At 43.8% G+C, this 57671-nt stretch carries 53 protein-coding genes, 2 pseudogenes and 1 CRISPR repeat array (1 of these 56 running past the window's edge); of the genes and pseudogenes, 9 read left to right on the top strand and 46 right to left on the bottom strand.

Going from position 1 to position 57671, the window contains the following annotated elements; translation table 11 throughout:
* The 4 genes from ACESON_RS06365 to ACESON_RS06350 form a co-directional block, all read right to left on the bottom strand.
* Window positions 1-1836: the 5' portion of an FAD binding domain-containing protein gene (locus ACESON_RS06365; RefSeq protein WP_373108918.1), read on the bottom strand. Its footprint begins 531 nt before the window's first position; 1836 of the gene's 2367 nt are visible here — the first part of the coding sequence; the start codon lies at window positions 1834-1836; the stop codon falls past the left edge of the window.
* Window positions 1836-4127 (bottom strand): molybdopterin cofactor-binding domain-containing protein, encoded by a 2292-nt coding sequence (locus ACESON_RS06360; RefSeq protein WP_177959097.1) that lies wholly within the window; start codon window positions 4125-4127, stop codon window positions 1836-1838. The genes ACESON_RS06365 and ACESON_RS06360 overlap by 1 nt, the downstream gene beginning before the upstream one ends.
* Complete coding sequence (locus ACESON_RS06355) at window positions 4124-4651, bottom strand: 2Fe-2S iron-sulfur cluster-binding protein (protein WP_177276207.1); 528 nt, start codon at window positions 4649-4651, stop codon at window positions 4124-4126. The genes ACESON_RS06360 and ACESON_RS06355 overlap by 4 nt, the downstream gene beginning before the upstream one ends.
* Before the next feature lie 76 nt (window positions 4652-4727).
* Window positions 4728-5975 (bottom strand): MFS transporter, encoded by a 1248-nt coding sequence (locus tag ACESON_RS06350; protein WP_177959096.1) that lies wholly within the window; start codon window positions 5973-5975, stop codon window positions 4728-4730.
* Between the two features lie 423 nt (window positions 5976-6398).
* Between ACESON_RS06350 and ACESON_RS06345 the strand changes: the two genes are divergently transcribed.
* Both ACESON_RS06345 and ACESON_RS06340 read left to right on the top strand, forming a co-directional pair.
* Complete coding sequence (locus ACESON_RS06345; protein ID WP_177959095.1) at window positions 6399-7055, top strand: TetR family transcriptional regulator; 657 nt, start codon at window positions 6399-6401, stop codon at window positions 7053-7055.
* A 132-nt stretch (window positions 7056-7187) separates the two neighbouring features.
* Complete coding sequence (locus ACESON_RS06340; protein WP_177276204.1) at window positions 7188-7838, top strand: FCD domain-containing protein; 651 nt, start codon at window positions 7188-7190, stop codon at window positions 7836-7838.
* Here ACESON_RS06340 and ACESON_RS06335 read toward each other — a convergent pair.
* The 16 genes and pseudogenes from ACESON_RS06335 to ACESON_RS06260 all read right to left on the bottom strand — a co-directional run.
* Window positions 7816-8073: pseudogene (locus tag ACESON_RS06335) on the bottom strand (IS3 family transposase); the annotation flags it as partial. The gene ACESON_RS06340 and the pseudogene ACESON_RS06335 overlap by 23 nt on opposite strands.
* A gap of 159 nt (window positions 8074-8232) precedes the next feature.
* Entirely contained in the window at window positions 8233-8613 is a 381-nt protein-coding gene (locus ACESON_RS06330; protein WP_373109086.1) for a PDDEXK nuclease domain-containing protein, read from the bottom strand.
* A gap of 526 nt (window positions 8614-9139) precedes the next feature.
* Entirely contained in the window at window positions 9140-11092 is a 1953-nt protein-coding gene (lysS, locus tag ACESON_RS06325; protein ID WP_373108917.1) for a lysine--tRNA ligase, read from the bottom strand.
* A gap of 30 nt (window positions 11093-11122) precedes the next feature.
* Complete coding sequence (gene greA, locus ACESON_RS06320) at window positions 11123-11605, bottom strand: transcription elongation factor GreA (protein WP_177959093.1); 483 nt, start codon at window positions 11603-11605, stop codon at window positions 11123-11125.
* A 226-nt stretch (window positions 11606-11831) separates the two neighbouring features.
* The gene (dusB, locus tag ACESON_RS06315; protein ID WP_177959151.1) at window positions 11832-12875 is read right to left on the bottom strand and encodes a tRNA dihydrouridine synthase DusB; all 1044 of its coding nucleotides are present in this window, start codon (window positions 12873-12875) and stop codon (window positions 11832-11834) included.
* Window positions 12875-13225: a DUF6145 family protein gene (locus ACESON_RS06310; protein ID WP_177959092.1), complete on the bottom strand. Its 351-nt coding sequence runs from the start codon at window positions 13223-13225 to the stop codon at window positions 12875-12877. The genes dusB and ACESON_RS06310 overlap by 1 nt, the downstream gene beginning before the upstream one ends.
* Before the next feature lie 174 nt (window positions 13226-13399).
* Entirely contained in the window at window positions 13400-14374 is a 975-nt protein-coding gene (pfkA, locus tag ACESON_RS06305; RefSeq protein WP_177959091.1) for a 6-phosphofructokinase, read from the bottom strand.
* Between the two features lie 213 nt (window positions 14375-14587).
* A complete protein-coding gene (locus tag ACESON_RS06300; RefSeq protein ID WP_373108916.1) occupies window positions 14588-18055 on the bottom strand; it encodes a DNA polymerase III subunit alpha in 3468 nt (1155 codons plus the stop codon).
* Window positions 18056-18383: 328 nt separating this feature from the next.
* Window positions 18384-18638 carry an HPr family phosphocarrier protein gene (locus ACESON_RS06295; protein WP_177959089.1) on the bottom strand — a complete coding sequence of 85 codons (255 nt, stop codon included), beginning with the start codon at window positions 18636-18638 and terminating at the stop codon, window positions 18384-18386.
* A 30-nt stretch (window positions 18639-18668) separates the two neighbouring features.
* The gene (gene whiA, locus ACESON_RS06290; protein ID WP_373108915.1) at window positions 18669-19634 is read right to left on the bottom strand and encodes a DNA-binding protein WhiA; all 966 of its coding nucleotides are present in this window, start codon (window positions 19632-19634) and stop codon (window positions 18669-18671) included.
* A 16-nt stretch (window positions 19635-19650) separates the two neighbouring features.
* The gene (rapZ, locus tag ACESON_RS06285) at window positions 19651-20526 is read right to left on the bottom strand and encodes an RNase adapter RapZ (RefSeq protein WP_373108913.1); all 876 of its coding nucleotides are present in this window, start codon (window positions 20524-20526) and stop codon (window positions 19651-19653) included.
* A gap of 16 nt (window positions 20527-20542) precedes the next feature.
* Window positions 20543-21451 carry a UDP-N-acetylmuramate dehydrogenase gene (murB, locus tag ACESON_RS06280; protein WP_373108911.1) on the bottom strand — a complete coding sequence of 303 codons (909 nt, stop codon included), beginning with the start codon at window positions 21449-21451 and terminating at the stop codon, window positions 20543-20545.
* 51 nt (window positions 21452-21502) lie between these two features.
* Entirely contained in the window at window positions 21503-22432 is a 930-nt protein-coding gene (gene hprK / locus ACESON_RS06275) for an HPr(Ser) kinase/phosphatase (RefSeq protein ID WP_177958918.1), read from the bottom strand.
* 45 nt (window positions 22433-22477) lie between these two features.
* The gene (uvrC, locus tag ACESON_RS06270) at window positions 22478-24385 is read right to left on the bottom strand and encodes an excinuclease ABC subunit UvrC (protein WP_373108910.1); all 1908 of its coding nucleotides are present in this window, start codon (window positions 24383-24385) and stop codon (window positions 22478-22480) included.
* A gap of 17 nt (window positions 24386-24402) precedes the next feature.
* Window positions 24403-25050, bottom strand: coding sequence for a DUF1653 domain-containing protein (locus ACESON_RS06265; protein WP_373108909.1), 648 nt, complete (start codon window positions 25048-25050; stop codon window positions 24403-24405).
* A 130-nt stretch (window positions 25051-25180) separates the two neighbouring features.
* Complete coding sequence (locus tag ACESON_RS06260; RefSeq protein WP_373108908.1) at window positions 25181-26581, bottom strand: putative glycoside hydrolase; 1401 nt, start codon at window positions 26579-26581, stop codon at window positions 25181-25183.
* A gap of 148 nt (window positions 26582-26729) precedes the next feature.
* Between ACESON_RS06260 and ACESON_RS06255 the strand changes: the two genes are divergently transcribed.
* Together ACESON_RS06255 and ACESON_RS06250 are read left to right on the top strand one after the other, a co-directional pair.
* Window positions 26730-28208, top strand: coding sequence for a DUF1846 domain-containing protein (locus ACESON_RS06255; RefSeq protein ID WP_177958921.1), 1479 nt, complete (start codon window positions 26730-26732; stop codon window positions 28206-28208).
* A gap of 197 nt (window positions 28209-28405) precedes the next feature.
* Window positions 28406-28600 (top strand): annotated as a pseudogene (locus tag ACESON_RS06250) (transposase); the annotation flags it as partial.
* Between the two features lie 249 nt (window positions 28601-28849).
* Window positions 28850-29419: a CRISPR direct-repeat array (repeat unit 33 nt; unit sequence ATTTCTACTCACACGCCCCTCGCGGGGCGCGAC).
* Window positions 29420-29605: 186 nt separating this feature from the next.
* Here ACESON_RS06250 and cas2 read toward each other — a convergent pair.
* The 19 genes from cas2 to ACESON_RS06155 all read right to left on the bottom strand — a co-directional run bounded on the left by cas2 (window position 29606) and on the right by ACESON_RS06155 (window position 47558).
* Window positions 29606-29896: a CRISPR-associated endonuclease Cas2 gene (cas2, locus tag ACESON_RS06245; RefSeq protein ID WP_373108906.1), complete on the bottom strand. Its 291-nt coding sequence runs from the start codon at window positions 29894-29896 to the stop codon at window positions 29606-29608.
* A 9-nt stretch (window positions 29897-29905) separates the two neighbouring features.
* Window positions 29906-30928, bottom strand: coding sequence for a type I-C CRISPR-associated endonuclease Cas1c (gene cas1c / locus ACESON_RS06240; RefSeq protein WP_373108905.1), 1023 nt, complete (start codon window positions 30926-30928; stop codon window positions 29906-29908).
* The gene (cas4, locus tag ACESON_RS06235) at window positions 30925-31593 is read right to left on the bottom strand and encodes a CRISPR-associated protein Cas4 (RefSeq protein ID WP_373108903.1); all 669 of its coding nucleotides are present in this window, start codon (window positions 31591-31593) and stop codon (window positions 30925-30927) included. Before cas4 ends, cas1c begins: the two co-directional genes overlap by 4 nt.
* Window positions 31590-32447, bottom strand: a complete 858-nt coding sequence (gene cas7c, locus ACESON_RS06230) for a type I-C CRISPR-associated protein Cas7/Csd2 (protein WP_373108902.1) — start codon at window positions 32445-32447, stop codon at window positions 31590-31592. The genes cas4 and cas7c overlap by 4 nt, the downstream gene beginning before the upstream one ends.
* On the bottom strand, window positions 32431-34254 hold the full coding sequence (gene cas8c / locus ACESON_RS06225) for a type I-C CRISPR-associated protein Cas8c/Csd1 (RefSeq protein ID WP_373108900.1): 1824 nt from the start codon (window positions 34252-34254) through the stop codon (window positions 32431-32433). Before cas8c ends, cas7c begins: the two co-directional genes overlap by 17 nt.
* The gene (gene cas5c / locus ACESON_RS06220) at window positions 34248-34976 is read right to left on the bottom strand and encodes a type I-C CRISPR-associated protein Cas5c (RefSeq protein WP_373108899.1); all 729 of its coding nucleotides are present in this window, start codon (window positions 34974-34976) and stop codon (window positions 34248-34250) included. Before cas5c ends, cas8c begins: the two co-directional genes overlap by 7 nt.
* A gap of 218 nt (window positions 34977-35194) precedes the next feature.
* A complete protein-coding gene (gene cas3, locus ACESON_RS06215) occupies window positions 35195-37396 on the bottom strand; it encodes a CRISPR-associated helicase Cas3' (RefSeq protein WP_373108898.1) in 2202 nt (733 codons plus the stop codon).
* A gap of 348 nt (window positions 37397-37744) precedes the next feature.
* A complete protein-coding gene (locus ACESON_RS06210; RefSeq protein WP_373108896.1) occupies window positions 37745-38176 on the bottom strand; it encodes an SWIM zinc finger domain-containing protein in 432 nt (143 codons plus the stop codon).
* Between the two features lie 445 nt (window positions 38177-38621).
* Entirely contained in the window at window positions 38622-40040 is a 1419-nt protein-coding gene (locus tag ACESON_RS06205) for an ATP-dependent endonuclease (RefSeq protein WP_373108895.1), read from the bottom strand.
* Window positions 40041-41213: a DUF262 domain-containing protein gene (locus ACESON_RS06200; protein WP_373108893.1), complete on the bottom strand. Its 1173-nt coding sequence runs from the start codon at window positions 41211-41213 to the stop codon at window positions 40041-40043.
* Window positions 41214-41395: 182 nt separating this feature from the next.
* Complete coding sequence (locus ACESON_RS06195; RefSeq protein WP_373108891.1) at window positions 41396-41731, bottom strand: hypothetical protein; 336 nt, start codon at window positions 41729-41731, stop codon at window positions 41396-41398.
* A 41-nt stretch (window positions 41732-41772) separates the two neighbouring features.
* Complete coding sequence (locus ACESON_RS06190) at window positions 41773-42108, bottom strand: helix-turn-helix domain-containing protein (RefSeq protein ID WP_270666476.1); 336 nt, start codon at window positions 42106-42108, stop codon at window positions 41773-41775.
* Between the two features lie 67 nt (window positions 42109-42175).
* Window positions 42176-42526, bottom strand: a complete 351-nt coding sequence (locus tag ACESON_RS06185; protein WP_373108890.1) for a DUF6061 family protein — start codon at window positions 42524-42526, stop codon at window positions 42176-42178.
* A gap of 21 nt (window positions 42527-42547) precedes the next feature.
* Window positions 42548-44167, bottom strand: coding sequence for a plasmid recombination protein (locus ACESON_RS06180; protein ID WP_373108889.1), 1620 nt, complete (start codon window positions 44165-44167; stop codon window positions 42548-42550).
* A 288-nt stretch (window positions 44168-44455) separates the two neighbouring features.
* Window positions 44456-44689 (bottom strand): complexin-2, encoded by a 234-nt coding sequence (locus ACESON_RS06175; RefSeq protein WP_373108888.1) that lies wholly within the window; start codon window positions 44687-44689, stop codon window positions 44456-44458.
* 123 nt (window positions 44690-44812) lie between these two features.
* Window positions 44813-45733, bottom strand: a complete 921-nt coding sequence (locus ACESON_RS06170; protein WP_373108886.1) for an AAA family ATPase — start codon at window positions 45731-45733, stop codon at window positions 44813-44815.
* A gap of 167 nt (window positions 45734-45900) precedes the next feature.
* Window positions 45901-46290 (bottom strand): hypothetical protein, encoded by a 390-nt coding sequence (locus ACESON_RS06165; protein ID WP_373108885.1) that lies wholly within the window; start codon window positions 46288-46290, stop codon window positions 45901-45903.
* On the bottom strand, window positions 46287-47348 hold the full coding sequence (locus ACESON_RS06160) for a tyrosine-type recombinase/integrase (protein ID WP_373108884.1): 1062 nt from the start codon (window positions 47346-47348) through the stop codon (window positions 46287-46289). The genes ACESON_RS06165 and ACESON_RS06160 overlap by 4 nt, the downstream gene beginning before the upstream one ends.
* An 18-nt stretch (window positions 47349-47366) precedes the next feature.
* Window positions 47367-47558, bottom strand: coding sequence for an ICEBs1 excisionase (locus tag ACESON_RS06155; RefSeq protein ID WP_373108882.1), 192 nt, complete (start codon window positions 47556-47558; stop codon window positions 47367-47369).
* 166 nt (window positions 47559-47724) lie between these two features.
* Between ACESON_RS06155 and ACESON_RS06150 the strand changes: the two genes are divergently transcribed.
* From ACESON_RS06150 to ACESON_RS06140, 3 genes are read left to right on the top strand one after another with little or no spacing between them, the layout of a single operon-like run.
* Complete coding sequence (locus ACESON_RS06150) at window positions 47725-48258, top strand: helix-turn-helix domain-containing protein (RefSeq protein ID WP_373108881.1); 534 nt, start codon at window positions 47725-47727, stop codon at window positions 48256-48258.
* Between the two features lie 31 nt (window positions 48259-48289).
* Window positions 48290-48988 (top strand): DUF3800 domain-containing protein, encoded by a 699-nt coding sequence (locus ACESON_RS06145; protein ID WP_373108879.1) that lies wholly within the window; start codon window positions 48290-48292, stop codon window positions 48986-48988.
* 4 nt (window positions 48989-48992) lie between these two features.
* Window positions 48993-49487 carry a hypothetical protein gene (locus ACESON_RS06140; protein ID WP_373108878.1) on the top strand — a complete coding sequence of 165 codons (495 nt, stop codon included), beginning with the start codon at window positions 48993-48995 and terminating at the stop codon, window positions 49485-49487.
* 262 nt (window positions 49488-49749) lie between these two features.
* On the opposite strand, the gene ACESON_RS06135 is transcribed toward ACESON_RS06140, so the two are convergent.
* The 5 genes from ACESON_RS06135 to ACESON_RS06115 all read right to left on the bottom strand — a co-directional run bounded on the left by ACESON_RS06135 (window position 49750) and on the right by ACESON_RS06115 (window position 53590).
* A complete protein-coding gene (locus ACESON_RS06135) occupies window positions 49750-51261 on the bottom strand; it encodes a recombinase family protein (RefSeq protein ID WP_002575864.1) in 1512 nt (503 codons plus the stop codon).
* 94 nt (window positions 51262-51355) lie between these two features.
* Window positions 51356-51568 (bottom strand): hypothetical protein, encoded by a 213-nt coding sequence (locus tag ACESON_RS06130; RefSeq protein ID WP_002584948.1) that lies wholly within the window; start codon window positions 51566-51568, stop codon window positions 51356-51358.
* A complete protein-coding gene (mobV, locus tag ACESON_RS06125) occupies window positions 51552-52496 on the bottom strand; it encodes a MobV family relaxase (RefSeq protein WP_002575862.1) in 945 nt (314 codons plus the stop codon). The genes ACESON_RS06130 and mobV overlap by 17 nt, the downstream gene beginning before the upstream one ends.
* A gap of 173 nt (window positions 52497-52669) precedes the next feature.
* Window positions 52670-53065, bottom strand: a complete 396-nt coding sequence (locus ACESON_RS06120; protein ID WP_002575861.1) for a replication initiator protein A — start codon at window positions 53063-53065, stop codon at window positions 52670-52672.
* A gap of 111 nt (window positions 53066-53176) precedes the next feature.
* A complete protein-coding gene (locus ACESON_RS06115) occupies window positions 53177-53590 on the bottom strand; it encodes a cysteine-rich VLP domain-containing protein (protein WP_002575860.1) in 414 nt (137 codons plus the stop codon).
* A 228-nt stretch (window positions 53591-53818) separates the two neighbouring features.
* On the opposite strand from ACESON_RS06115, the gene ACESON_RS06110 reads away from it, so the two are divergent.
* Window positions 53819-54082, top strand: coding sequence for a hypothetical protein (locus ACESON_RS06110; protein WP_002575859.1), 264 nt, complete (start codon window positions 53819-53821; stop codon window positions 54080-54082).
* A gap of 78 nt (window positions 54083-54160) precedes the next feature.
* Window positions 54161-54961, top strand: coding sequence for a helix-turn-helix domain-containing protein (locus ACESON_RS06105; RefSeq protein ID WP_002575858.1), 801 nt, complete (start codon window positions 54161-54163; stop codon window positions 54959-54961).
* A gap of 80 nt (window positions 54962-55041) precedes the next feature.
* Here ACESON_RS06105 and ACESON_RS06100 read toward each other — a convergent pair whose 3' ends face one another.
* Window positions 55042-56262: an MFS transporter gene (locus tag ACESON_RS06100; RefSeq protein WP_002584949.1), complete on the bottom strand. Its 1221-nt coding sequence runs from the start codon at window positions 56260-56262 to the stop codon at window positions 55042-55044.
* Window positions 56263-57366: 1104 nt separating this feature from the next.
* Window positions 57367-57671 (bottom strand): hypothetical protein (locus ACESON_RS06095; RefSeq protein ID WP_373108877.1); only part of this gene is annotated, 305 nt, incomplete at its 5' end.

Raw genomic sequence — 57671 nt, 5'->3', positions numbered from 1 at the left:
CAGTCCGCCAAGATCTTCCTTGTCCATTGCTCTGTCTTCTACAGCAAGGAGAGGAGCCTTTGCAGACTCATGGCTGCTGCGGCATTCTGTACTGAAGGAAACCAGTTTCTCTTTCAGACGTTTTGCTGCTGTTTTCTCTACTTCCAGCTCGCCCATGCCACAGTATTTTCTGATTGCAACTGCAGTTTCTTTACCTGCTGCAATAGCCTTAATAACAGTTGCCGGTCCTGTGGTTACATCACCGCCGGCGAAAATGCCTGCTACACTGGTCTGATTTCCATCAAGAGCCTTAATTCTGCCTCTCTCAGTCTCAACAGCGTATGCGCCGTCCAGGAAATCAAGATCTGCTTTCTGACCGATTGCCATCATGATGATATCTGCATCCAGAGTCATCAGGTTGTTCTCATCGTATACCGGATTGAATCTTCCTGTTTCATCCAGAACCTTCGGGCAGTTTTTAAATACGATTCCACTGACCTTGCCGTCCTTGTGAAGAACTTCCTTTGGACCCCAGCCGTTGATAATCTCTACGCCCTCTTCCAGAGCTCTTGTTACTTCTTCCTCGTTAGCCGGCATTCCGTCTCTCTGCTCAAGGCAAACCATTCTTACATTGGGAGCGCCCAGTCTCTTAGCAGTAATTGCAACGTCCATTGCAACGTTTCCGCCGCCGACAACGACTACGTCAGAGCCCGGTCTCTCTAAAATGTAGTTATTTACATCAACCAGGAATTCCAGACCAAATCTGGTCAGCTCCTCGCCGGACAGACCGATCAGAGGACGTTTCCATGTTCCTGTATCCAGCATTACACTGTCGCTGTTTTTGTAGATCTCATCCAGAGAAATGTCAGTTCCTACCTGGCAGCCGCAATGGAATACCACGCCAATTCCTTCCAGAACAGAAACAAATTTTCTAACAATTTCCTTCGGCAGACGATATGCCGGAATTGCGTAGGATAAGCATCCGCCGGCTTCCTTCTGCTTCTCATAAACCGTTACTGCAAAGCCGCTCTGGCGCAGATAATAAGCTGCAGTCAGACCTGCAGGGCCGGAACCAACGATGGAAATCCGCTTTCCGTTTTCAGACTCCGGTCCCTTCATGAATTCCTCATGACGCTCCAGAACCATGTCGCCCAGGAAACGCTCGATGCCTCCTACGTTCAGGCTCTCATCATAAGTATTTCTGTTACAGCCTTCCATACAGAAGTGAGCGCAGACACGACTGGTAATTGCCGGCATGGGGTTCACTTCCAGAATTACCTTTGCAGCATCATCGTACTGGCCTGCACGAACCATTTCCATATAAGCAGAAATATCTGTATGGGCCGGGCAGTTTCCGGTACAAGGTGTCTCACATACCTTTGCCGCACCAAAGATAGAATGGTAACGGTTTTCTCCCATCATTGCAGAGCAAAGATGACCTGTTTTTCTTGCACAGTTGATCTTTCCGCCTAAGATATCCGGATAACGGTAATACCAGCAGCGGATATCCTGACACAGGTTGCCTGCGATAGTTGCAGTATTGCGGATATTCGGTGTTGCAACACTTCTTGCAGCATCAGCCAGGGCATTCCAGCCACCCTGTACTGCTGCAGAATCTGCGATCTGACGCAGAGTTGCCTCTGCCCCAATATGCAGACCGTCTTCTTCTTCTCTGATCTGATCCATTCCCGGAAGCTTCTTTAAGCTTACAACCTTTTCCGGATACTCCGGAAGCAGGCCGTCCTTTAATACACCCAGAAGATCCGTTCCTCCGCCCATAACTACAGTGCCGGGCTGTTTCAGAAGTTCAGATGCTTCCTCAACAGAAGATGGATTGACATATGTAAAATTTTTCATTAGTTTGCCTCCTTTTCCTTCAAAGCTTTCAAAATCTTCGCTGGTGAGTACGGATAGGAATTCAGTTTAATTCCGCAGGCATTGTAAATTGCCATACGGATGGCAGGACCGCCTGGAGCCAGCAGAGGCTCACCTACACCAACTGCGCCGAATGGGTAATCATTCTCAACATTCTTCATAGACTCCAGAACAAGGTGATCATGAGGCACTGCATCATTGAAGGTTCTTGTCTTGTAATCAATGTTGCTCGGATTCAGAACTCTGTAATCGTTCGGATCCCATACGGTTTCTTCCATGCAGGCAATATCAATTCCAGCAAAGAAGGACTGCATCTGGTTACGAACCGGCAATGGGTTTACAATAACACCCGCATCAGAACCGCCAAAGTGGTCAACAATTTCAAAGGTTCCCATTTCCAGATCCACTTCCACTTCCACGAACTGCAGATGGAAAATGGTACTGTTGTGAACGCCGTCAAAGTGACCGCATCCTGTAACGCTGTCAACCTTACCCATCAGATGCGGGAACAGCATATATTTCTCTTCCGGATTGGAAATACGGACAACACAGCCGCCCTTAAATTCCAGATCATCTTCCGGAACACCATATTTTTCATGTGCAAGCTGATACAGCTTCTTCTTCACATCCTCACATGCTCTCTTTGCTACAATACCGCCGCAGTAAGTAGAACGGGAACCGGTAGAACCAAAGTCCGGAGGTGTCATTCCTGTATCAGAATCAGAAACGCGAATAGCCTCTAACGGCATATCCAGCTCCTCTGCTACAACCTTTAACATAACGTCTCTGGTACCTGCACCAAACTCTGCCATACAGGTAGACAGATAAACAGCGCCCAGACCAGTCAGAGTTACGTTTGCATTGGAAGGCTTGCCGCCTGTATCAGAATGTCCGGCAGCGCCTACGCCCAGTCCGCGTACACGTTTTCCATCCTCAGATACCCAGGTCGGTACACCCCAGCCTTTGAAACGATCTTTCCAGTGGAAGGCTTCTGCTGTCTTAACAACCAGATCGCTCCAGTCTGCTGTTTTGTTTTCCTGCCACGGATGAGGCATCGCATTGGCATTGTGATAGCGATCGCCCTTCTTCATGGCATTCTTTACCAGATAGTCAACCGGATCAATATTCAGTTTTTCGCAGGCCTCCATAATTGCCTGACTGACTAAAGCAGTAGACTCCATGTATCCATATCCACGGAAGGATCCGGACGGCATGTGGTTGGTTACTACTACCTCTCCATCGTATTTCTTGTTGTCTGTCTTACACAGAATCGGCAGAGTGTTGGTTCCTACTGCCAGCATGAACTCCTGGGTAGAAGCGCATACGCCGGCATCGGCAATCTGGCTCATCTCAATGGCACTTGCCAGACCGTCTTTCTTCATACCAAACTTAATGTGAGCCTTTGTTACCATACGGTTCTGGTGAATTGCAAAATGCTCTTCCTTGGTATAGTTAAACATAACCGGACATCTTGCTGCCTTGGCCATGATTGCTGTAAATACCAGAGGCTGTACATTACCGCTGTACAATTTAGAACCAAAGCTTCCGCCTACTGCCGGTGCAGTCAGACGAACCTGCTCGTAAGGAACGTTCAGGGAAGAAGCTACATTCTGGTGGCAGTATGCCGGAGCTGCTGCAGAAGCGATAAAATTGTAGGTATCATTTTCATACCAGCAAATGGTAACCGGCGGCTCTACAGGAAGTGCATTCTGACCACTGTCAATAGAGGAATCTACTTCTACAATAACATCAGACTCTTCAAAGCCTTTTTCCAAATCACCAACCTCAAAGTTCAGGTTGTTTTTATGGGGAGCAATGTTTCCCGGGAATTCCGGATACAGCTGAGGAGCATCCGGAGCCATAGCCTCTTCAATGGTAAATACCGGCTTCAGAACCTCATATTTTACATCAATCAGCTTCATTGCCTCCAGAGCAATATCTTCCGTCTCTGCTACAATCAGAGCAACCGCATCTCCAATAAAGCGCACATACTCGTCCATAATATGATGATGCTTCGGCGGTGTAAATCCATTGGTAATATAGATGTTTCTGTCAACATCCTTCCATGTTACAACTGCAGATACTCCCGGATATGCTTTTGCCTTTTCCACATCAATGGAAAGAATTTTTGCATATGGATGTGGACTTCTCAAAATTTTTCCGTACTGCATACCCGGCAGCTTGAAGTCACCAGTATATTTTGCTTTTCCTGTTACGATCTGCGGACCTAACAGACGAACTGTTTCCTTGCCTACGTATTTTAACTCTTTCATCCCTGCTCCTCCTTCTTATTCTTATTGCTTTCCACATAAGCCATAATGGACTCAACAGCAGTATAATGAGTGCCGCAGCGACAGTAGTTTCCAGACAGAGCTTCTCTTACTTCTTCCTCTGTAGGCTCCGGATTCTCATTTAAAAGTGCTTTTGCAGTCATGATAACGCCGGGGATACAGAAGCCGCACTGATAACCGCAGTTATCCAGGAAAGCCTGCTGAAGTCCGTCCAGCTCTCCGGTTGCCCGATCAGCCAGTCCTTCAATCGTAGTAATCTCTGCGCCGTCACAATCCATGGTCAGGGTCAGGCAGGAGGTAACTGCTTTTCCGTCCATAATAACGGTACAGCATCCACACGCACCCTGATCGCATCCGATTTTTAATCCGGTCAGTCCCAGGCGATCTCTTAATGTATGAGCCAGGGTCTCGCTCTCCGGCATATCATCTCTTCCGGTGCCGACTTTAATGTCGTACTCAGTTCCATTCACCTTCAAAGTAATGATTTTTTGAATAATTTCTTTCATCTTGTCTCTCATTCCTTTCCTAAGCTTAGACAAATTTACCCTTCACTGGTTTGGTTTTCTTCACGAGATGTTATGTCTATGGCCGCTCATCGTTCTTCACAAAGAAGCTGAAAAGTACCGCAATAGCTGTACATCCCAGGAAAATATACCAAATCAGAGAATAGTTTCCGGTAGCATCAATCACACGTCCCACTACAATCGGCATAATCAGACTTGCCATCTGGAACAGCAAATTCTGAGTAGAAGCAGCCGTTGCTGTAAAACGCTCTCCTGCCAGCATCATTGCAGAGGTGGTGTAATGGGTTGACGGCAGGTAGGAAACTGCGCCGTAGATAATTCCCACAAGAAGTAATCCCATATAGGATCTCTGCATGGAGAAGAAAATTGTCATTACACCCATACCGGTTAAGGTCAGCATCAGGAAATTCCGATGACTCATATGCATCTTCTTTGCAAGACCTCCGGACAGACAGGATGCAATAATTCCGGCAATGCTGTAGCAGGTAATAATCATGCCGCCCTGTACCGGAGTACAGCCCAGACTCTGAGCGTACTTGTTTGTCCAGGTGGCAAAACCTACACTAACAAACATAAACATAAAACCGCTGATACCTAACAGCAGCTGCTGTTTGTTCGTAAAGAATCCAACCAGACCCTCCAGCATTCCTGCCTGAGCCTGAGGCTTTGCTGCTGCAGTCTGAGCCACAGCTCTTCCTGCTGCTCCTGCTGTTTTTTCTGCAGGAACACTCTTTTCAACAGGCTTTACAAATAATGCCAGTAAAGCAACAACGCCAACTGCCACAGCACCTACAATTACAAAGGTGGTTCTCCATCCGAAAGCCTGATTTAAAGGAGCTCCCAGAGACTGTGCCAGTGTAATGCCGAAAGGCGGAGATGCCAGTACAACTCCCATTGCTGATGCACGCTCCTGCGGAGCAAAGGTAAGTGCAACTACTTTAGAGCACTGTGCCATAACGCAGCCACTGCTGATACCGGTAATTACACGGATCACCAGTCCCATTTCGTAACTGGTAATTCTTGACATCAGTGCAGTCATAGCACCGCCCAGTATCGTGCATGCAATCAGAATATATTTTGGCTGATACCGATCTGCCATAATTCCGCCCGGAATCTGAGTGACCAGATAACCAGCAAAAAATGCAGACATATAAAGCCCTGCCTGTGTAGCATTAATTCCAAACTCTCCTGAAACATCTGCCATAAGAGGACTCCAGATATACCTGCTCAAAAATGTAAATGAAAATGCTAACGTAATCGCAGCCAGAGACATGTATTTATTTGATGTTTTCATATCTGTACTCATACCATCTCCTTCTCCTTGTCTTTATCTTTTTTTCGTTCATTTTTTAACATAGTTTTTTAAAAAAAATAAATCAGCTGAGCTCATACTATACAAACGCGTTTTGTACAGTATAAATTTTAACCTATATTTTATAGATAGTCAACATATTTTCCCAATTATCCTCTTATTTTTTCGTTATTAATTTTATTTTATATCGTTTTTCTTCATGAATCGCCCGATTTTTTCTTTAAATTTTATTGTACAAACATATATTTATATAGTATGAATTTTTTTCAGGTAAAAACCTGAATTCTCCAGTTATAAGAAACCTGTAAAATTTCTTTTTTCATGTTCCGCCAAACACCAGAACATGATATACTTTAGGAGACTGTTTGAGTCCTGACTTTTAAATATAAATGCACTTGCCATAAGTAAAGGGAGATTATGAAAGAACAAGATACAGAAAATAAAAACCTGAAAGACTCTATTTTAGAAGTGACTGGACGTATGTTTCTCCAGTATGGATACAGTGGTACCACATTCCAGAAAGTCGCAGATGAACTGCATATTGCCAAGGGATCGATCACCTATCATTTTAAAAACAAATTTATGATTATGGAGACTTTTATTGACGACCTTTTTTCTCAAATCAAAGAATACATCGATTCTTTTCCTGAGGAATACAAAAACCACTACTGGCGTCACTGTGTTATCTATACTTACGCATACGAAAAAATCATGAGCACACCGAGAAATATAGAATTATTTTACCACAAGGATCAGCAGCAGCAATGGCAGGAACATAAACTGCTGATTGTATCCGGCATCTATGAAGATATCGAAAAGGACTTCCATAAATCCTATGATTTAGCAGATCTCCAGATGAAAGCCCGCATTGATATGGCCGCCCGCTCCAGACTGTTTCAGACCTATCAGGAAAATCCCGGTATCATGACTCTGCGCCAGTTTTGCTATTACCACATTTATCTTATTGGAATTTTATGCAAGCTGGATGAACTGACCATTCAGGAAAATATCCAGGACACCTTTGATTTTGTTGACCGGCATCCGCTGAAGATTTCCAGCTCTATTTTTGAATAAAAATAGCTCTTCAGAACGGCGAAAAATGATATCCCATCAAGTTTCATTTAACGAACATGTCTTTTTCTTGACAGGATCCTGATTTTAACTTAAGATGGATTTATTAAGAACGATTTAAGGAAATGATATATTATGAAAGAAAAAAGCTTCCTGCAGCTACAGGCATATGATACCATTAAAAACAGCATTTTATCCGGAACTCTGGAACCAAACCGTCTTTACTCTGAGACAAAGCTCTCTGCACAGATCGGTATTTCCCGCACCCCCATGAGGGAAGCGCTTCAGTGCCTGAGCCAGGATGGCTATATTACGATTATTCCAAGCAAGGGATTTATGATCCGACAGCTGAATGAAAAGGATATGAAGGACAGCATCGAAATCCGCTGTGCGATTGAGGGCTTCTGCACCAATCAAATCGCTTTGCAGATTGCTACAGAAAAAGGACGTCAGCTTCTCCACAACCTGAGACAAACTCTTTCCTGTATGGAACGGACACTCAATCAGGAAGATCAACTGGAATCCTTCATCCACTACGATCACCAGTTCCATCTTCTTCTGGTCAATTACATGGAAAATGACGAATTTAATCAAATTTTTCAGCGTCTGCTTTATCTGATCCAGCTCACCTCCAAGGATGCTCTGGCTGTTGAAGGACGGATTCAGGGTACTATGGATGAGCACAGAAAATATCTGGACGCTCTGCAGTCCGGAGATGGATTCAAAGCATATCAGATTATGATCCACCATCTGATGATGCCCCTCAAGATTCATGAAAAACATTGACGGAGCAGATTCTTCGGTTATTCCAATAACTGATGAAATATCTCCAGATGATCGTCTTGAGTTCATCCGTGGTTCTTTTTTCTGTATCATAACGGCCATACAGCAGTTCTGATTTCATCCTTACCCACAGACTTTCAAAGCGGGCATTATCGTGGCATCTGCCACCTGCGCTGTTCATACTTTGCTGTATGCCGTACTGATGAATCGCATCCCGGTAAAGCTGGCTTCCAGCTTGTCTGTAATCTCTTTGACTTTTTGCTTTTCACTCATATAAACAGTATTGTTATCTGTCATGATCATTCATCCTTTCTTTTTTCCACACAAAAAAGACAACCATTTCTGATTGTCTTTTTCAATATACCTATTCATTTTTCGGATTTCTTAAATTACTTTTTTATTCCGCTTCTTTCTCTTCCTTTTTAGTATCCTGCTCCAAAATATTATTCACTAATTTTTGAAGTTCACTACGGTTTGGTAGATACAATTCATATTTTGAAACAAACAGATTACTGTCCATACCATAAGTAGCATATTCCACAAGTAATTCATCTTTGTTATGGCTTAGAATAATGCCGATTGGTGGGTTATCATCCGCCATATTTTCTTCCTTTGCAAAATATCCCATATACATATTCATCTGACCGATGTCTATATGCTGTACAGAATTTTTCTTTAAATCAATCAGCACAAAACATTTCAAAATTCTATGATAAAACACCAAATCCACATGATAATGCACATTATTGACAGTTAAAGGGTATTGCCTTCTACTAATGGCTGAAGCATATTTGTCTGCTCTAAGTCATACATAATATATCCTTTCCGAATTTGTCAGACAGTGTCTGACAAATTCCATTTACCACTATATTTCCCTATGACTTATATTATATTTCATATTTAAATAAAAAGAAATTGATTTTGTCAAGATTAGTTGACACATTTTCCTCAAGAATTTGGTGGTTTTCTTTTTCTAGTTTCTTTACCTGCTGGCGAAGCTTTAGGAGTTCCTCGTTAAGCGTCATAGCGCTTTGTGGGGGCTACGATCCAGCTCCAAGATCAAGATTGCCAAGACAGTTATGTTATTTTTTGATTTTGTTTTTAACCATAACAACAGAAAAAGGACACTCTCCGTTTTATTGGAAAATGTCCTTTTAATAGCATTAACTATTAAGTTTTGTAAGGTTCTAATTTCTGATGCATCCCTTGTCAGTCCATGTTAGTCCACCAAGTGACATAAATTTGATGTCAATTTGATGTCAAACACTCTGCAAAATCATAAAAGTCTATGAATTTTCTTGTCTTTAGTACAGCTTCGCTCCTGCCGGAATCACATCATCCAGCATCAGAAGATTTAAGCCTTCCCGTCCGTTATACTCATACACTGCAGAAATCAGCATACCTTCAGACGGAATGCCCATCATCATTCTGGTCGGCAGGTTTGTGATAGCCACACAGGTCTTACCAACCAGCTCTTCCGGCTCGTAATACTCGTGAATACCGCTTAAAATAGTGCGCTTCCGATCTGTTCCGTCATTCAGCGTGAATTTCAGGAGCTTCTTGGACTTCGGCACTACCTCGCAGGCTTCGATCTTAACCACTCTGAAATCAGATTTTGCAAAGGTATCAAAGTCTACAAACTCCTCAAACAGAGGCTCAATCTTTACCTTGGAAAGGTCAAGCTGTGCGCTTGCTGCGGACACACTTGCAGCCGGTGCTGCAACGGAAGGTGCAGCCTTCTCTGCCTTGCTGTCGTTCTTCTTTGCGTCTAAGGACTTCATTGTCGGGAACAGTAACACATCACGGATAGCCGGGCTGTTGGTTAAAAGCATAACCAGACGGTCAATACCGTATCCAATACCGCCTGTAGGAGGCATACCAATCTCCAGAGCGTTCATAAAGTCCTCGTCCGTTGTGTTGGCTTCTTCATCACCTGCAGCTAAAGCTGCCTCCTGTGCCTTAAAGCGCTCTCTCTGATCGATAGGATCGTTTAACTCTGAATAAGCGTTACACATTTCACGGCCGTAGATAAACAGCTCAAAACGTTCTACCTGCTCCGGCTTATCCGGCTTTCTCTTTGTCAGCGGGGAAACCTCTACCGGATGATCCATAATAAAGGTCGGCTGAATCAGATGCTCCTCTACAAATTCTTCAAAGAACAGGTTGATGATGTCACCGCGCACATGACGCTTTTCATAGTGAATCTCTTTCTCATCAGCCAGCTTCTTTGCCTCTTCCGTAGTAGCAATTTCATTAAAGTCAATGCCGGTATATTTCTTAATTGCATCAATCATGGTCAGACGCTCAAAGGGCTTGCCCAGATCGATCTCTACATCTGCATAGGGAATTAAGGTGGTGCCACATACCTCCTGAGCCACATGACGGAACATATTCTCTGTCAGATCCATCATTCCATTATAATCGGTATATGCCTGATACAGCTCCATCAGGGTAAATTCCGGATTGTGGCGGGTATCCAGTCCCTCATTACGGAATACACGTCCAATCTCATATACGCGCTCCATACCGCCTACGATCAGACGCTTTAAGTAAAGCTCCAGAGAAATACGCAGCTTTACATCTTCATCTAATGCATTGTAATGGGTCTCAAACGGTCTTGCAGCGGCTCCTCCTGCATTGGATACCAGCATAGGAGTCTCAACCTCCAAAAAGCCCTGTCCGTCCAGATAACGGCGGATGCAGCTGATGATTTTGGAACGCATTACAAAGGTTTTGCGTACATCCTCATTCATAATCAGATCCGTATATCTCTGGCGATACCGCATATCTGTATTGGTCAATCCGTGATACTTCTCCGGCAGAACCTGCAGACTCTTGGAAAGCAGGGTTATGCTGTGGGCATGAATAGAAATCTCTCCCATCTTCGTAGTGAAAACAATACCTTTCACGCCGATGATATCACCAATATCCATGCGTTTGAATTCCTTATAAGCTTCTTCCCCCAGATCGTCTCTAGCTACGTAGCACTGGATATCGCCCTTCAGATCCTGAACGTTGCAGAAAGAGGCCTTTCCCATAACACGCTTGGACATCATACGTCCTGCAATGGAAACCGCTTTGCCTTCCCACTGACTGTAATCTTCCTTTACATCAGTGCTGTGTACAGTTACATCATATTTGGTAATCTGGAACGGATCCTTTCCGGCTGCCTGAAGCTCTGCTAACTTCTCCCGGCGAACCTTTAACAGCTGATTCAGATCCGGCTCCTGCTGCTTCTTCTGATTCTGCTCTGCCATGTTTTTCTTTACTCCTTCGTTCTAATTGGATTATGATACTCTCTGAATTTCCAGGACTTTATACTGGATCACTCCGGCCTGAGTCTCCACATCAACCACATCTCCCGCCTTTTTACCCATAAGAGCCTGACCTACAGGAGACTCGTTAGAAATCTTATTCTGCAGGCTGTTTGCCTCAGTAGAGCCTACAATACGGAACTCCATTTCCTCATCAAAGTCCACATCATATACACGAACTTTACAGCCAATGCTGATCTTATCCAGATCAATTTCGTCCTCATCTACAACCTCTGCATTCTTCAGAAGCTTCTCCAACTCCTCAATACGCAGTTCAATGTCACGCTGCTCATCCTTTGCTGCATCATACTCAGCGTTCTCAGATAAATCGCCCTGCTCACGCGCTTCTTTGATTTTCTGTGCCACCTCACGACGACGGTTCACCTTCAGATCCTGCAGTTCATCCTCATACTGCTTCAGTCCTGCATATGTTAAAATGTGTTTCTTCTCTGCCATGATGCTCATTTCCTTCCTTTTTACTAACCTGCTGCGGAGCTGTAGAACTCTGTATCCCTTCTGATAAACCTATCTATCCCCTCAGTTCCGCAACGCTGCATTCCAAACATTATATCCCAAAGGCAATCAGTTGTCAAGAACCGGAAAGCCCCTGTTTTCAAGGGCAGAACGCATTCTTCCCCTCCGTGATATGCCCTCCGGCCAGCCGCCTCATTCTGTCACTGTTTTAAAACTCCTCCGGCAGCATTCCATGCTCCTCCAGCATATTCCGAAGCTCCTCCAATGTCTCCAGCGTATTGCACTGACGCCGTATTCCTGCTGAGTGGCGAAGCCCTGCTGTATACCAGGCAATATGCTTGCGCATTTCCTTCATTCCAAGGTTTTCTCCCTTTCTTTCCGTCTGCATCTGGGCATGTCGGTAAATCATTCCGCCAATCTCTCTGCAGTCCGGCTCTGGAAGAAGCTCCCCTGTATCCAGATAATGATTCAGTCTGTGAAACAGCCAGGGATTTCCTCTGGCTCCCCGGGCTATCATCAGACCGTCACATCCTGTTTCCTGAAGCATCCGTTTTCCATCCTCAGGTGTAAAAATATCACCGTTTCCAATAACTGGAATCCTCACAGCCTCCTTCACCTGACGGATAATCTCCCAGTCCGCCTTTCCCGCATAGAACTGTTCTCTTGTTCTTCCGTGGACTGCCACAGCGGCCATACCGCAGGCTTCTGCGATTTTTGCAATTTCTACTGCATTCACAGAGGAATCATCAAAGCCTTTCCGGAACTTGACTGTAACAGGCTTGTGTACTTTTTTTATAAGAGCTGTAAATATTTTTTCTGCAAGCTTCGGACTGCGCATCAAAGCAGAACCCTCTCCGTTGTTAACCACCTTTGGAACAGGGCAGCCCATATTAAAATCAATGATATCAAAGGGGCCGTCTTCGATCAAGTGCGCCATATCACTGACAATTTCCGGATCAGAACCAAAAAGCTGTACCGAAACCGGACGTTCTCCCGGAGTTACTTCCAAAAGCTCTCTGGTATTGCGGTTTTTATAAAGAATCGCCTTGGCACTTACCATTTCTGTGCAGAGCAGACCACAGCCTTGTTCCTTACAGAGAATTCGAAACGGAAGATCCGTCACTCCAGCCATCGGCGCCAGAACCAGGTTATTGTCCAGCTCTACATTTCCTATTCGAAGCCTGCGTTTTCCTGTCCTTCCTGATGTCTCACTGCTTTGCAGATCCTTCTTGGGACTTCTGTCCTCTGCCATCATACCTCCTCGCTCTCCGGGCTTTCTCCCAGGAAAAACACTCGGTAATAGGTCTCCAGGGCCTGCAGAAATTCCTGCCCCTCTCTTCTCATCTGCTTAATTTTTAAATCTGCCCCGATTTCGTCATAATATCCGTCATACTCTGATGTGGTATGTTTAAATTCCAGAGTTCCGTCTTCTGTAAATTCCAGTGTCAGGATCCCTCCACATTCCTCTGTAAACCAGACACACATAACCTGAAGCTGACGCTTCACCGCATCTGGAAGACTTTCAAAGTCTTCATTAAAATAATACTTTCTTTCATAACTGTTAGAACCACAAAGTACTGTTGTTTCTCCGTTTTCCGGCATTCTGCTCTCTCCTTTTTCAGACGTCCTTTCTCATCTTTTCCGCTTCCCTGCAGACCCATAAAAATACTTTTCCAGTCCGCAAAGCCGAAGAATGCCCGGTGGCTGATTCCCACCGGGCCTTTAGTTTCCTGTTCCAAGCTGTTTTCTGTCCTTCCCAGACATTCTCCTTGGCTGTTATTTTACCAGCATCTTGGCGATCTCGTACTGTTCCTCCGAAATATCCTTCTTCATCTGAAGTGCTTCCTGAATGTCCAAATCGATATACTGACCGTCACGGTAAGCCACAACGCGGTTGCTCTTGCCCTCGCAAAGAAGCTCTGCTGCCTTTGCACCCATAATAGAGGCAAAAACCCGGTCTTTACAGGTCGGGGTGCCGCCTCGCTGCATGTGTCCTAAAATAGTTGCTCTCGTCTCAATTCCTGTAGCTGCCTCGATTCGTCTTGCCATAGAGGTAGAGTGACCGATTCCCTCTGCATTGATGATGATATTATGCTTCTTTCCGCTCTTACGGTTCGCAATGATTTTATTGATCAGCGTCTGCTCATCGCCGTCATACCGCTCTGGAAGAAGAATATCCTCTGCACCGTTGGCGATGCCGCACCACAGAGCAATATATCCTGCATTACGTCCCATAACCTCGATGATACTGCAGCGCTCATGGGAGGTAGAGGTATCACGAACCCGGTCAATCGCTTCCATTGCCGTATTGACTGCTGTATCAAAACCAATAGTATACTCGGTACATGCTACATCCAGGTCGATGGTTCCCGGCACGCCGATGGTATTGATTCCCAGAGCAGCCAGCTTTCCTGCACCGCGGAAGGAACCGTCGCCACCGATTACCACAATACCGTCAATCCCATGCTTACGGCAAATCTCTGCGCCTGCCTGCTGTCCCTCTGGAGTAGTAAACTCTGCACATCTTGCGGTATATAAAATTGTTCCTCCGCGGTAAATGATATTGGAAACACTGGTGCTCTCCATATCTACGATCTCTTCCTGAAGAAGTCCCGCATAGCCGCGCATAATTCCCTTTACCTTCATGCCTTTATTGATAGCCGTGCGAACTACCGCACGAATAGCCGCATTCATACCCGGAGCATCACCGCCGCTTGTCAGAACACCTATTGTTTTTACCTGTTTTGCCATGGTTATTTCCTCCTGTCGCGCTGTCAGCGCCTGCTGTTTATTTCTGCATGCTGCCTGTTGCTGCCTGCTGTTTATTCCTGCACGCCGCTTTCTGCTGCCTGCACTTTACCTTTTCTTTTTATCTCTTTCTGTTATGTCTCAGACCGGTACGATTTCCCGGATTGGAATTGTTTTCCTCAAAATACAATTCAGAAGTATTCTATATCATTTTTCCTATCTTTTCAATCCCTTTTCTACAAGTTTGATATTTTTTTCACCAACAAGTTTTTCTAAAAACTCCATTATTGTCTCATTTGCACAGATTTTCCAGGCAGGAGGCAGGATTTTTTTTGCACGTTCCTTCTCCAGATAAATAATAACTGTGTCATTTCCCTCTGACTGTTTCAATGCTTCCAAGATTTCCGGACCCTTTTGATCATATTCCGCTTTATCAGAAAACTTTATCCACAGTTCCTTTGGAACCGCATCAAAAGGAATTACCTGCTCACAGATCACCTTTCCCACCGGCTCATCGCCTATAGAAGCTCTTCCCCGGATAAACACCCGCTCATCTTCATTGAGAAAACTCCTGTTATTCTCAAAATCTTTCGGAAATACCAGCACTTCTACAGAGCCTACCATATCTTCAACCGTAACAAAGGCCATCATTTTTCCCGTTTTTGTAGTCTTTACTACCTTTCCGGAAATCATTCCTCCTATAATGACTCTCTCTCCATCAGTGGCTGCAGCCCTGCCTGTTTCCTCATCTACTATAAAATCTGTAGTCTTTGCTGTTATGCTGTTTTTCCAGGTTTCCAGATAGGAGTCCAACGGATGGCCGCTGACATAGATCCCCAGCATTTCCTTTTCAAAGGCCAACAGCTCCTCTCTTGGAAACTCCGGCACATTGGGCATGGTAATCTGGAACTGCTGTTTTTCTTCCTCAGAAGCAAAATCAAAAAGACTCATCTGGCCTTCCATGGCATTCTTCCGTTCCTTATTTTTCTGTTCCAGCAGTTCCGGCGCAATCATCGTCTTCTGCCGCCGGTTTCCTGGCATGGAATCCAGCGCTCCTGATTTGATAAAGCTTTCCATGGTTCGTTTGTTGATCTCTTTATTTGTCATTCTCTCTACAAAATCATCCATTGATACAAAAAGACCATTTGCCTCCCGTTCCCGGATAATCGCATCCACTACATTTCGTCCTATACTTTTAATTGCAGAAAGACCATAGCGAATGGCTCCGCCGGACACGGAAAATCCGCTCTGCCCTTCATTGATATCCGGAGGAAGAATGGCAATTCCCATCTGGCGGCAGCTTAAAATATATTCTGACACCTTGGTAATATTGTCCATCACCGACGTCATCAGAGCTGCCATAAATTCCCTGGGATAATAATATTTCAAATATGCTGTCTGATATGCCACCACTGCGTAGCAGGCTGCATGGGACTTGTTAAACGCATATTTCGCAAAATCGATCATTTCGTCATAGATATGGTTGGCTGTTTTCTCGCTGATTCCATTGTTAATACAGCCCTTTACCCCTTCTTCCTCATTTCCGTAGACAAAATTCTTACGCTCCTTTTCCATAACAGCAGCCTTTTTCTTTGACATGGCACGGCGCACCAAATCGCTTCGTCCCATGGTATAGCCTGCCAGATCCCGAACAATCTGCATTACCTGCTCCTGATACACAATACACCCGTAGGTAGGCCCCAGAATAGATTCCAGCTGCGGACAGTCATAGGTAATCGATGAGCGATCATTTTTTCCCTTGAGATATCGGGGAATGAAATCCATAGGTCCCGGACGATACAGAGAAATTCCCGCAATGACATCCTCCAGATTTTCCGGCTTCAGCTCTTTCATAAAGCTTTTCATTCCAGAACTTTCCAGCTGAAAGATTCCATCACATTTTCCCGTGCCAATGGATGCCAGAACGTTCTTATCATTATAATCAATTGTTTCCATGTCCAGGTGAATGCCATATCCTCTCTCCACCTGCTCTGCCGCATTCTGAATCACAGTCAGAGTTCGAAGACCCAGAAAATCCATCTTCAACAGCCCCAGCTCTTCCAAAGTTGTCATGGTAAACTGGGTGGTAATGGTTCCATCTGCCGCTCTGGATAAGGGAACAAACTCATCCATAGCCCGCTGACCAATTACCACGCCTGCCGCATGCATAGAGGTGTGTCTGGGAAGTCCCTCCAGGCGCATTGCCATATCAATCAGATACTTGACCTCATCATCCTGCTGATAGGCTTCCCGAAGCTCTGGATTTTGTTTCAATGCCTTCTCCAGAGTCATTCCCAGATCCGTTGGAATCATCTTTGCAATAGCATCGCAGCGGGCATAGGGCATATCCAGAACACGTCCTACATCCCGGACTACTCCCTTGGCTGCCATAGTACCAAAAGTAACAATCTGTACTACCTGATCCTTGCCGTATTTTTCCACCACATAATCAATCACTTCCTGCCTCCGTTCAAAGCAGAAATCTATATCAATATCCGGCATGGATACACGCTCTGGATTCAAAAAGCGTTCAAATAGAAGATCATAGCGAATAGGGTCAATGTTTGTAATTTCCAGACAGTAGGCTACAATGCTTCCTGCTGCCGAACCACGCCCCGGCCCTACCATAATATTGTGGGATCTGGCAAAATGAATGAAATCCCACACAATCAGGAAATAGTCTACATATCCCATGTTATGAATGACATCAAGCTCATATTCCAGGCGCTTTTTTAAGGTTCCGTCATCCTTGGGATACCGCTTTGCCATGCCGTCCAGACACAGCTTGTTTAAATATCCCCAGGAATCATATCCCTCCGGTACTTCGTATTTGGGCAGCTTGGTTACGCCAAATTCAATTTCCACGTTGCAACGCTGTGCAATCTTGTGCGTATTATCAATCGCCTCCTGAGCATAGGGAAACAGTGCCCGCATTTCTTCCTCGGATTTGCAGTAATACTGTCCGCCTTCATAACGCATTCTGTTTTCATCCGTCACTCTTTTTCCCGTCTGGATACAAAGCAGAATGTCATGAGGAACCGCATCCTCTGCCAGAATATAATGAATATCATTGGTTGCTACCAGATCGATTCCCAACTCCCGGCTCATGCGCAGAAGTCCCTGATTTACTGTTTTCTGCATGGGAATTCCATGATCCTGAAGCTCCAGGAAAAAATTCCCCTTTCCAAATATAGTTTCATAATGAAGGGCCGAACGGCACGCTTCTTCATACATCCCCCTTCCCAGATATCTCTGCACCTCGCCGGCCAGACAGGCCGACAGGGCAATCACGCCTTCATGGAAGGTTTCCAGAACCTCATAATCCACTCTGGGCTTATAGTAAAAGCCTTCCACATAGCCTTTTGACACAATCTTCATCAGATTGTGATATCCCTGATCATTCTCAGCCAGCAAAACCAGATGGTAATACCGATCCTCGCCGCTTGCCGTCTCCCGATCAAAACGGGAGCCAGGAGATACATAGACCTCGCACCCAATAATGGGCTTGATTCCCACCTCTTTTGCTGCCCTGTAAAAATCAATCACACCGTACATGGCACCATGATCGGTAATTGCCAAACTGTCCATTCCCAGTTCCTTTGCACGGGCTGCCAGCTCCTTAATTTTACAGGAACCGTCCAGCAGGCTGTACTCTGTATGGACATGCAAATGTGTAAATGCCACAGCTTTTCTTCCTTTCTATTTTATTTCCAGCACTCTGCCCGCATCCTGTTCGGCTGTCTTTTCAGCCGTTCTTTCCGCTTCTCTTTCGACTGTCTGCTCTTGACTCGCCTTCAGGCCGCTGCCCTTTTCTTTCGGCAGGGCTGTGATCCCTTTTATTGTAACAGTTCAGTCTTACTTTTTCTTGTCCGGCTGAGCTGTTACCTTTCATTATATCTGGAAATAAAGTTTTTTTCCACTGTTTCCAGAATGGACAAAGGGCAGGTATTTCTGATTTCCAGAAATCCTGCCCATTTTCATCTATCACTTCATAAACAATTTCGAGTGGGGATTACCGATTGCTCAAATACTGCTCGATCTCTGCAATCGCCTTCTCCTCATCACTTCCGTCTGCGCTGACAACCACGGTCTCTCCCACATCAAGTCCCAGTGTCATCATACCCATAATACTCTTGGCATTCACGCGCGCATTCTCGCTCTCTACATAAATCAGGCTGTCATACTGGCTTGCAATCTGCACCAGCATGGCCACCGGTCTTGCCTCAAGTCCGGATGCGAGTCCAATCGTAATTGCTTTCTTTACCATAATTATCCTCCTCATTTCTGAAAGCATGTATTATGCTTCATTGCCTGGATACTGCTCTCTTAGCTTTTGGGCCAACTCTCCCAGCTTCCTGAGCCTGTGATTTACGCCGGATTTGCCAACCGGCGGATCCAGAGCCTCTCCAAGCTCTTTTAGTGTTGCTTCTGGCTTTAACAGGCGCAGCTGCGCAATCTCACTGAGATTTTCCGGCAGCTTGTCAAAGCCAATTTTGTCCCGGATGAAAGTAATATCCTTCATCTGTTTTACTGCAGCCGATACTGTCTTATTGATATTGGCTGTCTCACAATTGACCTGTCGATTTACGCTTCCGCGCATTTCCTTGAGAATCCGGATATTTTCCAGTTCCATTAAGGCCACAGGCGCTTCCATTACGTTCAGGATGTCTACAATCTGGCTGCCCTCTTTAATATAAACCACATAGTACTTCTTTCTCTGTACAATCTTGGCGTCCAGACCAAATGCAAGAATCAATCCCTGAAGCTGAACTGCCTTGGCCTCAGCAGCGCAGACAATTTCAAAATGATAGAATTTCTCCGGATCGCTGATAGAACCGGAGGCCAGAAATGCTCCGCGGATAAAAGCCCGCTTGCAGCAGCTCTGCATAATTACCACATTCTGAGCCAGAGACAGATTTTCTTCAATCTCCCCATATCTGTCAATCAGCTTGGTGGCCTGAAGAACCCGCATTGCGTCTTCATGCCGGCTGACCCCTACCGTGTAGGTACGAAGCCGATGGCCTTCTGCCCCCTGGCGAATAGAAACATCAGTACTTATATTAAATGTTTTTTTCAATAATGTAAAGTACTTTCTTGCAACTGCCGCATTTTCCGTGCTGATTTTAATCCGATACCGATCGTTTTCCGATATCTGAATCCTGCCGCACAGACTGATAATCGCCGCAATTTCAGCAATCTGGCAGTGTCTGGCAGGACTAAGCTGCCGGGATAATTCCTCCTTAACTCTTGAAGAAAATGACATTTCCCACCTCAGATGCTTATTTTTTTCGTATTCTGTCCTTCTCAATGTCCCTGTGCTCCAGCTTCAGCCCCAGCTCCCTGTGTCCGCTTAAATACTGGTAAACGGCCTCTGCAATTGTCACAGAACGGTGTTTTCCGCCAGTACATCCAATGGCAATGACCAGCTGATTCTTTCCCTCCTGAACGTAATTGGGAATCAGAAACTCCAGCATATCGTACAGCTTTCCCAAAAAGAGCTCTGCCGTTCCTCCCTGATGAACATAGGCCTGCACTTCTGCTTCCTGCCCTGTGTGACTTCTCAGACTTTCCTCATAATAAGGGTTGGGCAGAAATCTCACATCAAATACCAAATCTGCATCCACTGGAATCCCATATTTAAAACCAAAGGACAACACAGTTACAAACAAATTCTGATAATTCTGGTTATCAACAAATATTTTCTCCAGTTCCTGGCGCAGCTCTCTGGTAAGAAGCTGACTGGTATCAATAATAATATCCGCTTCTTTCTTTAAAAAATCCAGCCGGCTGCGTTCTGTCTGAATTCCAGTATCTACACGGCCCTTTCCTGCCAGAGGATGAGAACGACGAGTTTCCTTATAACGCTTAATCAAAGTTTCATCGCTGCAATCCAGAAACAGCACCTCGCAGGGAAGGGAACCAGATTTCCACTGTTCCAGAATCTGCCGGAACCGTGGAAGATCCTCTCCGCTGCGAATATCAATTCCCAGAGCCACTTTCTCATGTGCGGATGACTGCCGCATAGCCAGATCGGCAAACGGCTCCATCAGAGGAATCGGCAGATTATCTACACAATAAAATCCCAGGTCCTCCAGTATTTTCAGGGCAATGGTCTTTCCTGCGCCGGACATGCCCGTTACAATGACCAGCTTCATGGCTTTCTCCTCCGTTTTAGAATTCTCCCAGAAGCTTTACCTCCAGCTCCAGCTCCACGCCGGAATTCTGGAAAACCCGCTCCTTCACCTGGCGGCACAGCTCCACAATATCCGCTGCCGTAGCGCCGCCCCGATTAATCACAAATCCACAATGCTTTTCTGATACCTGAGCGCCGCCTACTCCAAATCCCCGCAGGCCGGCCTCATCAATCAGCTTTCCTGCAAAATATCCCGCAGGCCGTTTAAAAGTACTGCCCGCGCTGGGGTACTCCAGGGGCTGCTTTTCCCGTCTCCGTCCTGCATAGTCCTGCATCTGGCTCCGTATTTCCTCCTGGCTGCCCATCTCCAGCAAAAGCTCTGCCTCCAAAATTATATAGCCCCGGGAAAGAATGCAGCTGGTCCGATATCCCAGCTCCAGCTCCGACGCATCCAGAATTTTCACCTGACCGTCCCCTGTCATAACTCGGACCCGCGTCAGAACCTGACACATTTCCCCGCCATAAGCGCCTGCATTCATCACCACAGCGCCTCCAATGGTGCCAGGAATTCCTGATGCAAACTCCAGTCCTGTCAGGGATGCTGCAAGGGCCTGCTTTGCCACTGTATAAAGCAGAGCGCCTGCGCCTGCCCGAATGGTCTGTCCTGTAATCTCAACCTGATTCCAGTTTTTTCCCAGAACAATCATTACACCGTGAAATCCCTTATCTCCTACCAGAAGATTGCTTCCATTTCCCAGAATATACCACGGAACCTGCTGCTCCCTGCAAAGGCGGATTATCTCCGCCAGCTGCCCCTCTGTATCCGGCTCCACCAGCCAGTCAGCCGCTCCTCCTGCACGGAAGGTCGTGCGGCGGCTCATAGGCTCATTCTCATGCACCTGCTCTTCCGGCAAAATCCGGCAAAGTTTTTCTGTAAAATTCTTCATCTGACTCCTCATTTACTTCCTGATTTTCCCGGCAGAACCGGAAATTTTCTTTTAAATCTGAGGTCTTCCCAGATTTGCCTGTACACGATTGTACAGTTCCTTGGCTGCATTATAGCCCATCTTCTTCTGGCGATAGTTGACAGCCGCAGACTCTACGATAATTGCCAGGTTCCGGCCCGGACGGATGGGAATATTGTGGCATACAACCTTATTTCCCAAAAATTCCGTATACTGATCCTCCAGTCCCAGACGATCGTATTCCTTATCCTTATCCCAGTCCTCCAGCTTAATTACCATGTCAATATTCTGAGTATCCTTCACGCTTTCTACACCAAACAGCGCTTTTACATCAATAATGCCAATTCCTCGCAGCTCAATAAAATGCTTGGTAATATCCGGCGCGCTTCCCACCAGAGTCTCATCGCTGACCTTGCGGATCTCCACAACATCATCTGTAACCAGGCGGTGTCCACGCTTAATCAGCTCCAAAGCAGCCTCACTTTTTCCAATACCGCTCTCGCCCATAATCAAAACGCCCTCACCAAATACGTCTACCAGTACGCCGTGAATGCTGATGCAGGGCGCCATCTTTACCTTCAGCCAGCGAATCACCTCTGCCATCAAATCAGATGTGCTCTTGTCGGAAACCATACAAGGAACCTGATAGTGAAGACAGAGATCCTTCATATCTTCATCAGGCATCTGGGAGCGGCTGTAGAGCACACAGGGAATTTCACTGGATAGCAGTCTTTCATACATGGCAATCTTCCTGTCCCTGGGCAGCGTCTTAATATACTCCTGCTCCACAAAACCAATAATCTGTACTCTTTCCCGATCAAAATGATCGAAGAAACCTGCCAGCTGCAGTGCCGGACGGTTTACATCCGGATGAGACAGCACAACCTTATCTGTATCAATTTCCGGAAGAATATTTTTCAGATTCATCTTATTAATCAATTCTGTAATCGTAACTCCGTACATCGCTTCCACTCCTTTTCCTCTATGTCCTAACATTCTTTCATACTATCATATCCGCGGGGAAATGTCATCCACAATCACGGTATCCCCTTTTTCTTTCCTGCGGAAAAACTGGTACACACTTTCCGCTGCTGCCCGGTTCATACCAGGCACCTGGCAAAGCTCCTCAACCGAAGCCTCCCGCACCGCGTCCAGAGACTGAAAGCTTCTCATCAGAGACTTTCTCCTCGTATCCCCAATTCCCGGAATCTCATCCAGAATCGACCTTACCTGGCTTTTGCTTCTCAAACTGCGGTGATACTCAATTGCAAACCTATGGGCCTCATCCTGAATTCTGGTGATCAGACGAAAGCCCTCCGAATGACGATCGATCGAAATCTCCTCATTCTGATAATAAAGACCTCTTGTCCTGTGATTATCATCCTTCACCATACCGCAGACCGGAATCGAAAGCCCCAGCTGCTCCATCACCTCCAGAGCAATATTCACCTGACCCTTTCCACCATCCATCATCAGAAGATCCGGAAATCTGGTAAAGCTTCCAAACTCTTTTTCCACTCCCTGATTTTTCAGCTGTTTCTGTTCCTCCATACCATGAGTAAACCGTCTGGTAAGCACCTCCTTCATAGAAGCATAATCATTGGGTCCTATTACCGTCTTAATGCGGAATTTCCGATAATCGCTGCGTTTTGGCCTTCCATTTTCAAAGACCACCATAGAGCCTACAGATTCGTATCCAGAAATATTGGAAATATCAAAGGCCTCCATTCTGCGGACATTCTCCAGCCCCAGCCACTGAGCCACCTGATTCATAGCTCCTATGGTCCGCATCTCTTCCCGTTTATTCCTTTCATTGTCCTGAATCAACACAAGAGCCGCATTCTTCTCCGCCAGCTCCACCAGCCGCTCCTTATCGCCTTTCTTCGGAACCGTAATGCGAACCTTCTGACCCTTTCTGGCGCTGAGCCACTGGCCAATCAGCTCCATATCCTCCAGCTCATACTGCACCCACAGCTCCTTGGGCAAAAATGGAGTTCCTGCATAAAACTGCTTTACAAAGCTGGAAAGAATCTGCCCCCTTGTCTCCGCAGTTGCCACAGACATACGGAAATGATCCCGTCCAATCAGCTTGCCTTCCCGGACAAAGAATACCTGAACTACTGCATCCATATCATCCCGGGCCATAGCAATAATATCCCGATCCTCCATATTGCTGCTGGTAATCTTCTGCTTCTGAGCCACCTTCTTCACACTGCTTAGCAAATCCCGATACTCGATGGCCTTTTCAAAATCCATAGCATCGGAAGCTGCTTTCATTTTTTCTTCCAGATTTTTTAAAACACCGTCATAACGGCCATTTAAAAACTCCAAAACCTGTCTGATATTTTCTCCGTACTCTTCCTTAGAAATATATCCCTGACAGGGGGCATCGCACTGTTTAATGTGATAATTCAGACAAGGGCGCTCTTTTCCCGTATCTCGGGGCAGATTCCTGCTGCAGGTTCTGATTTTATACAGCTTGTGTATCAAATCAATGGTATCCTTCACCGCCCCAGCACTGGTATAGGGGCCAAAATATCGGTTTTTATCCTTTTTCATGGTTCTTGCAAGCATCACCCGTGGGAAATCCTCCCCAACAGTTACCTTAATATACGGATATGCCTTGTCATCCTTCAGCATGGTATTATATCGGGGCTGATGCTCCTTAATCAGATTACATTCCAGAACCAGAGCCTCCATCTCCGAATCTGTCACAATGTACTCAAACCGGGCAATCCGTGAAACCATCTGCTCAATCTTCGCACTCTTATTGCGGCTGCTCTGAAAATACTGCCGCACCCGGTTTTTCAGGCTGACAGCCTTTCCCACATAAATAATCTCGTCCTTAGCGTCGTGCATCAGATAAACCCCAGGCTGAGACGGCAGCTTCTTCAGTTCATCCTCTATATTAAACATTTTTCCGTCCCTTTCTCCTATCTAAGCCGTTTTCCGTCAAACCGGTTCTGGAGGGCCAGAAATCCTCCAATCGCCCGAAGCTGTTCTGGAATCGTACCTGTTTCCGGCTTCATATCAAGCACCAGATAAAGACTGTCCAAATCCCTTTGCTGTGCCGTCCGTGCCATGGCAGAAAGACACTCCATCCGCTCCTCATAAGTATCTGCATCCAGAAATTTAAGAAATGCCGGACTTGGTTCATACAACTTCTGCACAGGTTCCTGAGTTCTGACTTCTTCCTCAAATCTGCTTGTGGAATTGGCTCTGATGCCGATTCCTTTCGATTCGTCTGATCCGGCTGCCATCACTTCCCCGTGCAGATATGAACCAGCTTCAGCGAAATTGCCAAAACCTCCTGCTCTGTCCCTGTCACCTGATTCTCTAGCTGCGGCCGCCAGCTCCACTCGCTCAAACCGGTATTCCTGAGTCACTTCCGGGTATTTTTCCCGTTCTACAGCGCTTACAAACATTTCATAAGGCCTTACATAAACACCAAAATCCCCATAAAGAGCCTGATAAACCACCATCCTCTCTCCCGTCTCAGAATGGGTTGCCACTGCCAGAATCTGATATAATTTATTTTTAAAATGTCGATAAAATTCTCCAGGATACACCTGTCTCTCCATTTGATTTCCTCACTCTCTGCCTCTTCTAATCTGTTACTACAAAATTATAGCACAAATAAGAAGAAAAGGGTATCAGCGAACTGCACTGATACCCTTCTGAGCATAAAACCGACTGCCTCCTGCAGCCATCCTATTCTGCGGCTTCTGTTTCCTGCACCTCAAAGGACGATTCCATGGTTTCTCCCACAGCTTCCGTCTCTGCCGCTGTTGTCTCCTCTGCAAAAGTCGTTTCCGGCAGAGCTGCCCGGGACTGAACAATCTGCTCCTGTTCTGCCTTTGCCTCCTCTGGTGTCAGAAGTCCATCCCAGTCATAGGTACATGCTGCATCCCACAAAAGCCATTCATCATATCCGCAATCATAAACCGCCTGAATCTGACTGCGAACCTCCGGCCCTCCATAAGGAATATGATTTGTCAGCCAGCTGGCTGTAAAATCCTGAAGCCAGGGACGTACCACGGCAATATGCTCTCCGTTCTTTCCGGCAAAGTAAAGCTCCTTTCTGGAATCCATCAGCGCCGCGCAGATTGTCTCATAGGGCTGCATATCCGGATGGGCAATTCCATAATTTCCATCTGCGTAATGAGAAGGGTAAATCATAGGACTGATATAATCCAGATGCTTTGCCATCTCTCCGTAAATCTGTCCCACAGAATCTGCATTTACATCACTGTTGATAATGGCGCCAAATACATCTGCAGACACAAACAGTCCCTCTGCCTTCAGTCTGTCATAGGCATATTCCATAAATTCCAGAATAATTCCTGTTCGGGATCTGCCCTGCACATCGGCCTCGTCAAAAACAACCTCCTTCATGCCCTTCTCCGTACAGAAGCGCACATAGTCAAACTGTACTTCCTCAAAGCCCAGCTTTCCTGCCTCAGCTGCGATTTCCACCAGATAATCCCAGGCCTCCTTCTTATAGGGATTGACCCAGGCATTGCCGTCCCTGTCCCGGAATACCGTTCCATCTGCCTTTTTGATGCACCAGTCCGGCCGAACATCTCCCAGCCAGGCATCACGAAAAGCCGGAATCCGGGCAATGGCATAAATCCCGTGCTCCTCCAGTTTCTCCATTAGCCCTTGAATATCCGAAATATAGGCCTTTGAAGAACCCAGTTCCTGTACCAGGGGAGATTCCATCTCACAGGCCACACGACCAAAATCATCCTTCAGATCAATCACAAGTGTGTTGGCCTCTGTCCGATCAAGCTCTGCAATCAGATTATCCACCATCGAGGGGGTTCCTGCCACATAGGCAGAAATATAAATTCCCTTCACCTGAACAGGATTTCTCTGCTGCCCCTTTTCCAATACAATTTCCTGTGTCTGCAGTTCCAGTTCCGTCGCTGCTTCCGCTTCTTCTGCCGTTTTCTCGCCTTCTTCCTGTGCCTTCGTTGTTCCATGCTCTACCACTACCGGCTCCGGAACAGTCGCCAGTTCTTTCACTGCCTCCAGCTTTCCACAGCCAGATATCAGCCCAACCTGAAGAGCCAGAAGCAAAAAAAGCCTTGCATAGCTGCTTTTCATCATACTCCAGTCCTTTTGTCCTTTGTGTTATCGGGTTGACAAGTTCCTTTCTGCTTAGTATATCACAAAATCCTAAAATAATCAAAATTCCAGGTGCATTTTAAAGCCGTCTGTGATACAATGAGGGGCAGTGAAAGGGGCAAGAAAATATATGAAAATAGGATTTGATAACCAAAAATATCTGAAAATGCAGTCCGAACATATTCGGGAACGAATCAACCAGTTCGGAGATAAATTATATCTGGAATTCGGCGGAAAGCTGTTTGATGACTATCACGCCTCCAGAGTCCTTCCGGGCTTTGCCCCGGACAGCAAGCTGCAGATGCTGCTTCAGCTTGCAGACCAGGCCGAGATCGTTATTGCCATCAATGCCGCTGACATTGAAAAAAATAAAATCCGCCACGATCTGGGCATCACCTACGATGTGGATGTTCTCCGTCTGATTCAGGAATTCCGCGATAAAGGACTTTATGTAGGAAGCGTTGTGATCACCCGCTACACCGGGCAGCCCTCTGCGGATCTGTTCCGCACCAAGCTTCAGAACCTGGGCATTCAGGTTTACCGCCACTATCCCATCGAAGGCTATCCCAACGACATTGCTCACATTGTCAGCGATGAAGGCTACGGAAAAAATGAATATATCGAAACCACAAAGCCATTAGTCATTATCACTGCACCAGGCCCGGGAAGCGGAAAAATGGCCACCTGTCTTTCCCAGCTTTACCACGAAAACAAGAGGGGCATCAAGGCCGGATATGCCAAATTTGAGACCTTCCCAATCTGGAATATTCCCTTAAAGCATCCGGTAAACCTTGCCTATGAGGCAGCTACCGCAGACTTAAACGACGTCAACATGATCGATCCCTTCCATCTGGAAGCCTATGGCGTAACCACTGTCAACTACAACCGCGATGTGGAAATCTACCCTGTACTGTCTGCCATGTTTGAAGGAATCTACGGCTACTGTCCATACAAATCCCCCACTGACATGGGTGTAAATATGGCCGGAAACTGCATCATCGATGACGAGGCCTGCAAAGAGGCCTCCCGACAGGAAATTATCCGCCGTTACTATCAGGCGCTGAACCGCCTTGCCAAAGACAAAGGCTCCAAAGATGAGGTTTACAAAATCGAGCTTTTGATGAAGCAGGCAAAGATCACCACCAGTATGCGCGCCGTTGTATCCGTAGCCAATGAGTTATCCGCTAAAAACGGTTCTCCGGCTGCCGCCCTGGAGCTGCCTGACGGAAAAATCGTAACCGGAAAAACCTCCGCTCTTCTGGGCGCTTCCGCTGCCGTTTTACTGAACGCAGTCAAAGAGCTTGGTGGAATCGCCGACAACATTCATCTGATTTCTCCTACCTTCATCGAACCGATTCAGGGACTGAAGGTCGGATATCTGGGAAGCAAAAACCCGCGGCTTCACACAGATGAGGTGCTGATTGCCCTTTCCATGTGTGCCGCCACGGATTCCAATGCACGGCTGGCCTTAGAACAGCTGCCTAAGCTTCGCGGCTGCCAGATTCATACCTCCGTAATGCTTTCCTCCGTGGATATTAAAATGTTCAACAAACTGGGACTGGAATTAACCTCCGAACCGATTTACGAAAAAAAGAAGCTGTATCGGTAATAAACAGATCATACTGTGAATGGATCCAAGGGACTGTCGCACTAAGAAATTAGTGTGCAGTTCCTTTTCTGTAGACAAATTTACAGCATGGAGTAGACTCGGAATCTATCACATGGCTGACAATCGATCCACAACCGACAAATACCACAGCACGGATTCCGTTCTTGAAAAATGCACAAAAACACTTAATTTTTAAATATTCAAAGCTGTACAGAAAAAGTTTAAGTCTTAGACAGACCAAAGCGGATAAAATAGATACCTTCTCAATTGCTTCTATGTTGGTGTCTGATGTGAACTTAAGGTTCTACTCAGATACATCTTACCACAATGAGGAATTAAAGTCACTCTCTCGTAATCGATTTGATAAAGTAAAAGAACGTGCCCAGTTAAAATGAAAATTTTCCCATCTTAACCTTCTAATTGCAATTCGTCCTGTTGAATTTTGTGATACCGTTATTCATAGTTATTTGGTGATATGTAGTCACCATTTATATTATAAAATGCATCCAAATCCCATCAAAGCAACCGATATACATGCTAATAATCACGGATTTTAAATTGATTCAATCATTTTCTCTTAATCCAGCAATGAAGCGACTCAATACATACATTAGAGGTGACAATGGAAACCATATATAAAACTTTTTACTCACACGCCCCTCGCGGGGCGCGACTACAAACCAGGCAAATAGCTACACGATTAGCATAATTTCTACTCACACGCCCCTCGCGGGGCGCGACGTGACGAGATTGACTTGGGGCGCGGGAAGTATGTGCAATTTCTACTCACACGCCCCTCGCGGGGCGCGACAAATATGTCTTTATGTCATGCTGCATATTTCTGCATTTCTACTCACACGCCCCTCGCGGGGCGCGACGGAGGTTTCTGGAACTCTGGAGACGGAGCGAACGATTTCTACTCACACGCCCCTCGCGGGGCGCGACGCAATGTGGAAATTGTTGGACGGATAGCAATTAATTTCTACTCACACGCCCCTCGCGGGGCGCGACAGGAGGCTGAGATAGAAGATGACGGCTTCCTGGATTTCTACTCACACGCCCCTCGCGGGGCGCGACGGATGTGGTTGATTTTGAAAAACCGAACCGGTCCGATTTCTACTCACACGCCCCTCGCGGGGCGCGACCCACAGACCGGAAACTTCTGGTGTTATCAGAAAATTTCTACTCACACGCCCCTCGCGGGGCGCGACCGCTACATTTAGCATGTAATAGCGAATCGTTCCCCACATATAGAGGAGCGGACTTTTTCATCATAAAATCTTCTCAATTTTGTCGATTTATTCGGTATCTAATGCCTCTTTTTCAGGCGAACCTTCCGGGATTTTTACATCATCTGCTCTTCCCCTACCATTTCATTCACGCAGGTATCAGGAATACTAAATGATGATCACACCTTCTGGATTATAGGTTTTTTTCGCCCCAATATGTTCAATTCGTTTTTCCCAATTATTTCCGAGATAATAAAACCTCAGACTGTCTTCTTCCTGATTGATCAGTTTGATCAGGCGATCCTTTAATTTAAGAAAAGAAGAATAATCCAGATCTGCTTCAAACACGGAGTTCTGTACACGCTGAGCATGATTCTGACATTCTTTCGCCACTTTGCGCAAGCGGGTTCTTCCTGATGCGCTCACAGTACTTACGTCGTAACTAATCAACACCATCATACGAATCACCTACTTTAAAAGAAACGATGGATAGGTTTCTATATCGCCACGCACATACTTTGCCAAAAGATTACTTTGTATATAAGGAAGCAGGCCCAACGGGATCTTTTGCTTCAAATATGGATGCGTCATATCAGTACGCTTTTTTTCCTGCCATTTTGCCAGTACTTTTTTGCGTCCATCTTCATTCAGCCACACAGCGCCGGAAAGCTGTTTTTCGAAATCCCTCTCTCCAATTATCTGTAGATTCAAGAGAGTGAGAACAAAACGCTCCACGATGCAGCGGACTTCCTCTACCATATCGCAGGCAAGAGAAGCTCGCCCGCTCCGCAGCGTATGGCAATAGCCAATATAGCTGTCCAGTCCTACTGTTTCCAATGCTGCTGCAAATTCGCTCGTAGCCAGTGTATACACAAACGAAAGAACAGCATTTACTGGATCAAGCGGCGGTCTTTTCGTACGCAACTCAAACGTAAATGGCACTTTCTGATTCGTTATCAGCTTATTAAAAACAGAAAAATAACTCTGTGCACAATATCCCTCGATACCGATAATTTCTTCCACACTTTTTGCACTATAAACCTTCTCAATGCCTTCTGTCAGAATTTCTACTGTATTCTTCATTTCCTCATCTTCCCGCAAGGCTGCGTTATCATGAAGTGTCCGACGCAAAAGCTGACGTGTGTTGCTGAATTTTGCAGCCATTGTATTCTGTGTCAATACAAGTCCTGATTCACGAAACGTATCGATCTGCGCCACTCGAAGAAATACATTTCCCTTCGTCTCCCCGCAGACTTTTGCAAGAAATTTTCCCTGAGGAGAAATAAAGTTGATCGGTATCGTCTTACTGACGCATTTTCCCATTAAAGCGGGAGAACACCCGATATAATTAAAGCAAACGATATTTTCGATGTTTTCAAATGGAATTCGCAGCTTTGTCTCCCCATCTATTTTACAAACGAGATTCTCTCCATCCAGAGTAAGGTACGCCATTTCATTTGTCACATACACCGTATTCAGCAATTTTCTCATAGCGCTGTCCTCCCGATTTTTTCGATTTCACTCTGAATGCTTTTAATCTGCCTGATATTTGGCATACACAGATCCTTCATAGAACATCCGCTGCATTTCTGTCCTTTTCGAATTGTAGGTATTTTTCCTGCCTTTAAATATCCACGCATTTCTTCTAATATAGCTTTTAATCTGACATCATATACAGCAAAATTTTCCTGCAGATGCAGATCAACTCTTTTTTTCACATCCGCATAATAAATCATACCTTCGCAGCTTCCGCCAAATACGTAATCTACGCAGAGTTTCTGTGCAAACACCTGCATCCGATCATCCTCTCGCACTTCCACATCTTTCGGTTTTGTTGGCTTATATTCTACAATTGTGAGTTTATATCTGCCTTCGAAATTCGGAAGCGTTATCCCCTGCCTGTCCTCTCTTGCTTCCAGACAGTCTGTAATTCCATAGAGCTGATAACAGTCATTGTATATAGGCACAGAAGTAAAAATCCGCTTTCCTCTTGCTGTATAATTCCGATTCGGATCATGCACACGGTCATGCATCAGATTTGCCTTTGTCACAAAAAAGTTTTCTGCCCATGCTTTATCAATTTCAAGGAGTCCCCAACGGTGCGGACAGTACAAATAATGCTGAATGGAACGAATCGTTATTTCCATCGTACTCATATTTTTTCGATCAGCTCTACTCCTTCCGGCATCTGACGATCAACCTTGATTTCATAATCAGTAAACGAACGCGGCAAAACACCATCTTTTTCTGACACTGTAATCTTATCAAACAAAAGATGTGACGGACAGCTTCCAAGCACATTATTGTGTTTAAATACGTACAGCTTTCTCATACACATTTTTCCACGTGCTGCGCTGTGATCGTTTTCAAACATATTGATGATGGCGCTCCACAGCAGCTCGAGGTCATCCTCTGAAAGATCCGTCGATTTATTGGCAAGCGCAGCAGAGACGTATCCCTCTGCCCGATAAAGTGCATAGGGGATCACACTTTTTCTTCCCATTTCTGTCTCTCCAGTCTCCGTCCGTTCCTCAGTTGTTCTCGCCTGACGTGTGATGGAAACATCCAGAATATTCACTGGAGAAATACTTCTCGCAAAATTGATCTGTACTGGTCCTCTTACAATGCCGCACGGATCTTCTCCGGTGGACATCACTGCACCGAACGTTCTCACATCGAAATAATTGCGACACATATATTCTCTGGCCTTCTTTACATCATCCGCATTTTTTCCCTTATTCTTTTTTGGCAGTCCTTCTGCCTCATACGCCGCTGTAAATTTTGCATTCAGGGAGCGGTCAGGCTTTACCAGAATGTTGTAGCCTGCTTCCCCTTCTTTGACCAGCTCTACATAATTTCTGATTTTCCGTTTCAAGCAGACATCCGTGATAAATCCATAACCAGATTCAACATCCACTCTCGGCATATTTCCCGCATCTGGATCACCGTTTGGATTTCCATTTTCTACATCAAAAAGCATGATAAAATCATATCTATTTTCCAGTGCCATATCGCTCATCCTCCCTGTCCTCTTGATTCTTTTTCTCATAAAATGCCTGATTCTGCTGATAGTAACCGACGATAAACTCTCCCTGCTCCTTTAGAGAAAAATGATCCGGAAATCCACCGTTCAGCTTTACCATAACCTCTCCGATCAGCTTATTATAAAACATAGGATACTGTGCTTTCTTCAGGTAGCTCTGATTCGCCAGATTGATCAGCTTCGGAAAAACCAGCAGCGGTCTTGTCGACGCAGATGCAAAGTAGGCATCCTTGACAGTTCTGTTTAAGGAGTAATTCGATGCTTCCTGCTGCAGCCGTTCTAAAATGGCAAACAGTCTTCCGCACAGATACGCCTGATTTGTATTTTCCTTATCTAAAGCCACTTTTATCTCCTCCCCCACATTTTTTCTATTGAGACACGCCTTGATCACGCCAATGCGTACGTCATTCATCTTTTCTCTTCCACTATCGATCCGAACTCTGCGCACCATTGTTTCCAGCAGGGCATTCGGATAATCACATCCATAAATCACCGCTTCAAACAGGCGCGCCATTAATGCCGGATTAACCTTATCATTTTTACTCTTGGGAGAAATCAGTTCCTTTTTGATCCATGACAGATATACCGGTTTTACCTCTCGCGTAATCTGTAGCTCCCTCTGAAATCTTGCAATATTCCACAAGACATCTGCATATTTTCTCCGTATCAGAAATTTTACCGAAAGTCTGGAGGAATTCGGCTTTAACCCAAGCATATAAAAATCAACATCCGGATGGATTTCTTCCATTGACGCAAGCCTCTGCTCTGTTAGATACCCTGCATTTGCATCCTCTACAAGCTTTTTCAGCATTGCTTCTGTGTCTTCCGCATTCATCTGATCCGCCTGACTCCAAATCAACTGACTAAACAGATCCTCACACGTTTCTTCTGGCTCCATCGCCCAAAATACGATTGTCATATCGTCCAATACAGCTTTATGCTTGTTGCTGCCCAGCAAATAATTCAGCGCTTCCGTATACTTTTTCATAATATCCACCGAGATATTGCTGTTATACGACTGATCGTTTCCATAGGAATTTTCTGATGGATTATTAAAACCGATCAATACACTTCCTGTTGCCAGCCCACCATAAACTCCTTTGATTTTGCTGTGGATTCTTGCAATTGGCTCAATTTTTCCGCTGATTGCGCACTGTGCTGTGATATCGTCCTGATTTTCCTGATTTTTTTTCTCATACCTGCTGTCCCATTTCTGTTTCAGCTCTTTTACCTCATGGAGGCGAAGCTGTGGACTGCCCGAGAGACAAAACGCATATCCCGATTTTGCATAGTCTTTTCCAAGCTGCAACAAATGTACATTTTCTGTCTCCTCCTCAGGATTCCATTTCAGCAGAAAATTGCGGAATGCATTTGCCAGAGGCGTATCAATCCCTTCCAGAAATTCCAGATTTTCCGTCACACATGCTTCATGAGATTTTTTTGCTTTTTCTGTTCGATCCAAAGGAGTCAAAGTTTCATTTTCCAGATTGAGTCCAAACAGATACAACGGACGATGCTCTATGATATTGGCCTCAATACCGGATTTTTCTGTCCTCTGCATCATCACAACTTCCTTAGGAACTTCTTTTTGTTTCTTTTTTCCTTTCCCTGACGGAACCTCAACAGTATCTTTCCATGGAAGTATTTCATCAATTTTCCCCTCCGCAGTCAATGCAACAAGATACTGCACCTTTACTTTGGAATAGCCTCTCGGAAGAACCTTACCCGCCGCTGAAAGAATATCATAATAATCGCTTAACGCCCTAATCAGCATCGCAGTTCCTCCCTGTATTTTTTCACATCAATGACTCCGTTGATCATGTGCGGACGATAATACGCTGTCACAGCCCGATCAGAAAACTTTGGATTCTCCCAGTCGCCATTGATTGGTCTTCCGCCATCCGCAAATTTCACCTTATAGTTCATGAAGCCAAGATCCACATCCCCCATACTTATAATAGCGGGACTGATCTGTCCGAGATCAAATTCTTCGACAAGCTCCATCCGCTTAACCGGGAACTCACAGCAGCCCAGACATGGCATACGGAACCACTGTCCTTTTTCCAGACGACGTTTTAAAATACTATAGTGCTTCTCTTCACATTCGTCCTGTTTTTCATTTTTCATTCCAGTCAGCTCAAAGTGAAATGCTATTCCATATCTTACATTTTTAAGTACCATCGCTGCGCGCTGACTCCTGCTCTCCGATGCATAAATACAGGGGTCTCCGCCATTTCCGTTCATCTGACTTTTTACCGCACTATAAAGTACCTTATCCTTTACCTCATTGCGCCGGATATTTGCAAAATCGATCTCATGGAATACAATAATCTGATCGATCACATAACGTATCGCCGGCTTCCAATACACGCTTTTCAACAATCCCTCCATCGCTCCCGGCGTCGGCACATCATAACTTACTCTTTCCACCTTGAGCTCCGGTCTGGTAAAGCATGCATAATCACCTTCCACAATGATCTTAAAACCATAGCTCACGCTATCCCCTCCCTTTTCTGTATTTGTCTTCTGCATGGTCTTATAGTCGAACCATTCCATTTGCCATGGTTAGCAAACGTATCCCCCAACACTCATCCATCTAAAATTCTGCTCAGACTCCGAATATCGTGGTACATACACCCTATTTTATTCTACACATTTCTTTGATTAGTACGAAATATATGGCATTGACACGCTGTACCTCATTTCACGTCAGTTCATAAAAAATAATCTCTTGCCTCAAATAAAATCCCAATCTGTTCATCATAGTAATCCAGGTTCGTCAGACAGTAAACTCCTGTCCCATAATCCTCCACCACATGCTGCTTAATCAAATTTTCCAATTCCTTCTGGTAAACAGTACAAACATAATTCTGAAGCATCCTGGTATTTACGCTCTTTGTATACCGCAAATGTTCTGCCAGCTCCCTACTTTTCTCATCACGCACTACAACAACAGAAACTGTTTTTGAATCGATCAGTTCAAATTTTTCCGCATATTCTTTAAACGGAAGCCGTCTGATCTTACTGCACATCTTATGCATTGCATTCTTCTGAATTTCTTCCTGTTTCATGAAATACAGCGTATCATAATATTCTGCAATGCATAACGGTTTGGAAATATCTTCATATTTCCCCAAAAGTTCTTTTGCAAGATTTCCTTTTTCCTCGATAGGAGCCCTTCTTGTATAATCTGCAAAATCAAAGACAAAAACATCTGCAATCGCCCGCCTGCCTTCTCGATTGCATCTCCCGCCTGCCTGCAAAATACTGTCCAGCCCAGATCGTTCACGAAAAACCGTATACACATCAAGATCTACCCCTGCTTCGATCAGCGAAGTCGCTATAATCGTGATCCTGCGCTCCTTTGGCACAGCTTCATATGTCGGATAATCCTTCTCCAGCCTGTTCAGTTCTTCTCTGATTTCCTGAAGAATACGCTTTCGATCATAGGGTGTCATGTAGGTCGATAAATGATATTTTTTACCTGTACTACACTCGCGAAATAATTGTCTGGCAGCTTTCTTGCTATTAACGATTACCAGACTGGAGGGACTCTGACTGCTCTTCTCCAACAATGCGTCAGCTTCCACCTCACCGATATACTCATATCTGCACTTTTGAAATTCTCCGAACAACGACGTATCCTGAATTAAATTAAAAATCTTACTGTCTGGAAGTGCATATTTATGGATTAAATTTTCAAAATCTGGCATGGTTGCCGTCAAAAAAATAGCTTCACTGTTCAGATACCGTGTAATAAACGCAATTGACTGAAGACATGGCTGAAGATAACTCTGCGGCATCAAATGAGCTTCGTCAAAAACGAGAATACTGTCCGCCATATTGTGCAGCTTTCGAAGCTTTCCCCGCTTGTTTGCATAAACGGATTCAAAAAACTGCACTGCTGTCGTAACGATAAAGGGCGCGTCCCAATTCTCTGCTGCAAGTGTTGCTGCCTTTCGGTAATCCTCATCCTGATCTTCCGCATCCTCATAGGAAAAAGTGGACTGATGCCGCAGAATTTCCAGTTCTCCTCCAAAAAGTCCTTCAAAAACATCTACTGTCTGATCGATAATACTGTTATATGGAATCACATAAATAATCCGCTTTTTCTTCCCGGCAAGCGCCCGCTCCAACGCAATTTTTACACTTGCGAGCGTCTTGCCACTTCCGGTCGGCATATTCAGCAGATAAATTTCAGCATCCCTGTCTGCATTTCGAAACGCCTGTGCCTGCAGCGCACTGCGCGCCTTCTGAAGATTTGTCCTGCACACAAAGGCCGACCATCTTGCGTTTACTCTATCAAGACAGGCCTGAAAATCTGACCTAAGTGCACGCGGCCGCTCTTCTTCCCTGCAAAAATCCGCCGTATCTGTAGAATCCGCATCTACCAGACAGGAAAACGCATACCGAGTCAGAAATGCAAATTTATCAATCTGAAGCTCCTGATCTTTTCTGCAGTCTCCCGCTACAAATTCTGCCCACACACCAAAATCCACCGACGGAATCTCAAGCTCCCTTTTATATTCGCTGTAATCCGAAAACTCCCTCTTAAGCCTTCCATACAAGGTCCCAAGTTCCTGTGTATCATTGGGAAAACCTGCATCTGGCAGTCCCGAATGATGCCCCGCAATGCAAAACTGCATCATCAGCCCCATCACATTGGGAAACAAGCTTCCTGCCGCAAGTGCACCACAGGTAGAATGTTCCACTCGAATCTGTTCACCTCGAATCCGCTTTTGAAATTCAACCATGTACTTCCCTATATCATGGAGAAGTCCAATTACATATAGAAAATCCTTAAACGCCGGTATTGCATATTCTCTACACAATACAGCAGTCTGAAAGCTATGCTGCTGCACCGTTTGGATTGCATCGGTGTATTCATTTATGTGAGCAATATATTCTTTCTTCATGGAATACCCTCGAAATAAAATCAAAACAATCGTTTATTATATTAATAATATCAGAAAAATAAGTTTTTTAAAATATTTTTTCTTATTTTCCATTGTCTTCATTTAGTGTCAGTGTACAAGGAACAACACACCATATTGCCCTTTACACACTGACGCTATTTAAGAACTATATATACAGAAATTTCTGCGGAGATCCTCCGCTTTACTTTAAATGATTCAATTAAATTCTCCTTTTACTCACATACTCCTAATGGAGTATGACTGTGCTATGCACTCAATAACTTTTTCAATCTATTTCTACTCATATGCCCATCTCAAAGCATAACGACTATCATTTCTGGCTTTTCCTTATCGGTATGACTTCATTTCTTCTACCTCTGCCAATGCATAAAATAATTCTTCCTGAAGTTCTTTCTTAGAAAGAGATTTCACATATTTTTCCAGTTCTTCATAATACTGCCGTTCTCTTTCCTCTTCTTCCGCCTCCCAGTCTTCTATCTGCTTTTTAAACGATTGAACAGTCTCTGGCTTCGCTGTAAAATAAAGTGCAATCATATGTTTACAAATCACTCTGCGGCCCTTTGCAAACGCACAGTCACAGACAGATTTTCTCGGATGCTCCGTATCAATATGCACATGATACACCTTTTCCTCACTTCCTGACACAATCCCATCATATATGTACTGCCCGCTTTTTACCCATGTCAAAACTCGCTTTGCTTCATAATAATCCATTCCACGCCACACGGAATTTCTGCTTGCCAATTCGATTAATCCCATTGTTCTTATCCCTCCTTAATTAAAAATATCTATTTTCTAAACGCCCTACCCGTTTTTCCATTATATAATAACTAATATATTTTTTAATCTGAGTATTGTATATTATATATGCATATTGCTTGTCAACCAAATTAATTATACGTTATCAGAAATTCATTGATGCTTCTAAATCACATCACAAGAATATAACATCACGGGGCAAAAGAAAAGAGCCACAAAGCCTTATTTTACAAGCTTTGTGACTCAAATGGATGTTATTCAAACTCTTGGGCGGAGAGATTTATCTGGCTGTTTCTTGGTACACATTTGTGCATTTTATTTTTCATATTCATCTTATTTCGCATTTTTGTATACCTCATCTAAAATTTTTAGAGCCAAAATGGAGCCATATAATACCTGTATTCCAAACTCCTATGACTTATGCATAGCATAAAAGTAACTCCTTTTATGCTATACTTTTCTTTAATTCTGCAATAAATTCTTCAATTTCTTTATCCATTTCTTGCATTATCCGATAAAAATTCCTAACCAACATTTTACCATCAATTCCTAAAAATTTTCTCAATTCTTCAAACCAATCATGATAATCATTTCCATCAATGGTTGCTAACATAGTAATAATTTGCCGCTTTTCTTTTCCAACGATTTCACAAAACTTCTCGAGATTTTCCGGCACATGTAAATACTCCCTATATAACTCTTCTAGTGCTTTATTCCCTGGTAAAAATAACCATTTCCAATTTAATTTTGATGTATCTAATCGTTCCCTCATGTCTCCATCGTAAATTCCTATAAAATTATATTTTATTTTATCACTTGACGGAAACTCCAATCGATAAGTTATAGCCTTTTCTCCACCTTCAGCTACATCGATCGTATACTTTTTTAAAATGTATGGTGCCTTATCCTCTAAAATAATTGATAGAAAATCATATGCTACCCTATCCTCAACAAATAATGTTCCCGTATAGCTTTGTGTAATACCTAATATATCCTCTGCCATCATATCGTCATCAGGTTTAGTAATCATAGCCATATTTCCCATTCTACTTACTATTCGTATATTACTATTTTTTACATGTTCTAACAAATAAGGCGAATGTGTCGTAACAATTGCCTGAATCCCTTTTTCTGCTATTTGTTTTCCCAAATAGTTTGCAAAATGAATTTGTGAACATATACTTATATATGTTTCAGGTTCTTCAATAATGACAATTGTTCCCGAATTACATTTATTTATGTACCAAAACAAATAAAAAAGAAAATGTTCACCTCGCCCCATACTTCTTGAATCATACTCTATTTCATCAATAGTGACATTAAAAAATGGAACTATTCCTATCCCTTCAATATCTTCAAATTCCCATATTTTACATGATTGATATCTTTTCCCCGTCAGATAACAAATATCACTGATCTGTTCTGGTAATAATTCATATTCCTCATTTTGTTCAAGCAACTCTTCAAAATTTGCTTGTCTTATATTAAATTCTTGAATTTGAATATTCTCATCACAATCCAAGTATTTAATGCTATCCAAATCATATCCTGTATCATACAAGCGTTTTCCATTACAATTCGAGCAGGAAATTTTCTTATTATCACATTCGAATTTTCCATTAACTGTAGCGGATTTCAATTTATGTAGATCACTTTCGCTTAAATTTAATCCTAATAAATCTTTTACAGCCGCTATAATAGTACTTTTTCCTGCTCCATTTAAACCGCATATTGCCGTAATGCCCTTTGAAAAGGATATCTCCTGTAAATTATTTAGCCCATTGAGTTCTACGCTTAATAAATTTCTACTATATTTTCTTTTATAAACTTTATCCCAATAATCAGTTTCTTTTGCTTTTCTCATCTAAAAATTTTCTCCCCAATTATACTTTTCAACAATTTTCTCAAGCGTATAATTAAAATTCTCCACTTCAGCAAAAGTGTCCATCGTGTACTGCAATAGTTCCGACTCTTCGTTCCATAGCATATCTCTAAAAAGTGTAATAATAATGTCTCTATATATTATTGAAAGAGCATCTGTACTTCCCATACTGGTTCTCTGATTAAATGTATTTAACATAACTTCAAAAAACGAAACTTGTTTTTGTAAACTTAAGAAGGTCTTTATATATTTATCATCAACTTTTTTATACTTTCCTTTTATATAAGCTCTACAAAATTCCATATAACTAATAGTATTTTGTAAATCAGTTGTTTCTGAATCCAGATTTCTACGAATATATACAAACCAACTAAATATCGTTGCTTTATTAAATGAAAACTTAAAATCCTTCCATTCTGAAACACATATCATAAATTTTCTTAAAGTTTCATCAACAATCTCAATACACTCATCTGAAAACGGCACAGCCTGTCGATATTGAAAAGATATGTCATTAGACGTAATTTTCTTCTTAAGTGTATGGGTTTCAACCGCAAAACAGAATTTTGATATTATCTCATCATATGCTAGGCGCGAATTTGAAAAACCTATGGTTTCTTTATCTGCTCCCAACGCAACAAATTTATTTGATAATTCTTTCACTTGATCCCTAGTAGCGCCAATATATGCATTTCTTTGTTCTGCAGATGTTAATGCAGTAGGTTGATTTAGTCTATAGAATAATTCTGCTGGTTCTTCCGGTCTATACTCTGTTAATCTTATGATTACAACACTATACTGTCTAAACTGCCTTTGCCATTTTAACGGAAGATCTCTGTAATGCATTCCATTCAAATTTGCTATTTCCTGATCTTTTGGCAACACTGTTCCATCAACACAAATAATATTGTCAAAAAAATCTCGTATTGCAGCAAGTCTCTGCTGACCATCTAACACTTCATCCACAGATTGTGCATTATGGATCACATGTATCGGAGGGATTTTCCACCCACGCAATATTGAATCAATAAGTTTTTGCTTTTTTTGAATAGTCCAAATCTCGCCTCTCTGAAAATCCGGCTGTAAATCCATATCGCCATTTTTTATTCTATTAACAATCGTTTCAATTTCTAAATCTGTTGACTCGCATTTCATATTCTTATCCTCATTATATAGTCATATTTATCCAATATCTCTCAATTTATTTACAATACATATGATATGAGGGTCAAAAGGTATTTTGCCCCTCATTTATGATTAATCAGATTACTACATGCTACGCATTCCCGTAATCTGATCATCATACATATAGTTTAATATATCATTCATGTTGGTTTTTATACACTCGTTATATCAATTTCAATAGGATTTCCCCATCGATCTACTCCTTTGATTAATAGAGTTCCATTTATCAAAGTAAATATCTGATATTCATTTGTATATTTACCATAATAATCTAGTTCAAATTGCGCATCCCCAATTATATCAATTGACGAATTATTTGTTTCAATTCGAGGTACTACCTTCAGAATATCATTATACCGAGTTTTTCCCATAGATGATACTAAAACTCTTGCCTCATGCATATATTCATTCTCCAATTTAAAATGCATGTATTCTCTAATTGCACATTGTGAATTTGCAAAGGTACTAACATCAACTCTTTCTCCCAAAATAACACCTTCTTTCTGTATAATCTTTAAAAATATTACTATTATTTTTTTCTCAATACATTTGAAACCGTTGATTGGGATACATCTAACATGGCAGCTATTGTTTCCTGGTTTATTTTCTGTTTTGCCAAATCCCTTATAACTTCATTTCTTTGTGCTACTGATGCAATCTCCGGTAATTTATGAATGGTTTCTGAAACCACTCCAGATGCCGTTACACTTTTAATAAGTGTTGTTCCATCACTTAACACAGCTCTTGCAATTTTGGCACCCGTTTTTTTATTTGGCTTAAACGCTAAGGATACAACATCTGACATTGATTTACCCACGTTTTTTAAATCTGTATTCTTAAACACATTCATTAAATTCGCAGCCATAATTTTCCTCCCGCTTATTACTTTAATATTAAGATAATATTAAAGTAATATTTTGTCAACTACTTTTTCAACTCTCATACCTAAAAAACTCCCTAGCCATCATCTCCGCCGTAGCCCGATTATACCCCTTTTTCAAATACCCTTGCACAATCGTCCCAAACATTCCCTTAACCATATCATCCTCAATATCACAATATGCCTGCATCTCCCCAGACAAAGCCATTGCCACATACTCTATTGGTTTGTTATCAAACAACCTATGCAGCTTCGCCAGTGACTGCTCCGTTGTCCTCAGAGCAGCCTCCACTTCTTCACACTTTATTCGCAACATATTTCCATCTGTAAACCACACCTCAACATAACCGTTATCCATGTTATAAGCACATTCCACGATATTATCCATTCGATTATCTTTCATATCATCAATCCATCCTTCCCATTATCTTGTCCCATAAGACCTGTCATACCGCCTTATCTGCTGCTCTGTACGCTCCTGTTCCTTTACCTTACGAACGATCGTATCAATCTGCTCCGCACCAACATATTTCTTCACACGTTCCAGATTATCAGCCTTTTCCTGCAACAGTTCTGTCATATCACTCATATCCTTAATCTTACCCTTGTAAAACTCCACATCATCTGACAATCTCTTCTTTTCCTTCCTTAGCTGTAATACTTCCTCTTTCAGCCTTACACACTGGATTGTCAGATTCTTTATCAACGACTTCAGCTTATTCACAAATGGAATAACCACCTTATCCCGAAATGACTTAGCACTTGCAAATGCTCCCGGTTCCGGCAATTGCCACTCCGGTGCTTCATCATACTTTCTTACATCACGCTGTAATAACTGCTCCGACTGCACTATCTGCTCTATATGGCTCTTAAGCTCATTCTGTTGCTTTTCAAGTTGAACATTATTCTGTTGCAAATCATTGTATTTCTGTCTTAATGCCTGATTATTCAATTGCAACGTATCATTCCTTTGCTCCAGAGAATAATTATCAGCGGACAACTGATCATTCACATTCTCCAATTTACTATTCATATATTGTAAATCTTCATGCCTTTGTTCCAGTTCTTCATTATCTGTCTGCAACTGTAGCTGTTTCTGCTTTAAATCATGATTTTCCATGCGAAGTCTGTCCTTGCGGCTTTCAAGCCTTGAGTTTTCCATTCTCAAATCCTGATTATCTGCAAGCAATGCTTCCTTCTCCTGTTGTGCTGTAGTTCTCTCTTCATTTGCCTTCTGTGTAGCTTCCTCAGCCAGTTCTTTTTCGATAGTAACATTCTGCAATTCCTGTTTCTTCACAGAAACTTCTTCACCAAGCTGTGCAACCACCGAAGATATTTCCCGCTTCTGGCTATCCAATTCAGCTACTTCCCTTGCCCGCTCTTTCTTTTCAAATTCAAGCACCGACAAATGTTTCTCATGTGTACCCTTTTGCAGCCATTCCACACCATATCGCTCCATGACTGTCGCAAGTTCCTGCTTCTCTGATGCAATCCACTGATTTAATTCGGTAGCACCTCTAGTGCCACCAGTGAAGCCTTCTGCCGCTAGTGCAGATTTTAATGATACCCTTGTATCAAGTCCTCGCTTACTTCCTGTAATATATGGTACAAAATCAATGTGCAGATGCGGTGTTTCTTCATCCATATGCAAATGTGCCGAGAATACATACAAGTTCGGATTTCTAGCTTGGAACTCATCCATAAATTCCGTTAAAATCCTTTTTGCCAACAATCCATCTTCATTTTTGGCATTCATATCATCTTCATTTCCAATCTGAAATATCACTTCATGAAATAACTTTTCCTGCTTACCCCTCCTGATTTTTTCATAGTAATCATCAATCATGCGATCTTTCCGTTTCTGTTTTGCATTATATCGTTCCCGTGCTTCATCAAACAATTTATGATAAACCTGCTTAATATCTTCCTGGCAAAATTCCACATTATCAGCACTTCTGTTTTTATCTACATTCTTAGCTGTAAATGCTCTGGTATTATGGTTCACAGAACCTTTTCCGATCATTGCACTTATCGTTCTCTCCATAGGCAATCTTCCCCTTTCTTTTATCTGTCATATTAGCGCCGAATACGGCGCAGGCTTTGTTACTTTCGTCGAAAGTAACGCGAAAGCACTTTTGACATCAACATCTCCTTTCAGGAGCTGTCGCCATCAAAAATGCAACCTTACAAGTCAGGTTTTGCGCCCTGCCGGGAGCTTTTCTGCCTGCGGCAGTCAATGTACACAAGCCTCCACTATGTCAAGCACACCACATTTTCCTTATCCATTCTAACGGAAGCGTGACACGCAACCGTTATATATGTTTAAGAAAAACTACCACCGAAAACTCTCCTGCACACCTCGTCTATCCAAATATTCTTTTCGAGCCTTTTTCCTTTCTTCTTCCGTTAGTGCAGTCTTATATTTTGTATACAATTCTCTCATTACCATTGCGTCCAGCTTCTTCTCCAGCCCCTGTTTTATCTGAGGCAACAGTTCCTCCTGTTCCAACATAAAATATCTCATTATCGCAACGAAAAGTTCTTCTGAAATCTGTACATTTTTCATATCAATCCACCATCCCTTTCCTAATTCATTCAAGACCGCAACACTGCAAAGTCTATATGCTTTGCAACCTTGCAAAGTTTATCTCCGCAATTTCTATATAGCCTGCAATGTTGCGTTCTTACCCTATCTCTGCTTTACTGCATCCAATTCCCAATACCATGAATTATTTATTTTCTTTGCCCGAATACCCAGTTCTTTCTTGGCATTTTCCAATGTTCTTTTTGAAATCCCATGTTCATCATCCATTTCAAAAACTTCATTACTCTGCACCATATTAGTTGTTTCTGCCAATTCACGAAGCATTTGCTTTGCCTGTTCCAGCTTATTTGCTTTTGGTGCAATACCGCCAAGTACTTCATCTGCTGTAATCTCATAATCTCCCAACCAATGAAAGCCCGTTTCTGATAACATAAATGCCTTTGGATGTCCAAATGCCGCAAGATTATTCTTTATCTGAACAACTGCTCTTGTATTAGGTTCTCCCTCTATTCTGCCGACCAGAAGCACACTCCTCGCCACAGCAAAGAAGTCAATGGAACCCATGCCCCTGTATGCTGCTTTATTACCAGATGCCTTATTCATATGACCAATAAGAAGAATTGCACACTGGTATTTCTCTGCTAATGCTCCCAGCTTCTTTGTCATATCTCTTGCCTCATTTGCCCGGTTCATATCCATACCACCACCGAGATACGCCTGTATCGGGTCTAATATCAATACCTTTGCCCCAGTCTTAACAAGTGCCTCTTCCAGCCTTTCATCTGCCATAGACAAGGATTTATCACTTTCATCAATAACCAGTATCTTTTCGCAGTCCGCCCTGGCAAGTTCAAGCCTCGGCTTTACTGTATCTGCCAGTCCATCCTCTGCTGTCTGATAAATAACATTTACCGGCTCATGCACATCTATATCACTGCCGAGACTTTCTCCCTTTGACAGCTTTGCTGCTATGTTTAACACCAATGTTGTCTTTCCATCACCCGGATCCCCCTGAATAATTGTCAGCTTCCCATATGGTATAAACGGATACCACAGCCATTTCACTTCCTGTGACTCAACCTACGACATCCGTATCATCTTTAATTTTGTCTTCTGTTCCTCCATAAAAGTCCTCCATTTACCAATCTTTTATTTGCTCCTAAGAAGAACCTCTGATATACTCTAGTTGTATTTACAGGTGTAACAGAGGTTTTCTTTTGTTACCGCAAGTCCTAACAGTTGCCGCTGTCAGGACTTTTTTCTTTATCAATCTGTACTCCCTGCCAGAGATACTTGGCACCATCCAACATTGCAATAATCGCCTGTAACATATCCATACAGTCATTTCGCATACCTTCCAATCCATCAGCAGTAAGTGTTACCTCCTGCTGTTCCAGTTGTTTTACCAGTTCTGAGAGATTTGTCTTCATATTCTGCAGTTCCTCTACAAGCTGGTAAATGACCGCTTTCTTTCCTACAACACATGTTCTGTTATAAATGCAGGAATGTACAAAATAATCTTTCTTCTGCATACCGCTTGCAAGTATCTTGGCTTCAATCATTTCCCGCTCTCTGTCCGATACACGAAAGCTGATTGTTGGATGTTTGTGTATTCCGCTCATAACTCGTCCTCCTCATTCTCCAGTTCTAGTCTGTCTGCCAGTTCTGCCTGCTTATTCGGGTATAAATGTGAATAAGTATTTAATGTTGTTTCTATCTTTTCATGTCCCAGCCGCTCCGCTATTGCCAATGGCTGAAATCCAAGCTCCACCAGAAGCGATGCGTGGCTGTGACGCAGATCATGAATACGGATTCTCTTAACCCCTGTTTCCTTTATGCCTCGTACAATCTCATGCTCCATATAAGATTTTGTAAATCGGAACATTCTTTCATTTGACATAATTCCATATAAATGACTGCAATATTCTTTTAGTTCTTCTGCCAGAAATGGTGGAATAGTAATCTTACGATTGCTCTTTGGTGTCTTAGGTGGTGTAATTACATCTTTTCCATCCAATCTCTGATATGATTTAGAAATGCTTATAATTCGTTTTTCCAAATCAATATCTTCATAGGTGAGTGCTAGCAATTCTCCTATACGCATTCCTGTCCAATAGAGAAACATAAATGCCATTCTCGCCTCTGGTTTCTTATCCATAGACGGAAGAAACTGCTTAAACTCCTGTTTTGTCCAGAACTCCATATCATCAGCCTTGCTTTTTCCGATACTTCCTGCTTTCCTGCAAGGATTATCTTTCAGGTCATAATATCTGACCGCATAATTGAATAGTGCTGCTAACTGGTTATTAATACTTTTAAGATAAGTTGGTGCGTACCCCTGCTTAATCAATTCATTCTGCCAAGCCCAGATATCTGAAGTCTTAATCTCACACATCTTTTTCTTTTTGAAATAAGGTGTAACCTTTAAATCAAACACATATCTTTTATTCTTGATTGTGCTTTCTCTAAGCCGGTTCTCCACATCAGCAAAATAGATTTCAACAAAATTCTCAAAGTTAATATCCAAATCTTTTCTCTGCTGTTGCCGGAAGTTACGCTCCCACTCCTCTGCTTCTGCTTTTGTCTTAAAGCCTCTTTTGTTCTTTTTATGGCGTACACCCTGCCAGTCCTCATAATAGAACTGGCTGCGCCATGTTTTACCATTTCTCGTAGCTGGCATATCATCATCTCCTCTCCATTAACCAACTGCCATGCCATAAAATTTTTCTTCAAAATACTTTGTAGGTACCTTGCCTGAAATCACTCGATAGCCTTTTTCTTTCAATTCATTATTAAGACTACGAATGATTTTGTAAGCATATCCTCTTGATACGCCAAGAATCTGTGCAGCTTCATCTGCTGTTACATACATTTTCATCGTATTCTCCATATTGTGTTCTCCTTCCTATTTATATTTCAGTACACTTTTGTGACCTTATTTATCCGTATTATATAGTACACATTTGTGTCTGTTAAGCAATTTAATCAAATTCTTATACACAAATGTGTCCCGTTGTGATAGAATAGGAGTGACAAATCATAAAGGAGCATTTTTTATGACTACTGGAGAAAAGATTAAATATTTTCGCAATATGCGTGGAATATCACAGGAAACGCTTGGTCAATTGTCCGGCATAAATTCCGCAACAATAAAGAAATATGAATATGGAATTCGTAATCCAAAGCCTGACCAGCTTTTAAAGATTGCCAATGCACTAGGCATCAGCATTAACATTTTCATGGATTTTGATATAGAAACAGTTTCTGATGTATTATCATTACTGTTTAAACTGGATGACCAGATCGATATGAAATTTGAGGCAGATAAGGACGATGCGGGCAATTTCAAACCTGCTACTGTTAAGCTGTCCTTTAAGAACAACCTCATCAATAAAAAACTTTGTACCTATATGAAAGCTTTGGAAATTCGTGAAAATATGCTAAATGCTAAAGATGAATATTCAGAAGAAGAGTATGCTGACAGTTTGCAGCATATCAATGAAAATATCGAAGAAATCAAGCAGCATCTGCTTGATGACAATATGGTTGTCAAAAAAGGTACTGACCGCCTTACTGTAAAAATTTTTTAAAATAACCTACATAATATAAAGGAGATTATTCATGGAATATAATATTTATTGTGATGAAAGTTGTCATTTACCACACGATAACATCGATTTAATGGTTATTGGTGGTATCTCTTGTCCTAAAGAGAAGACTGAGTATATTAATAAAGCCATTCGAGATATAAAAATCAGAAATGGTGTATACAAGTTTGCTGAAATCAAATGGACAAAAGTATCAAAATCAAAATATAAAATGTACGAAGAATTAGTTGATTTATTCTTTGATACAAGCTATCTTTCATTTAGAGCTGTTGTTGCTCTTAATAAATCACATTTAAATTATGAAAAATTTCATCTTTCACATGACGATTGGTATCAGCGCATATACTACCTCACCTTACGAGAAATTATTGATATCGGTAATAACTATCATGTTTATGTTGATATTAAAGATACAAAAGGCTCTGATAAAGTCGACAAACTAAAAGACGTATTAAATAATGTCGTTGGATATTTTTATGATGAAACTGTAAAAAATATACAGTTAGTACGATCTGACCAAATTCAATTGTTACAATTAGCCGATTTATTTATCGGAGCAGTAAGTTATGCAAACAGAGGTTTATCAACAAATTCTGCTAAATTACGCTTAATTGAACATATAGAAGAAAAATCCAATCGCATATTGACAAAAACCACACCAAAGGTAGAAGAAAAAATTAATATATTTAAATGGTTACCACAGGAGGAATAATATTATGGATTGTGAACACATACCTCAAATTATAGAATATGATTCCTTTAATGGTAATTATGAAGCATATGAAAATGCTATATATGCAGCGTATCAGACTACCTTTGAAAACCACAATTTCTTTTGGGATGGAAAACCAATTTATCAAAAAAAGCATCCTATGTTTAAAAATAAATCCGGAACATTTTGGCATATTATTTCAAGTGGTGAGTCTGAAGAAAGTCGCATTCCAGATTTTAGAAGATATGAAAGAGTGACTTGGCCTGCACATATACTAAGCTACTGCAAAAATAATTGCAAAAAAATCCTTGTATGGAAAAATAAAAGAAAAAATAAAACTCGTATTCTTCTTTGGTGCCAAGATATTGATTACCTAGTAGTTTTAGATGAACGAAAAAATTTTTATCTATTTTGGACTGCTTATCCAGTTACTCATAATCATACAAGAAACAAACTCATAAAAGAATATCAGGAGTATATTCAAAAACAAGACATATAATGCAAAAGGCGCTTGCTCAACGCAAGCGCCTTCGTTACTCCTTCTTCCTATAAATGGTAGATGAGCTATAATGTGCACACTATATAGTATGCGAAAATATTCTGATATAATACCACTAACATCAAAAAAAGTCAATCTGTTTTTTCTGTTTTTATTATACATAATTTTAGTTCAAAAATCAATACTATTTTTTCAACTTAACTAAAGTACAGTTTACAAGGGACTACACAGGGTAGGTATCTGACGGGAGGGGTGCCGCCAGTCAGATTTTCCATGTGATGTTCAAGCTGTCGCTTGTGGCGGCTATGGTGGTGATCATCAAATCCACCACACGCCGCTTGTCATCAAAAGATACATTCTCCCAGGTATCGAGGTAGCCGGAAATCTGGCTGACCTGTTCCGGGCTGATGGCCTCCACAGTCAACTCCGCTATCCTTGCCAGAAGTTCCTGCTTGCGCCCGTCCAGTTCCGCTATCTTCACATTCACATAGGAGAACAGGACATTGTTTGCCCCCGTCAGACTGTCCACCAGCTTTTCAATCTCGCTGTCTACATGGGCAAGTTCCACTTGCAGGGCGGTGATTTTCGGGTTTGCCTTTGCCGCTTTCTTTTTTCCTGTCAGCGTCTTGTAGCTTGCCAGCTTCTTTACCATCTGCTGATAAACAACCGCTTCCAGTTCCGAAGTGATGATTTTCCCACAGCCAGGACAGCTTTTATTGTCCAGCCGTTTCGTGCAGCGGAGATACTGTTTGCCGGAGGGATTGTAGATACTCATAAGAGCATACCCGCAATTCCCGCACTTGATTTTTCCTGCCAGCCATGTGTGGGTGGCTTTCCGGGCAGACTGGATTTTCATGTTGTTCATCAGCTTCTTGCGGCAGGTCAGCCAGGTGTCGGAGGGGACGATACCCTCATGGGGAGCCAGTACCAGCATTTGGTCTTTTAAGTCGTTTTTCTTGCTGGCCTTTACATCTCGCCCTTGATACAGATAGCAGCCGTTCATGCCCGTAAAATCGGCAACGTCATTGACAATGACTGTACCTTGACTTTTGAAAAATTCGTACACATCAAGGTCTGCCTGCACATAGACAGGATTGCGTAACATCTGCGCCAGCGTGGGGCGTATCAGCTCTTTGCCATGGAACAAAATCCCCTGTTCGGCAAAGTACCGGGTAATGTCCCCGTAGGAAGTTGTGGGCTGGGCGTACATCTCAAACATCAGCCGGATATTGGCCGCTTCCTCCGGGTTTACCACCAGCTTCTTTGTGTTGATACCGTCCATCTTGATAGGCTCCGTATGGAAGCCGTAAGGGGCTTTCCCGCCCATCTTAAAGCCCCGCTGACTGCGGGAGTAGTAAGCGTCCGTTACCCGCTTCTGTATCGTTTCCCGTTCAAGCTGGGCGAACACGATACAGATATTCAGCATGGCCCGTCCCATCGGCGTGGAGGTATCAAACTTTTCCGTAGAGGACACAAACTCCACATTGTACTGCTGGAACAGCTCCATCATGTTGGCAAAGTCCAGAATGGAACGGCTGATACGGTCGAGCTTGTAAACCACGACCTTTGCAATCAAGCCCCGCTTGATGTCCCGCACCAGTTCTTGAAACTTCGGACGGTCTGTGTTCTTGCCGCTGTACCCTTTGTCTGTGTATTCCTTGCAGTTACCGCCTTTCAACTCGTATTTGCAAAATTCAATCTGGCTTTCAATGGAAATGCTGTCCTTTTTGTCTACCGATTGTCTTGCATAGATTGCGTCTATCCGATTGTTCATATTGTCGCTCCTTTTCTTAAAAAAGAAACGGAGCTGCTGACAGTTCTATTATACCGCCAGCAGCCCCGCAAATCAATGATGGGTTTGGAAAACCTTATGTCCCGGCTTCCTCACTCTCCCGCTTGTCGGCGTACTTGCGGAACACCTCATAAAGCTGCTGTTCCAGTTCCCGGCGTTTGGCTGCTTCCTGTTCCGGCGTGAACACCGGGGAGAGATTTTCCAGTGTGATTTCCTTTCCCTGAAAAGTCACGATTTCGATTTCCTTTTTGTATCTGATATTACTTATAAGATCACCTTTCCTTTCCATGCTGCCGCTGTTGCCGTTTCAGTTCCGCTAAAATCTCCGGCGGGATACGGTCAACCAGCCGCCGCATATCGTCCAGTTCGCTTTTTAACTTCGCCCGTTCCATCGTGTCATTCATCTTGCCTTTTTCGCTGGCCTTTGCCCTGACTTCCAGCTTTTCATTTTCCGCTAACAAGTCATTGATTGTGACCTTGTATTTTTTCAGTTGCCCGGAGAAGTTCTCCATCTGCGGAAACCACTTTTTCAGCATGGAGAGGGCTTCCTCTTTCTTCTTTCCGGCGTTCAGCGGGGTAATGCCGGAGAGAACCGCTTCAATGGCCCTCGCCTGTTTGGAGAGGTTGACCGCCTGTTTGAACAGCCGGGTGGGGATATGCTTCCGGCCCGTCTTGCTGGCGCTTTCCCCACGCTCCAGGTCGGGGTACTGCTCCACCATACAGGCGTGAAAATCGTCCTGCCACTTCGTCAGATTGGCCCGGTTGCCGATAATTTCTTTGGCGCACAGGCGGTTGTCCTTTGTCAGCGGCACAAAGACCAAGTGCAGATGGGGCGTTTTTTCATCCATGTGTACCATAGCCGAAACGATGTTCTCCCGGCCCACCCGGTCAATGAGGAAGTCCGCCGCCCTCTGGAAGTAGGCCGCTATCTCCTTTGGGGACTTGCCCTTGAAAAACTCCGGGCTGGCGGTAATCAGCGTGTCCACAAACCGAGTGCTGTCCTTGCGGGTGCGGCATCTGGCCTGCTCGATGCGGCTCTGAATGAAATGGTAGTAGCGGCCATCCGGCTTGACGATGTGGAAATTGTACTTGCTCCGGCTGGTGTCAATGTCCGGGTTGCTGGCGTACTGCTCCTTTTTCCGTTCATGGTGGGCTTCCAGCGGCCCCGCCGGGTGGCCCTTGTGCTTCTCAAATCGCAAAATTGCGTGTTGTGCCATTGAACTCCTTTCCCCATTCCATTCCTTTCCGGCGGGTTTTCCCGCCGAAAATATCTCTGATAGGATTGGAATGGAATGAATGTAAATAGATGGTTTTAATCTCTGTATTTCTATATACCGTCAGATTTCCGTACTTCAAGAGGATTGATTTTCGTACTCGCCAAGTACGGTTTTCAGCCCTCCGGCGTACCATAACCGGATTTCTTGAAGTCGGTGTTTGGAACCGCTTCATAGGATTTCGGGTAAATGCGGTTGGGTTTTCCACAGCCCTGTTTCTGGATTTCCACCAGCCCCGCATACTGCAACTCCCGCAGGGTGTTGACCGCTTTCTGCCGCCCGCAGCGGAGCAAAGCGACCACCTCGCAGATGGGGTAGTACAGGTAGACCCGCCCGTACTCGTCCGCCCAGCCGTTCTTCCGGGACAACTCCGCCCGGCGCAGGACAAAGGCATACAGCACCTTCGCTTCGTTGCTCAAGGGCTGGAATGTGGGTGCTTCAAAAAGGAAATTGGGGAGCCGGGTGAAACTGAACGCCTTTTCCGGCTGGTGAATATAAATCGTGTTTGTCATAGCGTGTTTTGTGGACGGTTAGAGGCCCGTTTTCCGGGGCGAATGATAAATGATACCAGCCGCCCCGGTTGAGGGCTTGCGGAGCCTTGCAAATCAAGGCTTTTCCCGCTCTTAACTGTCCACAGCAGACCTCCTTTTCCGTTCACTTTCTGTTTTCTGCCGCCTGTGAACTCTGGCGGCGCAGTCCGGGCAGTATTTGCCCCGGTTGGACTTCGGGACGAACACACCGCCGCACTCCGCACAGCGTTTCAAGTCCCTGTCCCGGTAAATCTCCGCTTCCAGCGTCCTGTCCAGCGGCAAGACCGCCCAGCGGAACCACTTGCAGCAGACGGAGAACGAAATCATCTGCGGACAGGCGCAGGTGTCGCCATCGTCCAGCGCAAGGCAGTTTCCGTCCTCGCAGTTGCAGCACTCCCGGCGTATCAGGCCGCTGGCTCGTCTCTTCTGGGGCGGGGTTATGCGGTAGGGGGAGCCGTCCGGCCTGTGTTCCAGCGGCGGCAGGTGTTGATAGGGTCTTTTGCTCATGCGTCTCTCCGTTTTCTTTGGCGTGTTCTGTTTCCAAGGTGCTTGTCCATCGATGAACTATCCCAAGTCTACACCTTTTTGACCGCCTGTGCCGTATATCCAAGAGGTAGGAAATCAGCCTGAAAAACTCCCTATTTCCACGCTCTCGGATTTGTGATATAATCAAAAAAAGATAAAAGACAAATTCAGCTTTCTGGTCTTCTTGCACAAAATAAAGGAGGAGCTATTATGCAAATTGTTTATATTCCAAGCGAATCAATGTCTGTTCAAGGTAAAAAAGATGAAATCTATAAAAGATATGGGAAAGACTGGAATATTAGAGAACAGGGAGGAGGTAACGGAAATTGGTTGTTGACCAGAAAAAGTGATGTGCTTGTAGATGGAAAAAGTTATCGTACTTTTGTACTTGAACACTACGGTAAATCCAAGCTGACAGCGAAGCTTGTTGATAAATTTCGTGAAGATGTAGCAAATGGTAAAATAAAACTGTAAATGCCTATGCCGTTATGCTATGAGCATAGTACATAGCATAACGGCTTCTCTTTCGTTGAGCTAGCAAGGAGGGTGAATATGTCTTTATCCATACAAGAGCGATTAAAAGACCTACGTGTGGAGCGTGGCTTGACGCTGGGGCAGCTTGCGGAGCAGACCGGGCTTTCCAAGTCTGCGCTGGGCAGTTACGAAACGGAAGACTTCAAGGACATCAGCCACTATGCCCTTATCCGGCTGGCGAAGTTTTACGGTGTGACCGCTGATTATCTGCTGGGGCTGTCTGAAATGAAAAATCACCCAAACGCCGATCTTGCAGACCTGCGTTTGAGTGATGAAATGATTGACCTGCTGAAAAGCGGGAGGATAGACAATACCCTGCTGTGTGAGCTGGCGGCGCACCCGGATTTCCCCCGGCTGATGGCTGACCTTGAAATCTATGTGAACGGAACGGCACTGAAACAGGCGCAGGGTGCAAACGCCATAGTGGACACGATGAGCGCAACTGTTATAAAAAAGCATAATCCTGGCATGAGTGATACGCAGTTAAGACAGCTTATCACCGCCCATATTGATGAGGACGAGTTTTGCCGCTATGTGATACAACGGGACATAAACGGGATTGCCCTTGCTCTGCGGGAAACACACAAGGACGATTTTTTCAGCGTCCCAGAGGATAACCCGCTAAAAGAAATGCTGGAAACTGCTGGTGAAATCGTCAGCCAGGACAGCGACACGGAACAAGCGTACTTGGCGTTTATCTGCAAACGGCTCAAGCTGAATTTTAGGAAGCTGTCAGTAGAAGAACGGAAGTGGCTGAAAAAGATTGCGGAAAAATCCGACTTGCTGAAGAATCCAAAACCGCAGAGAGGACGAAGATAAAAAATGCCTGAACGGCGGTTCTGGTTTTTCAGAACCACCATCCAGGCATTTTGTTTAGTAATAGAAAAAGGTGCAGTTGATTATTGCGTATTGTCAATCTCTCTCAAACCGGGTAGTAAAAATACGGCAAGCGCAACGATGATAATGCCAATTCCGCAAATGACAAACCATTTCTCAACTCCCAGCCGCTCCGCCAGAGGCCCGGAAATGACAAGGCCAAACGGCATGGCGAGGGAAGCGGCGCTTGTCAGTAGAGAAAAAACTCTCCCCAGATATTCTGGTTTGACCGTTTCTTGAAAAATCGCATTTTGCACACCGTAAAATGGAGCGGAAATTCCCATAACAGTACAGCACACAACAAAGACAAGAAATGCGTCTGGCGGCAAAAGCCCGGAGAGCATATTGCTAACGCCCATCAGGAGAACGGAAAGACCGATGGTGTACCGCCGTTTCTTAAAACCGCCCCAAATGCTCAGAATGACTCCGCCAAGCAGCATACCAACCGCAAAAGCAATTTCAGCGGCAGAGGCATGGGCCGGTGTTCCTTTGAAGTATGACATACAGATGAGAGGAAAAAGCGTACTGATTGGCATATAAAAGAACATATAAATTACACCAATCCAGAGCAGAGCAAAGAGGCCCCTGTTTTGCTTTAATACCACATACCCCTCTTTCATATCCTGTAAAAACTGTTGTCTTTTCGTTTCTGGACATAGTTCAGGCGTTGGTATGGACGAAATCGCAACAGTCACACAGGCAAGGATTGCACCCACAATATCTAACAATATAATTGCATTAAGAGGCCAAACAGCATATAAAAACGCTGCGGCAGCTGGACTGATAATCGCACTTACTGCTTGCATGGTCTGCGTGTAACCAGCGCATTTTGTAAGTTCCTCTTTTGGCACAATCATAGGTGTTGCTGCGCTGAATGCTGGAGAATGAAAAGCAGTTCCCGCACTTCGGATTAACAGGACAACCATAATAGACCATACGGGCAATTCCATGTAAAACGCCACCAGCGCCAGAATACCGCCAGCGGCGGCAATTATCAAATCCGCACCAATCATTACGCTTTTACGGCTGTGCCGGTCAACAAAAGCACCTGCAAACGGGCCTAAACAGGCTTGCGGCAAAAATCCAATCAGTGTTGCCGCCGTCAATATGATTGCAGAATTAGTTTTCGCAACCAAATAAAAGATAATGGCCATTTGCAAAATACCGCTGCTAATAAAGGATATTGCTTGTCCGGCAAGAAGTGTAAAATAAGTTTTTCTCCATGAATTGTTGTTTTGGGTCATAATGCGAACCTCCTTTTTTATTGCATTGTTCCTTTGTTTCTGCAATAAAAAGCAGGCGTTGTCCCACAGAGAGGGCAGACGCCTGCATAACAACAAAGCACGAAAAAACACCACGATACAGTTCAAAGACTGCTCGTGTCAAACCTACGTGTTCCTTTGCATACGCACGCAAAAAAAGCCCACCATCATGTGGAAAGGTACTTCTACTTTTTATTGCTTATTAGCGTACACAAATTAACACACGTAAGCCTCCTTCCAATCTCAAACTGTCGCACAGTATAACACACATCCGATAGACTTGTCAACCATTTTTAACCTTGTTTTCCATCTTGTTTTTCCATCTCTTACGGGCAGTAGCAAAGCCAGGCGAGCCAGTCAACGGTCAAGATGAACGGCGCTTTCAGCGCCGCCGTTGACAGTCTCGCCCGTCTTTGCTAATGGGTAATCAAGGCGGGAAAGCCATTTTAGGGCTTTCCCGCCCATTTCAATTTTGGGAGAAGAAAGGCCCCAAAATGAACGAGTGCGGCCAAACACTTTTAGGGATTGGCCACCTTGTCCACCCATCCAGCGGGGCGGCGGGGAACGGTCAAGGCCGGGCGTCAGCCCATTCATTTCAGCCTTGACGGTTTCCTGCCGTCCTGCTACTTTTCCCGGAGTGTGGCCACACATCTGGTCACGGTGTCCAGAGCTTTGGGACTTTTTGTCCCATAGGCCGGGGGCGGAGGACGAGGGACGGGGGCTTTCATAATACGCCCTGTCTGCTGCTGAAATCAGCCCTTTGTTTCCGGCTTACCAGCCCCAAACAAAGCCCTGCTTTCCTGCCGCGTCAAATGCCCTTGCCCTCCCCGGCGGCAACGGTATTTTCAGGGCAACGCCGACAGAGCGTATAACACACTACACTTTGCTCCGCAAAGTCGTGTGCCAAATGGGGCGCTGCCCCCTTTGGAAACCCCCGCAACAAACAGGTGCTATGCACCCAGCCGGGAGCATAGCGCCGTTTGTTGTCAGCAGCCCGTTTCACGGTCTGCGTGTAGTTCCTTGTAAACTGACCTAATGGAATGTTATAATAACACAAATCTATGCATATAGCAATATTAAAACTTATTATTTTTTCCCAATTATGACAACATGATTACTTGCTCCTAAAATTGATTGTTCCCGACATACACTATAGTGATAGTCACACCATGTTTTGAACTGATTTTCATCCCACTTATCAACTTTTTTCGATAAAAGAGGGGCTAACCCATCTTGAGCAAAATGGTCTACAATTTTTAATCTATATCTTTGGTAAATTGATTCCATTTCTTCTTTTGATGAGTAATATTTATCGGGAGTATCCCAAAGTTTGTGTAAACCTTCAAATTGATGTAAGATAGACTTACCAGTTTGGAGGTTTATTTTATGGC

Origin of the sequence: Lachnoclostridium sp. Marseille-P6806 (assembly GCF_964238185.1) — a bacterium.
In the GTDB taxonomy this organism is placed as follows: domain Bacteria; phylum Bacillota; class Clostridia; order Lachnospirales; family Lachnospiraceae; genus Brotaphodocola.
This window is presented reverse-complemented; position numbering and strand designations above follow the sequence as displayed.

Excerpts from the sequence above, each read along its gene's own strand:
- ACESON_RS06360 (WP_177959097.1), bottom strand. The coding sequence starts at position 4,127 with ATGAAAGAGTTAAAATACGTAGGCAAGGAAACAGTTCGTCTGTTAGGT.
- ACESON_RS06355 (WP_177276207.1), bottom strand. The coding sequence starts at position 4,651 with ATGAAAGAAATTATTCAAAAAATCATTACTTTGAAGGTGAATGGAACT.
- ACESON_RS06350 (WP_177959096.1), bottom strand. The coding sequence starts at position 5,975 with ATGAGTACAGATATGAAAACATCAAATAAATACATGTCTCTGGCTGCG.
- ACESON_RS06345 (WP_177959095.1), top strand. The coding sequence starts at position 6,399 with ATGAAAGAACAAGATACAGAAAATAAAAACCTGAAAGACTCTATTTTA.
- ACESON_RS06340 (WP_177276204.1), top strand. The coding sequence starts at position 7,188 with ATGAAAGAAAAAAGCTTCCTGCAGCTACAGGCATATGATACCATTAAA.
- lysS (WP_373108917.1), bottom strand. The coding sequence starts at position 11,092 with ATGGCAGAGCAGAATCAGAAGAAGCAGCAGGAGCCGGATCTGAATCAG.
- greA (WP_177959093.1), bottom strand. The coding sequence starts at position 11,605 with ATGGCAGAGAAGAAACACATTTTAACATATGCAGGACTGAAGCAGTAT.
- dusB (WP_177959151.1), bottom strand. The coding sequence starts at position 12,875 with ATGGCAGAGGACAGAAGTCCCAAGAAGGATCTGCAAAGCAGTGAGACA.
- ACESON_RS06310 (WP_177959092.1), bottom strand. The coding sequence starts at position 13,225 with ATGCCGGAAAACGGAGAAACAACAGTACTTTGTGGTTCTAACAGTTAT.
- pfkA (WP_177959091.1), bottom strand. The coding sequence starts at position 14,374 with ATGGCAAAACAGGTAAAAACAATAGGTGTTCTGACAAGCGGCGGTGAT.
- ACESON_RS06295 (WP_177959089.1), bottom strand. The coding sequence starts at position 18,638 with ATGGTAAAGAAAGCAATTACGATTGGACTCGCATCCGGACTTGAGGCA.
- whiA (WP_373108915.1), bottom strand. The coding sequence starts at position 19,634 with ATGTCATTTTCTTCAAGAGTTAAGGAGGAATTATCCCGGCAGCTTAGT.
- rapZ (WP_373108913.1), bottom strand. The coding sequence starts at position 20,526 with ATGAAGCTGGTCATTGTAACGGGCATGTCCGGCGCAGGAAAGACCATT.
- murB (WP_373108911.1), bottom strand. The coding sequence starts at position 21,451 with ATGAAGAATTTTACAGAAAAACTTTGCCGGATTTTGCCGGAAGAGCAG.
- hprK (WP_177958918.1), bottom strand. The coding sequence starts at position 22,432 with ATGTACGGAGTTACGATTACAGAATTGATTAATAAGATGAATCTGAAA.
- uvrC (WP_373108910.1), bottom strand. The coding sequence starts at position 24,385 with ATGTTTAATATAGAGGATGAACTGAAGAAGCTGCCGTCTCAGCCTGGG.
- ACESON_RS06265 (WP_373108909.1), bottom strand. The coding sequence starts at position 25,050 with ATGGAGAGACAGGTGTATCCTGGAGAATTTTATCGACATTTTAAAAAT.
- ACESON_RS06260 (WP_373108908.1), bottom strand. The coding sequence starts at position 26,581 with ATGATGAAAAGCAGCTATGCAAGGCTTTTTTTGCTTCTGGCTCTTCAG.
- ACESON_RS06255 (WP_177958921.1), top strand. The coding sequence starts at position 26,730 with ATGAAAATAGGATTTGATAACCAAAAATATCTGAAAATGCAGTCCGAA.
- cas2 (WP_373108906.1), bottom strand. The coding sequence starts at position 29,896 with ATGATGGTGTTGATTAGTTACGACGTAAGTACTGTGAGCGCATCAGGA.
- cas1c (WP_373108905.1), bottom strand. The coding sequence starts at position 30,928 with ATGAGAAAATTGCTGAATACGGTGTATGTGACAAATGAAATGGCGTAC.
- cas4 (WP_373108903.1), bottom strand. The coding sequence starts at position 31,593 with ATGAGTACGATGGAAATAACGATTCGTTCCATTCAGCATTATTTGTAC.
- cas7c (WP_373108902.1), bottom strand. The coding sequence starts at position 32,447 with ATGGCACTGGAAAATAGATATGATTTTATCATGCTTTTTGATGTAGAA.
- cas8c (WP_373108900.1), bottom strand. The coding sequence starts at position 34,254 with ATGCTGATTAGGGCGTTAAGCGATTATTATGATATTCTTTCAGCGGCG.
- cas3 (WP_373108898.1), bottom strand. The coding sequence starts at position 37,396 with ATGAAGAAAGAATATATTGCTCACATAAATGAATACACCGATGCAATC.
- ACESON_RS06210 (WP_373108896.1), bottom strand. The coding sequence starts at position 38,176 with ATGGGATTAATCGAATTGGCAAGCAGAAATTCCGTGTGGCGTGGAATG.
- ACESON_RS06205 (WP_373108895.1), bottom strand. The coding sequence starts at position 40,040 with ATGAGAAAAGCAAAAGAAACTGATTATTGGGATAAAGTTTATAAAAGA.
- ACESON_RS06200 (WP_373108893.1), bottom strand. The coding sequence starts at position 41,213 with ATGAAATGCGAGTCAACAGATTTAGAAATTGAAACGATTGTTAATAGA.
- ACESON_RS06190 (WP_270666476.1), bottom strand. The coding sequence starts at position 42,108 with ATGGCTGCGAATTTAATGAATGTGTTTAAGAATACAGATTTAAAAAAC.
- ACESON_RS06185 (WP_373108890.1), bottom strand. The coding sequence starts at position 42,526 with ATGAAAGATAATCGAATGGATAATATCGTGGAATGTGCTTATAACATG.
- ACESON_RS06180 (WP_373108889.1), bottom strand. The coding sequence starts at position 44,167 with ATGGAGAGAACGATAAGTGCAATGATCGGAAAAGGTTCTGTGAACCAT.
- ACESON_RS06175 (WP_373108888.1), bottom strand. The coding sequence starts at position 44,689 with ATGAAAAATGTACAGATTTCAGAAGAACTTTTCGTTGCGATAATGAGA.
- ACESON_RS06165 (WP_373108885.1), bottom strand. The coding sequence starts at position 46,290 with ATGAGCGGAATACACAAACATCCAACAATCAGCTTTCGTGTATCGGAC.
- ACESON_RS06160 (WP_373108884.1), bottom strand. The coding sequence starts at position 47,348 with ATGCCAGCTACGAGAAATGGTAAAACATGGCGCAGCCAGTTCTATTAT.
- ACESON_RS06155 (WP_373108882.1), bottom strand. The coding sequence starts at position 47,558 with ATGGAGAATACGATGAAAATGTATGTAACAGCAGATGAAGCTGCACAG.
- ACESON_RS06150 (WP_373108881.1), top strand. The coding sequence starts at position 47,725 with ATGACTACTGGAGAAAAGATTAAATATTTTCGCAATATGCGTGGAATA.
- ACESON_RS06145 (WP_373108879.1), top strand. The coding sequence starts at position 48,290 with ATGGAATATAATATTTATTGTGATGAAAGTTGTCATTTACCACACGAT.
- ACESON_RS06140 (WP_373108878.1), top strand. The coding sequence starts at position 48,993 with ATGGATTGTGAACACATACCTCAAATTATAGAATATGATTCCTTTAAT.
- ACESON_RS06135 (WP_002575864.1), bottom strand. The coding sequence starts at position 51,261 with ATGAACAATCGGATAGACGCAATCTATGCAAGACAATCGGTAGACAAA.
- ACESON_RS06130 (WP_002584948.1), bottom strand. The coding sequence starts at position 51,568 with ATGGAAAGGAAAGGTGATCTTATAAGTAATATCAGATACAAAAAGGAA.
- mobV (WP_002575862.1), bottom strand. The coding sequence starts at position 52,496 with ATGGCACAACACGCAATTTTGCGATTTGAGAAGCACAAGGGCCACCCG.
- ACESON_RS06120 (WP_002575861.1), bottom strand. The coding sequence starts at position 53,065 with ATGACAAACACGATTTATATTCACCAGCCGGAAAAGGCGTTCAGTTTC.
- ACESON_RS06115 (WP_002575860.1), bottom strand. The coding sequence starts at position 53,590 with ATGAGCAAAAGACCCTATCAACACCTGCCGCCGCTGGAACACAGGCCG.
- ACESON_RS06110 (WP_002575859.1), top strand. The coding sequence starts at position 53,819 with ATGCAAATTGTTTATATTCCAAGCGAATCAATGTCTGTTCAAGGTAAA.
- ACESON_RS06105 (WP_002575858.1), top strand. The coding sequence starts at position 54,161 with ATGTCTTTATCCATACAAGAGCGATTAAAAGACCTACGTGTGGAGCGT.
- ACESON_RS06100 (WP_002584949.1), bottom strand. The coding sequence starts at position 56,262 with ATGACCCAAAACAACAATTCATGGAGAAAAACTTATTTTACACTTCTT.